This window comes from Brevibacillus sp. HB2.2 (assembly GCF_013284275.1).
Taxonomy (GTDB): domain Bacteria; phylum Bacillota; class Bacilli; order Brevibacillales; family Brevibacillaceae; genus Brevibacillus; species Brevibacillus brevis_D.
On record NZ_JABSUV010000038.1, the window covers coordinates 1 to 57671 of the forward strand.

The following is a 57671-nucleotide window of genomic DNA, read 5'->3' on the forward strand; positions in this document are numbered from 1 at the left end:
GGAGATTGCTGATAAGCATCATAAATCCATTGCACAAGTCATCCTGCGTTGGGACTTGCAAAATGGTGTCGTAACGATTCCAAAATCCACAAAAGAACATCGAATCGTTGAAAATGCATCGGTGTTTGATTTTGAGTTGACCAAGGAAGAGATGGATCTGATCGATGGCTTGGATCAGAATCATCGCGTCGGTCCAGACCCGGACAATTTTGATTTTTAATAGATGTAAACAAATAACCCATGGACAAGCTTATTCGATAAAATAGTCGGTGGCTGTTCATTCCATAAAAAAGAAGGATAAAAATCATAACGATTTTCATCCTTCTTTTTGCTATTTTAATGATTTTTAACGACTTCCTGCCCACGTACATTCCACGTAAGGGCAAAAACAAGAGCAGCCAATGCGCACGAAGCTGTCAGCAACATAAATCCTGCATCCCAGCCGGAGGCATCAACGATAACCCCCATCAATGCGTTCGCTGTGACTGTACCGCCTAGGTAACCAAACAGACCGGTAAGTCCTGCAGCGGTTCCGGCAGCTTTTTTCGGAACAAAATCAAGGGCTTGCAAACCAATCAGCATGACTGGACCGTAAATCAGGAAACCAATAGCGATCAGGCAAATCATATCGACTACGGAATTTCCAGGTGGGTTGAACCAGTAGACCAGAACAGCGATCAATACGCCGAGCATAAAGACAAACCCTGCGGGTCCACGGCGGCCCTTGAACAATTTATCAGACAGCCAGCCGCACAGGAGCGTTCCCGGGATACCTGCCCATTCGTACAGGAAGTAAGCAACGCTCGACTTACTCATATCAAAGCCTTTTTCTTCACTCAAATAGGTCGGCGCCCAGTCCAGAACGCCGTAACGGACGAAGTAGACGAAGATGTTGGCAATCGCGATTGCCCAAACCCATTTGTTGTTCAACACGTATTTGAAAAGGATTTCTTTTGTGGAGAATTCTGTTTCATACGTTTTCTTCTCTTTGTTTGGATAGTCATTGCGATATTCTTCAATAGGCGGCAGGCCGACTGACTGCGGAGTATCGCGAATTAAGAAATACGTAATGAATCCAAAGACAATGGCAACCAGAGCAGGAAGAATAAACACACCTTCAAACCCGGAAGAGGTATTACCCGAAAACCAGGTGAACATCGAAACACCTGCTACAGCGAGGGGAGCCATCAAGCCTCCGCCAACGTTATGGGCAACATTCCAGATGGCTGTTTTGTTTCCTCTTTCACTTACACTAAACCAGTGTACGAGGACACGCCCGGATGGAGGCCAGCCCATTCCCTGGAACCAACCGCTCAGGAACAGCATCACAAACATGATCGTGACGGATGAGGTGAAGTAAGGAACAACCCCCATCAATAAACTGATAAGTGCAGAAAGAATCAAACCGGCAGGCAAGAACATTCGCGGGTTGCTTCGGTCTGAAAAAATGGCCATTACAAACTTACTGATCCCGTAGGAAATCGAAATGGCGGATAACGCAAAACCGAGATCTGTTCTTGTAAATCCTTCTTTAATCAAATAAGGCATGGCGAGCGAGAAGTTTTTGCGGATGAGATAGTACGCTGCATAACCGATGAAGATTCCGAGAAACACTTGAAGTCTGAGCTTTTTATACTCAGAATCGATTTGTTCGTCAGGCAATCTGTCAATAGGCGGTGCAGGCTTAAACAGTTTGAGCATCTTATTCCTCCCCCTAGATGATTTCTAACAAAGACGGAGATGCACGTAAAAAAACCCATACTTTAATGGCGCTTTCAAAAATGAAAGTGCCAAAAAGTATGAGTCTCCCAATCTCCATCATAGTTAACTTGTCGTAAGTGTATTCTATTATTCTGTGAAAACGTTGTCAACGATGTTATTCTGGAGCATTAGAAAATTTTCCGCAAAAACGTAGTCGCCCTCTGTGAAAAGCCTCGATAGAGATTTTCTTATGTATATGTTATTCAAAAAAATACATTTTTTTCAAATATAAGTATATCTTTATATTAGCTCATTTGTATGAGGCATCTTTTTTGCACAAGTAAATAATGAAGGAGGCTTTGTTTGATGTATTTTTTGATGAGAAAAGCAGGAGTTTTGGTAGTACTATCGCTTCTCTTAATTTTTTCGCTATTCCCGCAGTCTTCTCACGCCATGACACCGTGGACTCCCAACACCGTATACAAGGTAGGAGACATGGTTACGTATCAAGGGCAAGATTACAAATGTACATTTGCTCATACATCGCTTGTCGGGTGGGAACCGCCTAACGTACCGACACTGTGGCAACTGCAAGGTCCCTCTGCTCCCGATACCATTCCACCTACGTCCCCCACAAATCTTAGTGAAGTAGGGAAAACGAGTAGTTCAGTTAGCTTGTCTTGGTCAGCTTCTACGGATGATAGAGCTGTTAAGGAGTATCTCGTCTACAACGGAGATACACTCGCTGGTATATCGAGTACACCATCCTATACCGTGACAGGGCTTCTAGCAAATACGACATATTCATTCACGATCCAGGCAAAAGATGCCGCAGGTAATGTATCCCCACCCAGCGCCTCGATAACGGTAACCACTTTATCTACATCCCCTAATGAACCGGTGTCCAAACGAGTTTTGATCGGCTACTGGCATAATTTTGACAATGGTTCAATAGTACTCAAGCTAAGAGATGTCTCAGATAAATACGATGTAATCAATGTTGCGTTCGCTGAACCAGTCGGTGGCGATCATGCGACAATGGGATTCGTGCCGTTCAATGCATCCGTTGAGGAATTTAAGTCGGATATCGCCTTGTTACAGTCAAAGGGGAAGAAGGTCCTCATCTCGATTGGCGGAGCGAATGGTACAGTCGAGCTGACGACGGAAGCTGCCAAACAAAGTTTTATTACCTCGATGACCTCGATTATTCAAACGTACGGGTTTGATGGTATGGATATTGATCTGGAAGGAAGCTCCTTGTCGCTAAATGCGGGGGACACTGATTTTAGAAATCCGACAACGCCCAAAATTATAAACTTGATCGCAGCGACTCAAACGATCACGAATACATTTGGCCCATCTTTCATTTTGACAATGGCGCCAGAAACGGCTTATGTCCAAGGAGGTTACGCTGCCTATGGTGGGCCGTGGGGCGCGTATCTGCCTGTGATTCATGCCCTTCGTGACCGGATGAATTATATCCACGTTCAGCACTATAATTCTGGAGCGCTGGAAGCATTGGATGGTCGTACGTATCAACAAGGAACGGCTGATTTCCAAGTAGCGATGGCAGAAATGCTGTTGAAAGGATTCCCTATTGGGCGGAATCCAAACAACATGTTTCCAGCCTTGAGGGAAAACCAAGTCGCGATCGGGCTGCCCTCTGCTCCAAGTGCTGCCGGGGGAGGCTATACGTCTCCTGCCGATATCCAGAAAGCCCTTCACTATTTGGTAAAGGGTACGTCTTTTGGGGGAACCTACAAACTCCAAAATCCAGCTGGTTATCCGCAGTTCCAAGGAGTTATGACCTGGTCTATCAACTGGGATGCTAGAAATAACTATTCGTTTGCCAATCATGTTCGTACTTCGCTTGATTCGTTGAGCCAGTAATGACGGAATCTTTGAAAAAACCCACCCGCTCTCATGGGTGGGTGTCATTTCAGGGTTGTTGACATATCGACAATTCCCGATATAATAATACGTATGGATCCAATTGAAATTTTTAAAGCGCTGTCCAACGAGTCTAGACTCCAAATTCTACATTGGTTAAAAGAGCCTGAAAAACATTTTATACCCCATGAAGGAGTGGATATGAGAAAGATCGGGGTATGCGTCAGTCAAATCACTGAGAAATTGAATATGACTCAGTCAACTGCGTCCCAATATTTGTCCATTCTCCAACGCGCTGGGCTAATCAAGACGGAGCGTATTGGGAAATATACGTACTATACCAGGGACGAAGAAAAAATACGTGAAATAGGTGCTTTTTTTAGCAGTCAAATATGATCGAATGAAACTGAATGCTTCATGGAGTATTCAGTTTTATTCCGAGTTTTATATCGACATATCTTAATATGTCTAAATTTCGAGGGGTGCAATTCATGTCGAATACGTGGAAGGTTTACTTTTTGTCATTGGTCAGTTTTTTAGTGGGTACTTCAGAGTATGTAATCTCCGGCATTCTGGATAAGATCTCGGATACGATGGGTATCTCCATTACAGCGGCAGGGCAGCTGGTTACTATTTTTTCATTTGTTTATGCCATTTTAACTCCTGTGATGATGGCCATAACGGCGAAAATGGATAGGCGGAGGCTTCTTGTTAGTGCACTAGGAATTTTCGTAGTTGCCAATATACTGTCGTTCGCTCTTCAGGGGTTTGAATTCTTTATTATGGCCCGTGTGATCATGGCTATAGGTGCTGGAATGGTGGTTGTGACTGCGTTAGATATCGCGGCCAAGATCTCTCCTGAAGGCAAGCAGGCAAGTTCGATCGCAACTGTCATTATGGGATTTACAGCATCTTTAATTATCGGTGTTCCCCTTGGACGAGTAGCGGCAGCCGCATTTGAATGGCAATCTGTATTCGGGTTTATTGCAATTGCAGGTCTTTTGGCGATGGTTGTCCTGTCCCGCACGATCCCACAAGTAAAAGGAGATGTACCCGTACCTCTTTCGAAGCAATTAGCACTGTTGAAAAACCCGAAAGTCGGGCTTGGTTTATCGGTTACGTTCTTTTGGCTGGGTGGGTATTCCATTGCCTATACTTATATATCTCCTTATCTTCTCGAAGCCGCTGATATAAGTGAAAATTTGTTGAGTAGCGCTTTATTGGTGTTCGGTTTAGCTAGTCTGATTGGTTCCAAATTCGGTGGTTACAGTACGGACAAATGGGGAGTATCTCCTACATTACTTGGTGGAATGCTTCTGCATGTTGCAGCTCTCATTTTGCTCTCCATTACCGTATCTATCTCACATGAACCGTTTACGGTGATCGCGATCTTGGTATTATGGTCCTTCGCCGCTTGGTCTTCGGGACCAACGCAACAGTTTAATTTAGTTCGGATTGCACCAAATAATTCAGGGGTAATGCTTGGTCTAAACCAATCTATGATGCAGCTCGCGATGGCGGCAGGGGCTGGAATTGGAGGCATCGCTGTTGATCAAGTATCCTTATCGTCAATTACGTGGCTAGGTATGAGTGGCGTGGCGATCGCTATCGTTGCTGCACTGATTTTACAAGTGATGTTAAAAGAAAAAGTTAGACATAAACCAGGTGCATACGAAACACGCTCCAGCAATCACTGATCGCCAGTCACAGGGACACAGGCTCGAAGGAACAATTCCGAGGGTGACGCGATGTTAGCAGAAGGCCATCCTTTGAGGGTGGCCTTTGTGCCATTTTAAACAATCGTTTAATAGTCGCTTGGATAGCCATTCGCCCGGGTTTCCCGGTATTTTCCTCTGAAAACAAACTGAAAAAACCTCCAGAGCTATCAATGTGTAGCAGCAGGAGGTTCCTCGCTTATAAGTTATGCAATCCAATCGATGGTAGATCCAGACACTTGTTGGCTTTCCATTCGCTTTTGCAGATAAGGGTTTTTCTTTTGCTCATCTGTTTGTTTGTCGTTAGAAGAATGCTCTGCCTGATTAGCATCTTGAGAGTTCTCAAGCCTTTTGTCGATCTCGTCAGCCATCTTCAGCAGTTTGCCGTCTAAGCCTTCTGCCTTCCGCTTCAGTTCTTCTGACTTCGTAAAATCTCCGTCCTTTGACGCGGGTTCCCACGCCTTCGCCTCTAATTCCAAGGTAATCTGAGCCCGTTTTACACTGTGCATATTCTTGAGATGGTGGGTTGCCGTTAAAACAGCATGGAGGGTAGAGGAGGATTGTAGGGATTCATCTTGTTTGGGGGCGATATCGGAAGCTTTCTGTTCCTTGCTCTGCTCTTCATCCGTGCCTCTCGCCTTGCGTTGTTCTTCCAACTGAATTAGTTTCATCTGCGTATCGATTTCCTCGATCTGTTTGTCCATCTCATCCAGTCGTTCTTTCATGACTTTTGGGTCTGTCAGTTTTTCAACCGCATCCGCATAGTAGTTGTTCCGTCTCTCTAGCATCGCTTGCTTTTGTTCCATAAGGCTTTGCAGCATCTTATTCTTATTGGGAGAGTTGTTCCCACTGCTTAGCTGTAGGCCTTGCTGGCTAATCGTTAGATGATCCTGCTTTTTGTTACTGTCGTGCTCCGGTGCTTTCATCTGTGGGTGAATTCCCGGGCTTCTATACTGGGCGGACGAGCTTATGGCGTATCTAGGTGTAACAAAGAACATGAATGATGATACCTCCTTTCATGAATCGAGTTGTTGGCCAAAACGGCAGCCAATCCAGAATGCGGATTACTGATTTTTGGTTATTATTTGTATCGGAAAGAAGTTTTCCAAATTTTACTTGTTTGATGCCCTGAAGTTTCAAATAGGTACTAACAGGGAAAATATACTTTGCAGAAATGTTCATGTAGAAAAGATGGGCATAGGTATGAATCTGGCCTGATAGGAACGCGCCTTCTAACGACCGGTGAGGCGTTGTTTGAGTTGCAACTCGTTATTCTACTTCACTAGAGAGGAGTCATCATAGATGATAAAGAAAATGATTACTGGTTATAAAGCATCGCTATCTAAGCAGATCCTGTTTTTGCTCGTCTTGCTTATTGTTGTTCCCTCTGTCGTTCTGAGCCTGACCTTGACACAACTGGCGCGCAACCAGTTAGAGCACGAATTGTTGTCCCAAGTCGAATCGGTTACCACGATGATTACACAAGTGCTCAATAATTCGTACGAGGATTATTCTGCTACGATCGATAGCTTTGCGGATGTTCAAGTTCCGCCGGGGCAAAGTGCGGATACGTATATCTATGATCGCATTCGCAACATAGAGAAAGACATCGATAATGTTTTGGCTGCGTTCATGTACTACGACAATCGATATTACAATTCGGCGAAAAAGGAAATTGATCCGACTACCCGTGAATGGTACAAGGAAGCGATGCAGCATAAAGGGCAGGTAGTTGTGACGCCACCTTATATCGACGCGATAAGCGGAGGTTACGTGATTACGTTTGCCAAGACGCTCTCCGATGGTAAAGGGGTAGCGGGAATCGACGTTTCTATTGATCACTTAAACGAGCTGGTAAAGACGTACAAGATCGGAGAAAAGGGATATGTCAGCTTATTCGATCAGAACAATGTGACAATGTCGCATCCACGATTCCCGCAGGGCAAGCCGCTTGAAGACAATCGCTTCCAAGTGATGCGTGATGGAGCGGAGGGTTCTTTCGAAGTGGATGATGACGAGCTTCGTGAATATTATCATTTCAACAAGCAAAATTCACTCGGATTGAACGTCGTTTCCGTGATAGATTGGAATGAAATCAATCAAAAAACGGGGCCACTGTTGCGGACCTCATTTTTGTTCATCGTACTGTTGCTTGCTCTCATTGCCCTGTTCGTTTGGATATTCATGAAAAGCACGGTGCGACCCATTCTGCAATTGAAGCAACTGACCGACTTAATCGCGCAGGGGGATTTGACGGTCCGGTCTATCGAGAGTGGAAGAACGGATGAGATTGGGCAGCTGCAATCCAACTTCAATACGATGTCGCAATCGTTGTCCGATGTCCTGCGTCAAATTACCGATCATTCCGAGCAAATCTCTGCTTCCTCCCACCATCTGTCTGCGAATTCGGAGGAGAACGTGCAAACGATTGAACAAGTCGCTACCTCCATGCAAGAAATAGCGTCCATGTCTTCCGATATGAATCAGAGTATAGATACCGTGAAGCAATCGGCAACGCAAGCCCAACAGGAGCTGGATGATGCCATCCGCATCCTGCGTGAGAGCACGGAAATGTCGCAGCTCATTACAGGTCTGGCTAATACCGGAGAGGAGTCCCTTGGAGCGGCAAGACAACAGGTGAATATGATCGTGGAACATTCTGCCCGTTCTAAGCAGGAGATGGAGGAATTAAAACAGGTTGCTGAAGAAATTAGTGGGGTGACGAATTTCATCCAGGATATCGCCTCTCAGACGAATTTGCTTGCGTTGAATGCTGCTATTGAAGCGGCGCGCGCCGGGCAAGAAGGTCGCGGGTTCGCTGTCGTCGCTGATGAGGTACGCAAGCTGGCTGATCAGACAGGCTCTGCTGCTGAAAGGATCGACAGTTTGATCGGAGAGGTTCAGAATCGCGTCCTTCACATGGTTAGACGAACGGAGGAAGGCGTGGATTCTGCTACAGCGGGAAGTGATTTGACACAATCGGTTGAGCAGCGTTTTACGGAGATGTATGAGGCCATTAACCGCATTGACGCGCATCTCGCGCAAGTAGCCCGCGTCAGCGAACGGTTAATGCAATCAAATACGGCGATGCTTGTAGCCTTTGGTGAATCGAGCGCCATGAGCCAAGCCACTGCACAAGAGGTCGACCAAGTCGCAGCAGCCAGTGAAGAACAGAATGCTTCGATGGAGGAAGTGGCAGCATCGGCAGTGCATCTTGCCAACATTGCGGAAGAGTTGCAGTTATTGGTGCAGCGTTTTAAATTGGAGCGTACACAGTAGTTGTAGTGATAGATTGAAAGACCAAAGACCAACAGATGTTGGTCTTTTTTTTGTCCAAGCTGGTCCTAATGCTTACTTAAGTAACGTAAGCGTAACCTCTATTGAATTATCAACAAATGATCGATTTGGACGAGATTTCAAAATTACGGTCAGTCCAATTAACGATACGATAAGCGCTTGGGCGGTAGCTTTTGCGTCTATACTCGAATCGAGTTCACCTGATTGGATACCTCGCTCAATCGTTTCTTGAAAAATGACAGAGAGGTACATTTGGTGTTCCCTTGTCAAAATCTCAAATTTCTCATCATGAGGGGCTAGCTCGACCATGGTATTAATGCAAAAGCATCCTCGGCTGAGACCTTCCGTATATTCCTCGTCGGCCACCTCTTTAAAAAAATGGCGAAATGCCTCTTTTACGGATGGCGTGTTTTGAAGCTTCGTTCGTATCTCCAAAGCTCGAGACATCGTGTATCTGCGTAGTGCGGCTTCGAACAATTCTTTTTTGTCTCCAAAGGTTGAGTAAATACTGGGGCGCTGGATACCCATTCGGGAAGTTAAATCACTTAATGAGGTAGCTTCATACCCCTTCTCCCAAAAAAGCTGCATAGCCGCATCAAGTACTTTTTCTTCGTCAAATTCGCGTGTTCTTGCCATAAAGAGTTCCTTTCATACTTATGTATTGGAATCTATGTAACGGTCAACAAACCTTTTTGTACTGAATGGTATTTTATATTTTATTGATTTTTATATGCTTTGTCAATTTAAGGTTGGTTTATTCGAACTTAAAAAGAATGGTGTTGACAGAAAAAGAAATGTTGGGATATATTTACTGGGCACAATAACGTACCGATCGGTATGTTATTGTGGATTAAACCAAAAATGAAAGGAGGTAAGGTGAAGTCAGATGGAGGAAGTTATTGAAAAGGTAACGGCTAATTCTCCCATGCCGCGCTATGTAACACTGTTGTTTGCGGTTGCTTGCGGGATGTCAGTTGCGAATATCTACTTCGCGCAGCCACTACTTGATCATTTGTCGAGTGATTTCAGAATTGACTATTCCATCATTGGGATTCTGATCACCCTTACTCAAATCTTTTATGCGGTAGGACTGTTGTTACTTGTGCCACTCGGCGATTTATTGAACCAGCGTCGCTTGATTATCGGTCAGATGTTTTTATCTGTGGTAGCACTGGTTATCGTAGGGACTGCTTCCACCAGCACGGTACTATTCGCAGGTATAGCAGCGGTCGGATTGCTTGCTGTTGTGACGCAGACGATTGTTGCATTTGCGGCGACCATGGCTGCTCCTGCTGAGCGAGGGCGAGTGGTTGGAGTAGTTACAAGTGGAATCGTCATTGGCATTCTTCTAGCACGAACCATTGCGGGAGTTTTAACAGATCTAGCGGGGTGGCGTTCCGTATATCTGGTCTCTGCTGCATTTCTATTGTTACTGGTTTGCGTGTTATTGCGGGTATTGCCAAATAGGGAACGGGAGGTAAAATCGCTATCCTATCTCCAGTTGCTTGGATCGGTACTGATGTTGTTCGCCCAAGAACGGCTCTTACGTATTCGCTCTGTTCTAGCGATGCTGATTTTTGCTGCGTTTAGCATTTTGTGGACGCCAGTGGTATTGCCGCTTAGTGCACCGCCATTATCTCTGTCGCATACGGCGATTGGGGCGTTTGGTCTCGCAGGGGTTGCTGGAGCGTTAGCCGCAGCGAGGGCAGGGAAGCTTGCAGATAGAGGCTACGGACAGAGAACGACGGGTTTTGCCTTGAGTCTATTGCTACTATCGTGGTTGCTAATCAGCTATACAGAACAGTCGCTATTTGCCTTGGCGATCGGCATTGTTTTGCTTGATTTGGCGGTACAGGCGGTGCATGTTACGAATCAAAGTATGATCTTCACTTTGGGCGCAGAGGCGCGGAGTCGGCTTACGGCGGGGTATATGGTTTTCTATTCGATCGGCTCTTCTGCTGGCTCCATTGCCTCGACCTATATATATGCGCATTTTGGTTGGGAGGGAGTATGCACGCTCGGAGCCTCTGTTAGTGCGTTGGCTCTGATGTATTGGGCAGTGACCAGACGCGTTTCGGCTATCCCAGGGAAATAGAGCTACTGAAATATTTCAAAATGAAGATATACAAAATGGAACTATTCTGCTTCCAGAGCTGTTGATTATAAAGGTTTGCAAAAGGAGAGATGGTCTGTGGAGATTGGTATTACTTCGTTTGTGGAAACGACACCGGATGTTCAGACAGGTGAAGTGATGAGCCATGCACAGCGATTGCGTGAAGTTGTCGAGGAAATCGTCCTCGCTGATCGGGTTGGGCTTGATGTATTTGGCATAGGTGAACACCATCGCAAGGATTATGCTGCTTCTTCTCCAGCCATGGTGCTGGCTGCGGCTGCGCCACTGACAAAAAGGATTCGGCTGACCAGTGCAGTGACAGTGCTTTCTTCGGCTGATCCAGTGCGTGTTTTTCAAGATTTTGCTACGCTCGATGGCATTTCGAATGGACGGGCAGAGATTATGGCGGGACGCGGTTCCTTTATCGAATCTTTTCCCCTGTTCGGCTATGACTTGAATGACTATGATGAGCTGTTTGAAGAACATTTGGAATTGCTCCTGAAAATACAGGCGTCCGAAAAGGTAACCTGGAGGGGCGGTCATCGGCCAGCTATTCAGAATTTGGGCGTGTATCCACGGCCCGTTCAGAATCCTTTACCCATATGGATTGGTAGCGGAGGCAATCAGGAATCTGTTGTTCGTGCGGGTCTGCTGGGATTGCCACTGATGCTGGCGATCATTGGTGGAAGTCCGCGACAGTTTGCACCACTTGTGCAGCTTTATAAGAAGGTGGCTATGCACGCTGGCCATGATGTATCGCGATTAACGGTTGGGTCCCATTCACTCGGATTTGTTGCAGAGGAAACGGAACTGGCGGCAGATACATTCTTTCCTTCTACCCAAGCAGGAATGAATAAAATCGGAAGGGAGCGGGGCTGGGCCCATTATAACCGTGCTAGCTTCGATGCCGCACGCAGCTTGGAGGGGGCATTGTATGTAGGTGATCCGGAGACAGTAGCTCAAAAGATCATCCACCTTCGCAAACAGGTAGGCATGACGCGCTTTATGATGTATGTGCCGATATCCACGATGCCCCATGATCAGGTAATGAGAGCCATTGAGCTGCTAGGAACAGAGGTAGCGCCTCGGGTGCGAGAGGAAATAACCAAGTGGGAAGCAGAGACAGAGCAAGAATCAACATTTGCTTAATGGAGGGATTCACGTGGATTTTCATCGTCGAGTACTGCCGGAATTAAGGCAAACATTAGCACAATTCCCTGGTTTTCAACTGGAAGAAAATTTGGAGTCGAGCAGGGCCATGCTGAAAAATCCGCCTATTGTGAAGTCGGAGCATGTACGTACTACAAGTCGAATGATTCCAGGCGCAGCAGGAGAGATGCTGGCGAAAATATACGAGCCCGTCCAGCGAACAGGTAGTAAGCTTCCGGCTATGCTGTGGATTCACGGAGGTGGCTATGTGATGGGGCACCCCGATATGGATGACGCTCTATGCGAACGCTTTGTACAAGCGGCTAATTGTGTCGTCGTATCAGTTGATTATCGTCTGGCCCCCGAGCACCCTTATCCTGCTGCTATCTATGACTGTTACGCTGGTTTAACGTGGATGACAGACGAAGCTGAGTCACTCGGGATCGATTTGAATCGGGTTGCGATTGCTGGTGCAAGCGGGGGAGGAGGGCTGACCGCAGCACTTGCTTTAATGGCTCGCGACAAAGGGGGACCAGCCCTTATCTTCCAGATGCCGTTGTATCCAATGATCGATAACCGTAATCATACAGCGTCGAGCTATGAAATCGAGGCTGAGAATGCAACCTGGAACCGTCCGAATAATTTGGCTGCGTGGCGCATGTACCTGGGCGAAGGTGCCGACGACAGTCAAGTATCCGCATATGCGGTGCCGTCGAGAGCAGAAAGCTTGGTGGGGCTACCGCCGACGTATACGTGCGTAGGACAGCTTGATCTGTTCCGAGATGAGACGATCGAATATGTGACGCGCCTTGCACAAGCGGGCGTAGACGTAGAATTTCATCTGTATCCCGGATGCTATCACTGCTTTGAAGTATTTGTCCCCGAAGCGGAAGTGAGCCAGAGAGCCAGCCAAAGCTATATAGATGCGATGGCAAGAGCACTTCATCCTAAATAATCGAGGAGGCAAAAAGCACAACAATCGTTCGAGGGAGATCTCGGCGATTGTTGTGCTTTTGTATGCTTTTATAAACGCAGTGGTACAGGAATTTTCGTTCATCTTCTCATTGAATCGTTCCCTGTTTTTCCTCCATCACATCATTGATTAATATGACGCCATGCGAAAGGGTAGTTCCACCGCCGAATGCTCCGGCTACTGCTACTGTTTCAGCAATTTCTTTTTGGGAAACTCCGTCGTTGAGAGCTGCTTCCAAATGATAGACAATACAGTGCTCATTTCCGGAGTAAAGGGAGATAGCCAGTGCCTGCAAGTGCTTATGCTTAGATGACAATTCACCGGACGAAAAGCATTGGCTGGTGAATTCATTATATGTTCGCAAGGCCTCTGGCATCAGCTGTCCAAAAGCTTGCAGCCCTTCTCGATACTGTTCGGCCAAATAGTGCTCCATGGTTCCATTTCCTCCTATTTTGAAATCGCTGATAGTATTTCTTTGCTGGGGAATTTTCATACTGCTTCCTTATATAAGTAGAATCACATTCAGAATTAATTGATTTGTCACGTATTTTTCTCCTGGTTGAATGCAATTATATTTGATTATCAAGTATTTTCCTTGTAAATATAATTGTAGATATTATAAAAACATATTAAAATATATGAAGTAATCTACCAATATAGTGTAAGGCAAGAGAGGTGAATAATCTTACTAACTAGTAGGAATGCTTGATAAGAAGTGAAGAGATATGTAAGGGGCCGTTTTTCAATCAATAAAACGAGAATGACTAGAAGCTATCCGAAATACCGCCAACAGCAGAGAGGAAGAGGAAGCTTACGTGGGAAACAAGGAACTGAAGAGAGGCTTGGAAGCCCGTCATATTCAGATGATTGCTTTGGGCGGTACGATTGGTGTTGGGCTATTTATGGGGTCTGCCAGCACGATCAAATGGACAGGACCATCCGTCATGCTAGCTTATGCAATTGTAGGAATTTTTATTTTTTTCATCATGCGTGCAATGGGTGAAATGCTGTATTTGGAACCAAGTACTGGTTCATTCGCAACCTTTGGGCATAAGTATATTCATCCGATAGCAGGTTATATAACGGCTTGGAGTAACTGGTTCCAGTGGGTCGTTGTCGGGATGGCAGAGATCATTGCTGTCGGGACGTATATGAAGTACTGGTTCCCAGATTTGCCGGCTTGGGTACCTGGTATTATTGCCATGGTGATACTCGGTGTAGCGAACCTGGTTTCTGTGAAGTCATTTGGTGAATTTGAGTTTTGGTTCGCCATGATCAAGATTGTAACGATCGTTTTGATGATTTTTGCAGGGATTGGTTTGATTTTCTTTGGTATTGGAAATGGTGGAAACGCAATCGGCTTATCGAATCTGTGGGAAAATGGCGGGTTCTTTACGGGCGGTTGGACAGGCTTTTTCTTTGCCCTCTCCTTGGTGATTGGGGCGTATCAAGGTGTCGAGCTCATCGGGATTACAGCAGGGGAAGCAAAAGACCCGAAAAAAACATTAAGAAGTGCGATTCAAAATATCATTTGGCGCATTTTGATTTTCTATATTGGTGCGATTTTTGTTATTGTAACCGTTTACCCTTGGGATCAATTGCAGGCAATCGGTAGTCCGTTCGTTGCTACCTTTGCGAAAATTGGTATTACCGCAGCGGCAGGTCTCATTAACTTTGTCGTGATCACTGCTGCCATGTCTGGCTGTAATAGCGGGATTTATAGTGCAGGGCGTATGCTTTATACCTTAGGTGTAAATGGCCAAGCGCCGAAAGTTTTTACCAAACTATCTTCGAATGGTGTGCCGCTGTTAGGTACGATTGGTGTTCTGATCGGCCTCGGTATTGGGGTTATCTTAAGCTATATTGCCCCAGAAAATCTCTTCGTGTACGTGTACAGTGCGAGTGTGCTACCTGGTATGGTTCCGTGGTTTGTCATTTTGATCAGTCAAATCAGATTCCGAAAAGCAAAGGGTGCTGAAATGGACAACCATCCATTCAAAATGCCTTTTGCCCCAGTGTCCAACTATTTGACCATTGCTTTTCTCATCATGGTACTCATCGGGATGTGGATCAATGATGAGACACGCGTCTCCCTGATTGCCGGGATTGTCTTCTTGGCGATTGTGGTCATTAGCTTCTTTACACTCGGAATAAACAAGGCAGTACCGCTGGACGAGCAATCAAACAAGAAATAACGAAAGGGGGCCAACATTTGTTGGTCCTCTTTTTTGTTCATCAAATCGCCTTTGTACGGCATACCTACTTCGTTTATCATTAGGATGACTGGACTGGTTAACCGTTTGCGGCAGCCAATGTCCGGGCTCGTCAATGGGTAGACTAAAGCGGGATACTCATTCATGATCTGAGAAAAAAGGAGCATAAGAATGAAACAACGCAACTATACACCGATTATCGTTATTCTCACCATAGCGATTAACACGCTTGTCGCCATCTTGTACTTCATGCCGAAAAACAATGATTTCAGCCATCTCGACTTGACGTTTCTGCCGTTTTTTAATGCGGTCATGAACAGTTTTACCTTTATATTTTTGATTGCCGCGCTTGTTTCCATCGTGAAGTTCAAAAACATAAAGATGCACCGGGGATATATTTTTGCAGCCTTCTCTACAACAGCTCTCTTCTTGGTTTCGTATGTGATCTACCACGGAATGGCACCTAGTACTTCCTACGGGGGAGAGGGAATTCTGCGTCCGATTTATTACTTCATCTTGATTACACATATTCTGTTGTCGGTAATCATCGTTCCATTTGCGCTGATTACGACTGCACGTGGACTCAACATGAAGGTGGAAAAGCATAAAAAAATCGCCCGCTGGACGATGCCGATGTGGCTGTATGTCAGTGCGACGGGTGTCATTGTTTACCTCATGATTTCTCCTTACTATTAAGCAAAAAAAGAGCATTAGCTGCTGAAGCTAACGCTCTTTTTTATGGTCGAAGCCTTGTTACGGTTCCACTTACCAATCCCAGTGGCTTTGTTTGATTCCGAGATTTACGGCGAGTACGGAAGCAATCGGTTGCTTGATGGGGGCAAGTGAATTTGCCGTGCAGCTGGATTCTGGCTGATAATTCAATTCCTGCGCTTTTCGAATATCGGCTTCGGCTAGATTGTTCGTTTTGTTGGCTTGCTCATAACAGGGCGGTGAAATATACCTCTTGTTCGTGTGCTCCAATATGACCCGTGTATCAGGTGAAGGTTCTGCCTCAACAGGAATGGAAAGCACGCCTGCAACTACGACTACAGCACCAATGCCAATAAGAAGTCCGCGTTTCATCCTATTCACTCCATCTATTTAGTAAAGGATTGTCCAAATGAGCCGATTCATTGTAACACCTTACTTCCAAGTGGGAAATGGCTCCATGTAGCTATTTACATAAAAAACCACCGCCTCCAATATGGGACGGTGGTTGGTTCATCTAGGAAGTGATCTCTATGCCGTTTTCGTCGACACCCAGAGCTTGTCGTGCCATGATCTTGAACTCTTCCAGCCCTGATTTCAATGCGAAGGTGGCAAGAGTGACGGGATACGCAGACGTCATTTCGACGATATGCTCATGCATACGTGACCATACACGGCCTCCTGCTTTCTCATACCGTTGGATGAAATCGGCCAAGCCAGTATCTCCGAACAACAGGTAAACGACCGTGAAATCAATAGCAGGGTCAGAGACTTCTGCCTCCGTCCAATCCAGGAACCCTGTTACCTTGCCGTTTTCAGCAACCAGGATATGCCCCGGATGGAGGTCACCATGCACAAGTGCAGAGTGAGCAGGCCAGAATGTCTCATCTGCAAGCCATTTTTGCCATCGATCCCATAGCGCCCCAGAAACGCCAAAGACGCGTTTGATTTCATTCATCTTTTCTCGAAGGCTTGCTCGTGCTTGGCTAGACTGCTTGACGCGGATACCAGCATCTCGAGCGAGATCATGATGAATACCGTGTAATTCCACCAATGCTTCCGCCCACGTTTGGATGCACAGTTCAGGTAGGGATTCGGGATTCAAATACCAGTCATAATTTTTGGTTTCCATATTGATCGTCGCCATCGGTGTGCCACCGAGAATCGGATAAGCGATGAATTCAGAGGTGTGAACCTGCCAATCCGGTACTTCGACACGCAGATGTTTTGCAACGAGATCTAGCACCCTTTTCTCATAACGGGCTGTCTCCACAACATCGTCCCGGCGCGGTTGGCGCAATACCCATGGAACACCATCTATCGTACTCGCAAAAATCGCAAGAAAATCCAAGCCGGATTCATTTACTTTCACGGTAGTGGGGTCTACTAGGATTCCGTTATTTTTCGCGAGTGCAAGCATGTGCTCTACATTGTTTTTTGACATAACAAAAACACCTCATTCATGAATAGTTAAAATCAATCAAACAAAAATAAACCCATACCATTCCGTTTTTCAAAATGGTTGAGCCTACATAGGGTATTGTCGATTTTAACGAAGTCTCATGAATGCGATGCCCATTGCAATGTCCATCATCGGAACCTCCTATAATTGAAAACAAAGATAGTGTACCATGGAATCTAACGAATAGCGACGAGGAGATTAGCGATGATGAAATTGATTTCTTGGAATGTAAATGGACTTCGCGCATGCGTGAACAAGGGTTTTTACGAGTACTTTTAGGAAGCGAATGCCGATATATTTTGCTTGCAGGAAACGAAGCTGCAAGAAGGTCAAATCGAGATGGAGATCGGCGAGGCGTATCATCAATATTGGAACTACGCAGAGAAAAAGGGTTATTCCGGAACGGCTGTTTTTACAAAAATGGAACCATTATCTGTACGTTACGGCTTGGAAGAAGATCATGAGCCTGAGGGACGAGTCATTACGTTGGAGTTCCAAGATTTCTACTTGGTCACCGTATATACCCCGAATGCGAAGCGTGATTTGTCGAGATTGGATTATCGGCTGGAATGGGAGGATCGGTTTCGGAACTACTTATTGCAGCTGGATGGGAAGAAGCCCGTGGTGGTTTGTGGGGATCTGAATGTCGCGCATCAAGAGATTGATTTGAAAAATGCGAAGTCCAATCGCGGTAATTCCGGGTTTACTCTTGAAGAGCGTGAGAAGATGACAAGCTTGCTGGCAGCTGGGTTTGTGGATACCTATCGATATTTTTATCCGGATCAAACAGATGCCTATACGTGGTGGTCTTTCATGCCGAAAGTAAGAGAGCGGAATATCGGGTGGCGTATTGATTATTTTCTCGCGTCTGAGAGATTGGCTCCGTCGTTGCTCAGGGCGGGAATTGACTCACAGGTGATGGGAAGCGATCATTGTCCGGTCGTGTTGGAGCTGGGGACGATCGAGTGAGTATGTTATACCAGTAGTTAGTAATTGTGAGGGTGAGAGACCTGAAATAGCAAAACTGCCTATAACCAAACAATGAAGACGAAATCGGATATAAGCGAATGTTGATGTGAAAGGAAGGAGTTTCGTACAATGAAAACCTAAGACTTCTAATGAAGAGGGGATAGGCTATTGCTAACCATGAATTTGTTACTAATTGCTTTTCTGATTTTTGCTACTGCTTTTTTTGTGGCAACTGAATTCGCAATTGTAAAGCTTCGCCCAAGCCGTGTAGACCAACTGGTCATGGAAGGGAGAAAGAATGCTCTTGCTGTTCAGAAAGTAGTTAGTAACCTGGATGGATATTTGTCAGCGTGTCAGTTGGGAATCACGTTGACAGCCATTGGCTTGGGGGTTTTGGGGAAACCGACGATTGAGAGTATCATTAGCCCATTTCTTACGCCGTATTTACCCGAACAAGTCGTTGCAGTTCTGTCGTTTGTGATTGCTTACTCGCTCGTTACGTTTCTCCATGTGGTTGTCGGGGAACTGGCACCGAAAACAGTGGCGATCCAAAAGGCAGAAGCGGTTAGCTTACTTTGTGCGAAACCCATTATTTGGTTCTATAAATTGATGTACCCTGCGATCTGGGTGCTGAATGGCTCGGCTGCTCTACTTGTGCGTTCATTTGGTATGAAACCGACCAAGGGGCACGAAGAAAGTCACTCAGAAGAAGAGCTGCGAATCATTCTGACGGAAAGCTATGAGAGCGGAAAAATTAATCAGTCTGAGTATGGATACGTGAGCAATATCTTTGCTTTTGACGAGATGCTGGCTCGGGAGATTATGGTCCCGCGAACAGATATGAGCTGCTTGCACAAGGAATATACCCTTGAGCAAAACCTGCGAATCATGAAAGAAGAGCAATATACCCGTTTCCCGGTTATATCGCAAAACAAAGATCATATTATCGGGATGATTAACACGAAAGAGTTCTTTCTGAATTATGCCGATGATCCAAACTTGGATTTTTCCAAGCTCATCCGACCGTTTTTAATGGTTTCAGAGGCGACTCCTGTAAAAGACCTTTTGAAAAAAATGCAAAAACAAAGAACACATATCGCTATCCTGATTGACGAGTATGGCGGTACCTCCGGAATGGTGACGATCGAAGATATTTTGGAGGAAATTGTAGGGGAGATCCGTGATGAGTTCGACGCGGAGGAAAAAGCCGAGATCGAAATCGTGGAAAAGAATAGCCATGTGATCGTGGACGGAAAGGTACTTCTCTCCGAGGTTAACGACTTGCTTAACGCGAATATTAATGAAGAAGAACTCGATACCATCGGGGGCTGGCTATACAGTCAAAATCCGACGCTCAAAGAAGGTATCCAATGGCAATACGATGATCTCGTCTTTACAATCAGAAAGAAAGACAAGCATCGCATACGGAAAATTGAAATTCAAAAAGCAGCAGAAGTTCCAGCTCGAGAGCTGCAGGATGTAACGTAATGAAAAGATGGGGAATTCCATGAAGGGGAATTCTCCATCTTTTTTCTTTTGTCTGGAGTGGTAAGAGATACGACATACAACGAATGAGCATAACATGAATAGTTTATAAAATCGCAAACTAGGCGATTACAAATGGATAAGGTGCAAACAACATGGTCTGAAAAAGGATGATGATCCTTACGATAAAAATTTTTCGGAAGGAGAGAGCGAAAATTAACGATAAGCGGGCTAACGCATTCAATAAGAAGATATTGCCACTGATATTCCCTCCCCACGGTTGTCCGGCATTTTCCCAGGACCGACGTTAGACCCACCTGATCCGCCTGACCCGCCTGATCCTCCAGGAGTGACGGGAGCCACAGGTGCGACAGGATCAACGGGTGCGACTGGGGCGACTGGGGCCACAGGGCCAACGGGAGTGACAGGGGCAACTGGAGCAGCTGGCGGAGACACTGGGGCTACAGGAGCTACTGGAGCGACGGGCCAAACAGGGGTAGCTGGAGCTACAGGAGCGACGGGTCAAACAGGTGAACCGGGTGTAGGTGTAGCTGGAGCTACAGGAGCGACGGGTCAAACAGGTGAAACGGGTGTAGCTGGAGCTACAGGAGCGACGGGTCAAACAGGCGAAACAGGGCTAGCTGGAACTACAGGAGCGACGGGTCAAACCGGGGAAACGGGGCTAGCTGGAGCTACGGGAGCGACGGGTCAAACAGGCGAAACGGGTGTAACTGGAGCTACAGGAGCGACCGGTCAAACCGGGGAAACAGGAGTAACTGGAGTTACAGGAGCTACGGGTCAAACAGGTGAAACGGGGCTAGCTGGAGCTACAGGAGCGACGGGTCAAACAGGCGAAACGGGGCTAGCTGGAACTACAGGAGCTACGGGTCAAACAGGCGAAACGGGGCTAGCTGGAGCCACAGGAGCCACCGGCCCAACGGAAGCTACCGGAACAGCAGGTACAGCCGGAGTCACTGGCGCAACGGGAGCTACCGGAACAGCAGGAACAGCAGGAGCCACCGGCCCAACGGGAGCTACTGGAACAGCAGGAACAGCGGGAGCCACCGGCCCAACAGGTTCTCTCCAACAATTCCATGTATCCCAGAACACTCCAAATACTGTAGGAAGTTCGGCCATCCCGTTGACTACTGTTGCAACAACGCTTAAAACGATCACAATGACAGGAGTAGCAGCTGGCAACACGGTTTGGTTAACGGGGGTCGTCGGCTGGGAATCTACCGCGGGGACTACGAGCGTCCAACTGCAAATTTTACGTGGAGCTACTATAATCTTTAGCATTAATCATCATTCAGCTGGAAATAACACATTTGAAGCAACGAGTATAAACCACGTTGATTTAACGCCTGGAACGGGGAACGTCACGTATTCATTAGTCGCACTAACGAATGACGGGACTGCCAATGCTATCGGTGCTATCACTTTAACGGGAGCTTTGCTAGCTACCACATAGCACTGATAACGGAGGTACCGAAGAATATTAGCTTGTTAATTTCAAAAAAGAAACGGGGCCGATTGATGTGGTCCCGTTTCTCTTATTCATTTTGCGAAATTATAGATAAACAATGTTGTAAGTAGGCTTCGTAACACCGTTCGCGTACTGTTTCATGTCCACCAACTCGAGTTTGAGACGTGGCTTCGCACTTCCAAATAGCTGGACACCTTCACCGACCATCACCGGATTCACTTTCAGCACTAATTGATCAATCAGTTGATGTGCCAGTAACGCTCCTGCCAATACACCGCCCCCACACAGCCATAGCTTGCCGTTTTCTTGCTGTTTGAGATTCTTGATAAATTCGATGGCATCGCCTTTGACCAGCTCAACTTCTACATTGGATTCAAACTGCATGGAGTTTGAGAAAATATAATGCTTGATTCCCTTATAGCCTGGCTCACCCGGCTTGGCACCAAATTTGAACCCAAACTCGTAGGTTTTGGCGCCCATCAGCACAGCATCATATTCCTGAATTTCAGATAAAAAGTCGGGTACATGTTCTCCCTCAAATAAAAAGAGTGTGCTGTCGATATTTCCGTCCATCATGGCTTGATCGGCAATGAAATTGTCTAACGATACGGCAACATGATAAATTAATGAGGCCATTTGGAAATCCCTCCTTTTTTCTCCACTTCATTTTATGTGAAACGATTTAGGGCTTGCACGCATTTTATTTGAGCACTTATTTGATACAGTCTGATTCATTAGATAAAGAGGAGGATCGACATGAAGCAATTGACGCCGAAAGAACAAGGGCTTCTTGAGGAACTGTATAGATCGGACGAAAGAAAAGTAGAAATTCTCCACTCCTTGGGCAAGATGGGCAGCATGATCACTCTGACCTTTCTATTACCATTTGCCTTGGAAAAAGGAGAAGAAGTACGAAAAGCAGCGCTTGCGGCTGTCCATCAAATAGCCTCACGCCTGCGTAAACAAGATTTCATTGGCTTGGATCAATACATACGGAGATTGACCCCTTATTCAAATAGTAACCAGTTGGCAGCGTGGCATGAATTGTTGCCGGAGGATATCCGGAACTTTTCGATAAACGATGAGGCAGACCTTAGCTTCATCGGAATTTGCAGCTTTCATCGAAATGGATATGTAAGGGAAGCAGCCATTGAAGTGTTGTTAAAACAGGTTACGGGTGCGGAGGTTCCCTTTTTGTTAATCCGCTTGAATGATTGGCAGCCCAAAATGCGTTATCTGGCGTTTAAGGCGTGCAAGGTGAAATTCCGTCCCAATTATGTGAAACACTTTCTCGAATCGATTTTCTTGTTGAAGCATTTGTCCGCCTACTATAGCCGTGAAAAGTTCTCCGATTTCCTAGAGGAGATCGACGCAATGTTTCGTCATCCAGATAACCGGGACGTGTTACGCAGTGGTTTTCGCTCAAAAGACCCGGTTGTCCGGCGATTTTGCTTTGATTTGGCACTCAACCTACATGATGTCGATCCAGATGAGGTCATTGCAGCGGCTTTGAATCAGAAGGATGCCATGATCAGGCTCCAGACGGTTAGGCATATGTGCAAACAGGACGACAATGAGCGTCTGCGAAAATGGCTGGATCGAATTCGACGTGACGTTTTTCCTTCGATTCGCCAACTAGCCCTACAAGCTTATGTGGATCGCTTTCCTGAGGAATCGACCGACGCGTTGCTTGCGGCTCTGCTTGATGGACATAAATCCATCCGTGAAATGGCCCGATTTTATTTGAGGGACAAGAAGATCGATCTCGTTGCCTTCTATCGGGGAAAATTGATAGATGCCGAGGAGCAGGTGATACCAATAGCGATTGTGGGAGTAGGGGAAACGGGTGTGAAAGAAGATGATCAATCAATTCTCCCGTTTTTGCACCATGAAAATGAACGAATACAAAGAGCAGCCGTGAAGGCACTCGCTATGCTGAATCCGGATGATCACATTGAAGCTTTTATCCGCGCGCTACAAACCAATAAACGAAGCGCATCCCGTGAAGCAAGACAAATACTAGCGGATCGAGTAGAGCTTCGTCATACGGATATTCTCTGGGAGATGCTTGAAAAAGATGTGGGCCTTCATGTGAAGAAAAACATTCTCTTCTTATTTTCGAAGATGAACAAGGCGGACAGTATTTCATTATTATTACGGGCATGTGCTGTGCAGGAAAAACAAATACGCGATGATGCAATCCTGTATGTCGAGCATTGGCTGAATGGATATAATAGAAGGTTCTATTTGCGATTAAAGGATGAACAGTGTGAAAAGATTAGCCATACTCTTGAAGCAGTTCGAAAGTTTCTGCCGGAGGATATAGCTGAATCCGTCGAGTCACTCCTGGCAAAATGATAAGGAAGGGGCACCATTAGAGGTGTCCCTCTACTTCGTATTTTCAGTTCGTTCGCAACAGTTCTTTTAACGTGTTATCAATAAAAGCGGTATCGGCAGGGTTAAGCCCAAACCCAGCCAAGTGTCCCCAGATTGATTCAATTGGCTTAAAGGTAGCGTTAGGGATGTGCTTCGTCTCATATTCACTGTCTTCTGGCGTGAAATACAAATCAGTCCGTACAGGCATCACAACCGTTCGTGCCTGGATGCTTCGTAACGCTGTCTCAAAGTCTCCCTTGTACCTATCATTTTGGCTAATGTCGGCATGCTGCCACGTCCACATCATCGCCAGCAAGTCATTTGCATCCGAAGGAACAAAGCTCTCCTCCCAAAAACCCGAGATAAATTCGGAAAGTGTCTCATAGCCCAAAGCTTTATAGCATTCCTCTCGGTAAAATGGCTGTGAAAACCCCCAACTCGCATAAACGCGACCCAAGGTACGTAAGCCCACCTCGGGAGGCGCAGTATACTGCCCGTTATTCCAAGCTACATCGGCTTGCAATGCTGCTCGGATGCCTTCGATCAAGACGATGTTATGTGGCCATGTTTTTGCGGTTCCGGCAAAAGGAGCCAATCTTTCGACCATATCTGGGTAGAGCGCCGCCCAATGAAAAGCCTGGATGGCCCCCATCGACCAGCCAGTAGCCAGCGCAATTTTTTTGATGCCAAATCTCTCCGTAATGAGTCGATGCTGAAGTGCGACATTATCGTAGATCGTAACATGTGGAAAATGGGACTGATCATACGGGCTTGCCGTGTTGCTCGGGGAGGACGATAGCCCGTTGCCGAGCATGTTGGGAATGATGATAAAATATTGATTCGGGTTCAAAGCCTTATCTTCCCCGATAAGCCATTCGTTTTGGTAATGCTGGTCTCCAAACGATGTAGGAAATATAATGACGTTATCCTTGGCTGCGTTGAGCGTGCCGTACGTTTTGTAAGCAATAAATGCATGGGGTAGTGTCACTCCTGACTGCAAGCAAACATCCCCCAAGTGAAAAATGTCGTAATCCATTTCGCATTGCTCCTTTTCTAAGCATGATTTTTTTTAAACTATAAACGTTCCTGTACAGGGGAAAGTCAAGGGGACGATAGAGTGGGGTTTTTCCATGTTTAAGATCAGTGAATTCTCCCGATTGAGCAGAGTGTCCCTAAAAACGCTTCGTTTTTATGACCAAATTGGCATTTTAAAGCCAGCGGATATCGATAAAGAGACTGGCTATCGGTTTTATGCAGCAGAGCAATTGGTTACGCTCAATCGAATCCTCATGTACAAGGACTTGGGATTTACGCTGCAACAAATTCAGCAATTATTGCATGAAGAGATGTCCATAGACCAACTACAGGGCATATTCAGGCAAAAAGAAAGGGAGATGGAACGGCTTCTTGAGGAGGAGCAAGCACGATTGAATCGAATCAAGGAGCGTTTGCTATCGATTGAGCAAAAGGGTTACGTAGAACAAGAGGTTGTCTTTAAACAAGTCGAAGCCCAAAAAGTTGTTTCGTTCCGTTCAGAAGGGACGGTGGAAGAGATTCCGATGCTTTTTGATCGGCTGGCTCATTATGCAGGCAAGCAGCGGAGAAGGATGCTTTCCTCCATCGTTTTATGGAAGGAGTCGGAGAGAGACGAGACGGCATTCGAATTAGAGATCGGCTATGTACTCAAACAGGACATTGCCTTGCCATCCGACATGCTGGAAATACGTATGCTGCCAGAGGAACCGATGATGGCCACCCTGGTCCAACGTGTAGAGCCATTCGTTCCTTCTACGGCCTGTATTGACTTGGCAAAATGGATAGAGCGCAATCAATACCGGATCAAAAAAAATCAGCCCGGCAGAGAAAACTATCTGCAATCCCCGCATGGGGGCGATACGTATGTAGAAGTACAAATTCCCATTGAATCCCCATGAAGAAGGCCAGTACCTGTATAGACGATGGGTACTGGCCTTTTGCTATGTTCATTTGACGCTGATGGAAAGCAGGTAGTACAGTAAGGTTGATTGAAAATACAGAAAACTCAAAGGGAGAAAGAAGGGAATCCTGCTATGAATAGAAAAGCACGTCGGTTCATTGATCTGAGTGTGCCTCTTGATCGTCTGGCAAAAGAACCGTTCCCACCTGAGATTCAATACCATAGTCATGAAGAAGGGGCTGTCCAAGCCGCCCAGTATTTCGGATTGCAGCCAACGGATTTTCCCGAGCAGAAGGCTTGGGCGAGTGAAACAGTGACACTCACGACACATACAGGAACACATGTCGATGCACCATGGCATTACTGGCCTACTTCAGAGGGAGAGCCAGCGAAAACGATTGATCAATTGCCGTTGGAGTGGTTCTACGGAGATGGTGTCCTGCTTGACTTTAGTGAAAAGCCGTCTGGCTATGAAATTACGATGAAGGATGTAAAACAGAAGCTCGCCCAAATTGAATACGAACTGAAACCGTTCGATATTGTTCTGATCAGGACGGACGCGGATAAACGATACTATGAAGCGCACTATTTTCAATCACATGCGGGAGTATCCGCCGAAGCGACACATTGGTTGATCGATCAAGGAATCAAGGTCATGGGAACCGATGGGTGGGGATGGGATATCCCGTTTTCCGTTCAAGCCGCTGAATATAAACAAAATCCGCGCGATGGCGTTTTATGGGCGGCTCACTATGTGGGAAAAGAGAAGGAGTATTGCCAAATTGAAAAGCTGGCGAACTTGGAGCAATTGCCGAGGCCCTACGGGTTTACCGTTTCTGTGTTCCCTGTAAAAGTGAAGGGAGCAAGTGCGGGATGGGCGCGTCCTGTTGCTATTTTTGAAGAAGAGGAGTAGTTGCATGGGCATGAACAAGCGAGCGAAAGTTCTATTCCTCCTATTCTTCTTGGGTTTTTGTTTCATCATGATCGCGAATGTTTCTCTGATCGGGTATCCTGCATTACCATTCGACTCCAAGTCCAAAAGAGAAGTGACGGAGCTGTTGGGCGAAAACACGGGAACCATCGTCAAATTGACAACGGAGGAAAACGTCGATTGGTATGGGTATGGGCCGCAAGCAAATCAAGCTACAGCGGCAGAAGCGATGAAACGAGCGGTGACAGAAAAAGGCTGGACGTTTATCCAACAAGATGGGGCCGGATACTTTTTTGAACGGGGGAAAGAGAAGCTGATCATTACCTCACAAATGTGGACGGGCAACTATGTACTCTTTCGAATCCCCAAAGGTGTTCTATAGAGAGACCAGGAGGCTGGCAAATGAGCCGGATTGATAAAAGAAATCGTTTAGACGAAAATCCCTTTCACTATCGAGTAGCAAAAGATCAGACGGTATTCATCGACTATCAAGGGAAGCTGGTAAAAACGTTAAAGGGGAAGGAAGCGGAAAGATTTCTGGATAAAATAAAGGCAGCGGAAGATGACAAAACTGTACAATTACACCTCGCGAAAATCACAGGGAATTTCAAGCGAGGAAATGAACGAAATGACAAGACTCTTTAAATCTACGCTCGCAGCGCTTTCCACAACAAATATTTCTCCCGTAAACAAACAGCGCAAGGTCGATACCCCGCAGCAATAGCAGTGGCTTCATCTGCAAAAAAAACGCGATGACGGACATAACCGCCTCGCGTAATAGCTCTGATGGCAGAGGGGCAATCCAGTCGGCCGTATATTTTGCGTGGTCGATAGCCCCCCAATGTACCCGGAGTATCACTTTGATAAAAGGAACGATCAGCTCCGAGCAGGGTGTATGTTTTGGCAGAGTCAGCATCTTGAGGTGCTGGCTTTTTCGGTGTAGGCATATGGCTCCCCCTCTATTGGTCATGTGTCGTTTTCACTCCAAAAGGAGGAAGCCACGGTCAGCCTACATGTAGTGTTCTTACCTTACGAGTATTTCGGAATCGCGAAGTAGGCAGTCAAGCGGTGGTTGATCTGCTCTTCGGTGAGCTCTGGGAACAGTCTCGCTTCCTTCACCATATCGTACAGACGCTCCATCGGCTCACGACCATCTGCTTTCTTTGCCTTCGCGTCGTTTTTGAGCAGCTCCCAAATCCCAACTACATACTCGCGTCTGGTGACATCTTGTTTGCGGAAAAAGAAATCGAGGCGCTCCACATGATCCATGAATTCGTTGCCAAAGCGCTTGTCCACTTCCCCGCGTAGGAGGGCGATTTCTGCCTCGTACATCGGACGCTCGTTGCCTTTTTCCTTGCTGATCCAAGGTGTCTCCAGTACAAGCGGCAGGCGGCGGATTTTCTCGTGGTTCACGATGTAATTCATCGCATCAAAGCCAATGAGTCCCGCACCGATTGGCGCATGGCGGTCTTTGCCTGCCCCGCGGAAGTTTTTACTGTCATTCAAGTGAACAACGGCGAGACGGTCCAAGCCGATTGTCCGGTCAAACTGTTCCAAGACGCCATCGAAGTCGTTGACGATATCATAGCCAGCGTCGTGAATGTGGCAAGTATCCATGCAGACGGTCAGTCTGCTATTGTCGTCTACTTTCTCAATGATGGCCGCGATTTCCTCAAAGCTGCGACCGATTTCCGTCCCTTTGCCCGCCATAGTCTCCAACGCGATTTTTACGTCGGTGTCTTTAATGCCTGTCAAAACCTCATTCAAGCCTTCCGCGATCCGGGCGATGCCGTACTCCGCATCTTTGTCGGTGTAAGCACCAGGGTGCAGCACGATATTTTTGACACCAATGTAGTCGGTCCGGCGAATCTCTTCTTGCAGGAAGCGGACAGCGAGCTCATAGGTATCGTCCTTGTAAGAGCCCAGGTTAATAATGTACGGGGCATGTACCACAATTTCATCCACACCCTGCTTCGCCATTACCTCTTTGCCTTCCGAAATGTACTGGTCCTCGATCGGCTTGCGGCGGGTGTTTTGCGGCGCACCCGTGTAGATCATAAAGGTACTCGAGCCGTAGGTGGCTGCTTCTTGGGCGGCATTCAGCAGACCTTTACCGGAGAATGATACGTGCGAACCTATTTTTAGCATAGGATAGAACCTCCTTAGATTAATAAAGAAAACGCCATAAATAAAAAGTAGCGTACGACTCCCAATTCGTCCAAGTCTTGGACAGCTCTCGTATTTCTGCTTTTGTCGGCTTTTTTTCTTTGCCTAGTAAAAATTTGATCGCATTGTGCAGGCCGACATCATCAATGGGAAAAGCAGAGGGCATTCGCAGACAGCGCATGAGCACATAATTGGCCGTCCACGGTCCAATCCCGCGGATACTGGTCAATCGTTTCTCCGCGGTTTGATAATCTCCTCCGTCCCATAATAGCTCTTTCGATAGTTTCCCTTCAACGATGAGTTGTGCGACGTCAATTAAATACTCGCATTTCTTGGTCGTCATGCGCAATCCATCCAGATCAGTGACGGATAATCCGGCGATTTTTTCTGCTGTGGGAAAAAGCCAATACGTCTCTCCTTCGAATTCTACCCGTCTTCCGAATGCCTCTACCAACCGTCGTTTAAGCGTGTACGCGTAGGTCAGGTTAATTTGTTGTCCAATGATTCCCCAACTGAGCGCTTCAAACAGGTCGGGAATGCCCATGGTCCGCAGCCCATAAAACTTTTCAACGGCCTGCTGTAGAAGAGCATCCCCTGCGGCAAGCTCATAAAACGGAACGAGATCCCTATCCAGATCGAACCAGTCTCGCACATAACGTGCTACTTCTGTTCGTACTTTTTCATTGGGGAGTGAAGGGCTGAGAAAACGCACAGTCAATCCTTGATCATTCTCTGCGTGAATTTCGACCACTTGTGGATCTTGTTCCATCGGGATAGCTTTGTAGAGGCGCCCATTTTGAATGTGAAACATGCATTCGTTGGATGCTCTGGACAAGTAGTGAAGATTTTGCGAAAAACTGAATTCCGTAGGTACGGACAAAATGATTTCATCTCTATTATCGACCCAAGCCGAGTGTGATAGACCGCTTGTCATGCGAAAACCTCCTGTCTGACTTCCTCCTAGTTTTATACCAAGATAAGCGGGGCTGTCATTTCGTTATCTTGCTATTTTAATCTTTTAGCAGTACGGATGATGTAGCGTGGGGGTATACTGTCGGTAAGAGCAAGCGATTCGATGACAGCTATGGCAAAGGAGATGACATGTGTTGGAGGAACGGGTAACCGATGAGCGATGGCAGGCTATTATTCATAACGATGGGTCTTACGATGATCAATTTTTTTATGCGGTAAAAACGACGAAGATCTTTTGTAGACCGTCATGCAAGTCGAAGCCACCGAAGAGGGAGAACGTGCGGGTTTTCCAAAATGCAAGCCAAGCCCTGCGGGAAGAATTTCGACCATGTAAACGTTGCAAGCCCACGGGAGAGAGGTTGCCAGATCGTGAGTGGGTGGCACAAATTACACAGTTTATTGATTCTCATTATAACGAAAAGCTGACGTTGGAGCATTTGGCTGATGTGTGCCATGGTAGTCCATTTCATTTGCAGCGAACGTTTAAACGACTCATGGATATGACGCCCGTGGAGTACATCCAGAAAAAACGGATAGAAAGGGCGCGAGAGCTGCTGGCTTATTCGAACAACCAGATCGCGGCTGTTGCGCAATTGGTAGGAATGCCGAATACGCCGTATTTTATCACGTTGTTTAAAAAAATGACGGGTAAGACCCCGAGTGAATATCGCCAACTGTACGTCAAACAACAAACGACATGAGCTGCTTGTGAAATGTGATATCTTTAGAAGTAAGTAGCAACAGCATCTGAGAATAACGACCACTTGACGGTGGTTTCGGAACGTCAGCTTACACAGATCCGCAGGAAGAAATGATTGGCATTCTCCTGACGCAGCGTCTGATGGATTCACCACAACCACCTGGTGCTTTCCTTGATTTCTGGACCACTGCCTATCAAGCGATTGAAGATTAGAAAAAGGAGCCCTGCCAAGATGAACGATACGAAAACCTTGCGAGAAGTATTTAAAAAGACCACTTATCAAATCGCCGGGCACAGCAAGAGAGACCTCCATCAATTGCAGCAGGTCCTGTCCAGGGTGGATGGGAATGTGGAGGGCGATATGTACGGAACAGGCGAACTCATCGAGAATTTTCAGCGTAAGATGGCCGAATATTTGGGCAAAGAGTCTGCCGTGTTCTTTCCGAGCGGTACGATGGCCCAACAAATCGCGTTACGTATCTGGTGCGATGAGAAGGGAATCAAAAAGGTCGCCTATCATCCGCTCTGCCACTTGGAGATCCACGAGGAGAATGGGCTCAAGGAGCTACATCAAATCGAGGCTGTCTTGCTGGCGGATAAAAACAGCGTGATTGAACTGGACGATGTTCTCGGCATGGACGATGATATCGCGTGCCTGTTGCTGGAATTGCCACAGCGTGAGATTGGCGGACAGCTGCCCGCGTATGAGGATTTGGAGGAGATCTCCCGTTATTGTCGGGAAAAAGGAATTCGCCTGCATCTGGATGGTGCCCGGCTTTTGGAAATTCTGCCGTATTACCAGAAGACAGCCGATGAGGTATGCGCTTTGTTCAATAGCGTGTACGTTTCCTTTTACAAAGGGATAGGCGGAATTGCCGGGGCGATCCTGGCTGGCGATGAAGACTTCACAAAGCAATCGAAGGTATGGAAAAGACGCCATGGCGGGGACCTGATTAGTTTGTACCCGTATATTGTCACGGCAGAATACCATTTTGAACAAAGAAAACATAAATTCAGTCAATATTACGAGCATGCAAAAGAACTGGCGGCACTCTACAATCAATGCCAGGGGATATCCACGAGACCGACCGTGCCTGTGTCCAACATGTTTCATGTTCACGCAAATTTGCCGAAGGAAGAGCTCGAGCGTATCATGGTCTCACTTAGTGAAGAGACAGAAATTGGCTTCACGCATTATGTCAGACAGGATGACGAATCTTCTAGCTCCTATGAGGTAAGTATTGGCGATCGGTATGCGATGATCCCGAAGGAAGAGCTGGCATTGGCGTTCGAAAAGCTGCATCAGAAAATAGGGGAGCAGAAATCAAAAGCCGTGTAAATGAATCAATTTCGGGGCGGTGGTAGTCTGGTGCTTACAGATCATACCAGGCTGCCGCTAATTTCTCCGTAAGAAGAGAAAGGAAGCAAGATGTTCATTATCAGACCGTACGAAAAAAGCGACTACCCTTCGATCGTGGCTTACGATTTGCCGCAAGAACAAGCGATCTACACATCTATGCCAGTCGATGTGATCGAAGCAACTCAAAACAATTCTGGTTATATGCCCTATGTGGTTTTCGACCAAGGCCATCTAATCGGCTTTTTTGCCTTATTCACACCACACACAGGCAATCCCTACACACCAAATGGCGAGGCGGTTATTTTCAAATCATTTTCGATCGATTCCCGCTATCAAAAGAAGGGCTACGCCTTGCGTGTATTCCATGAGTTGGCTGACATTGCACGAGTGCATTACCCGGAGCGAGATGAAATCGTGTTAACGGTGCACCATACGAATACGCCAGCGATCCAACTGTATAAAAAAGCGGGGCTAGTCGATCAAGGACGGAGGTTTGCGGGCGAGTATGGCGAAGAGCTGATTTTTCATCTCGATTTGACAGCATCTACATAAAGGGTTGAAAGTAGTAGCTTTTATTTGCTCTCGACTACTGTATAGACGCTCGGTATAGTAGCGAAAAGCCTCTTTCTGGCAGCGTGCTGTAAGAAGGGAGCTTTTCATTTTGGCTGGGGCAGGAAGCATCACTGACCGTATTTGTCAGGGAAGCAGGTCTATGATAGAGCTATCGACGAACCAAAGAGGGGGCTTTATCATGACACACTATGCCAAAAACATGTACGACTTTCACGCTTGGGCGAATCAAACGTTAATCAATCGCTTGAAGGAACTTCCGGAAGGTGTTTATGAGCAGGAGGTCCAAAGCGTTTACCCGACAGTGGCAAAAGTGATGGAGCATATTTATATGGTGGACCAAAGCTGGCTTCTCATATTGCAGGGGATGGATATGCAAGCTGCCATGGATGAGACATGGCGGCAAGAGAAGAAAATTACGGGAAAAAGCTTGGAGGAAGTAGAGCAGTTGTATGCCGAGCTGGTCGAGCAATTCAGAGCTTTTCTCAGCCAAGAAGAAGATTTGGAGCGGCGCATTGTCCTTGATAATCCGTACACGAGAGTACGCGATACGAGCTTGGCAGAAATCATCATGCAAGTGGTCAATCACGGAACGTATCATCGTGGAAACATAACGGCGATGCTGCGCCAAATGGGGTATCCGTCTGTCATGACCGAGTATGCTCTTTACTGGTACGCCAACTGACAAGAGCCTTGGGCTGGAAGAGATTTCATTCTTCTGGCCTTAGGCTGTTGACAAGGGACAATTCTCGTCCTATAATTATCTTAAATTCAAGATATTTAATTTTCGTAACATCGTCATCCTACTTCCCCAAGCAGGAACATTTTTAAATCCATTATCTCTAATTTGAGATATTAAAAAATGAATGAGATAGAAAAAATCGAGGAGGAAGTCCCATGAGTGAATTCACTACCCTTGTAAAAAACAGAAGATCCGCAAACAAGTTTCTAACGGACGTAACGATAACACCTGCTGAGATCGATGAAATCATGTCCCTGGTCAAATTCGCACCATCAGCATTCAATTTGCAGCATGCCCATTATGTAGTTGTCATCGATCCAGAAGCCAAAGAGCGTGTATATGAAGCGGCATATAGACAATATAAGGTAAAGACCGCTTCGGCAGTAGTGCTTGTATTTGGTGACAAGGAAGCGTACCAAAGCGTAGAGCGCATTAATGAAGGTCTTCTTCATTTAGGAGTCATGGATCAACGCGAGTACGACCACAACAATTCTTCTGTCAGAGCAATGCACGAGGCTGGAGGAGAGCAGTTCAAGCGTGATGAAGCGATCCGCAATGCCAATTTGTCCGCAATGCTGTTCATGCTCGCTGCAAAGGATAAAGGCTGGGATACGTGCCCGATGATCGGATTCGACCCGGCAGCGGTGCAAGAGATAGCGAAGGTTCCGGACAGCTTTGTGCCAGCTTTGATGATCACGATTGGAAAAGAAGATACATCCAGCCAGCGAGTCAGAGGGTACCGCAAGCCCGTTGGAGAGTTCGTAAGCTACAACACATTCCAAGCAAGTAAATAATAAATTTGAGGAGGCAATTCAAAATGACACAGCAAACAGCAGGAATTCACCATATCACAGCTTTTGTAACAAGCGCCCAAAATAACGTTGATTTTTATGCAGGGTTTCTCGGATTGCGCTTGGTGAAAAAAACGATCAACTTCGATGCACCAGATGTATATCATCTGTACTTCGGGAATGAGGTCGGTAGTCCAGGAACTGCGATCACCTTTTTCCCGTGGGAGACTGGTCGCCGTGGACGCGTTGGCGGTGGGCAGGTTGGCTATACGACTTTCTTGATTCCAGTGGGGGCGTTTTCCTTCTGGGAGGATCGACTGAAAAAATTCGGAATCGAGTACAGCCGCGTGGAGCGTTTTAATGAAACATATCTGCAATTTACAGACAGAGACGGCTTACAGCTGGAGATCGTGGAACGTGAAGGCGGTCCAGCGAGCAAATGGTCCTTTGGCGGAGTGCCAGCTGACAAGGCGATTAAAGGCTTCGGCGGAGCGATCCTGTACAGCATGGCTCCCGCCCACACCATGGATGTTCTCGAGAGACTGATGGGACTGACCAGAGTCGGCGAAGAAAACGGCCTTGTCCGTTTCAAGGCTCACGGCGATTTGGGCAATGTCATTGACGTGAATGCCGAGCCGATACCAAGAGGAGCAGGCGGTGCAGGTACGATCCACCATATCGCATGGCGTGCCGTAGACGATCAGGATCACCAGCTATGGCAACAGCGTGCGACTCAATCCGGTCTCCATCCGACGGATATTATCGACCGTCAATATTTCAACGCCATCTACTTCCGCGAGCCGGGCGAGATTTTGTTTGAGATTGCAACAGATCCCCCAGGCTTTGAACGAGATGAGCCATTTGAGGCATTGGGTGAAAAACTGATGCTCCCTGAGTGGTATGAGCCACGTCGTGCCCAGATTGAGCAAGGCTTGACGCCGATTACAGTCAGAGTGTTGGAGGAAGATAAATAATGAATTTGAAGCACATTTTTCGAAAAGGAACCGATTCAGAAGCACCAACTCTGTTGTTGCTTCATGGTACGGGCGGAGATGAGAACAACCTCTTGCCACTGGCCGATCGTATTTATCCTGGCGCTTCTGTTCTGAGCGTCCGTGGGAATGTTCTCGAAAACGGCATGCCGCGATTTTTTAAACGCTTGGCAGAGGGTGTTTTTGACGAAGAGGATTTGGTCTACCGCACGCAGGAGCTGCATGAGTTTTTGGATCAAGCGGCGGATACGTATCAGATCGACCGAGACAATATCGTGGCAGTCGGCTATTCGAACGGGGCGAATATTGCAGGTAGTCTCCTGTTCCATTACCCGAATCCGCTAAAAGGAGCGATTCTTTACCACCCAATGGTTCCACGTCGTGGGATCGCTCTCCCTAATATGTCAGCCATCCCGGTGTTCATCGGAGCGGGCACGAATGATCCGATCTGTACTGCACAAGAGACGGAGGAGCTGAACCAACTACTGACAGAAGCAGGTGCTGACGTGACTGTGCATTGGGATTCGTATGGTCATCAGCTGACGGTGAAGGAAGTAGAGGCTTCGGCCGCGTGGTTTACGGAGAAGTTTCGCAAGTAATGGATGAGTAACAAGAGCGGCGGACCTCAGTGTCTGCTGCTTTTTTGTGTGCGAAAAAAGTTGTTTTTCCGGGAAAAGGGCATGTTTCCCGCAGATTTAATCAAATGTGTAAAAGTCTTCAAGAGCCAACAGTGTTCGTTCATCTCTTGTTCATATCGCTTCTTTACGATTGATCCGACTAGATAGGCACAAGCCAGTGACGATTTGCAGGAGGATCGACAAGTGAGTATCATTCAAAATAATGATAAAGCAAGAGAACTAGAGCGCGGAGTAGCAAGGGGGCCAGCTTGATGAAACTGACGATACTGATTGCAGATGACGATCCACATGTACGTGAGCTATTGCGATTTTACTTAGCAAAAGAAGGGTACAACGTCTTGGCTTGTGTGGATGGAAAAGAGGCTTCACAACTGTTGGAACAGGAATCTGTCCAGCTCGCCATCGTGGATGTGATGATGCCAGGCAAAAACGGTTGGGAGCTGTGCCGGGAGATCAGAGAATTTTACGACCTTCCTGTCATCCTACTAACGGCAAAAGGAGAGGTGAGGGATAAGGAAAAAGGTTTTTTGGCGGGGACGGATGATTATTTGACCAAGCCATTTGAGCCTACCGAATTGCTGTACCGCATCAAGGCCTTGCTGCGTCGCTATCAGATGGTCAGCAAACAAATCATCGTCTTAAACGATACCGTCATCGATCGGATCAGCCATGTCGTGAAGGTGAAAGATGAGTTGATTCATTTACCGTTAAAGGAATTTGAACTGCTTGCCCAGCTTGCCAGTTTTCCTGATCGGATTTTTACCCGGGATCAACTGTTGGAGTTGGTGTGGGGCGGCGATACCGAGAGCGATAGTCGTACCATCGATGTGCATATTAAGCGGCTGCGAGAAAAGTTTACGGAGAAAACAAATGACTTTGTCATTTCTACCGTTCGCGGCTTAGGCTATAAGCTGGAGGTACGAGGCTCGTGAAATCTCTTTACGTTCGGGTAGTTCTTACCTTCGTCGCCATTGTACTGATCAGCGGCACACTGGGATTTTTGCTGGCAAATGAGTATTATCAACGAAATCTACGCGCTTATAATGAACAAAAAATCATGAGCATCGGACAGCAAATGATTGATTTGTATGAGCATAAATCGTCGCTCGACCTGCCTGCCTTTATGACTCATGTCGCCAATTTGAATTTTCAGCTGTATCTCGTGGATGAGAATGGTGCTGCAAGCCAGTTCGGAGCACCTTTTCGCGATCAGCAGATAGAGCCTGCCATTATTCAAAAAGTGTTGGCGGGTGAGACCTACAGAGGGATTACAGAAGAACAGCACGGCTTGTTTGTGACCGGATTTTTTGAAAACACGTTGACAAACAGCATTGGCTTGCCGCTTACAGCAGAAGGGAAAAAATACGCCCTGTTTGTACGGCCAAATATTGAGCAGCAGTTTGGCGAGGTGCACATTATGTTTGCTTTGCTGCTGGCAGCGATGTTTGTGCTGAGCTTGGTCCTGATCTTGATCTTTACCCGTTACTTGGTGAAACCGATCGAGAAGCTGAGCCATGCGACCAAAAAACTGGCAGAAGGCGAGTACGATATCCACTTGGACATCTCTCGCCGGGATGAAATCGGTGATTTGGCCATGCATTTTGCCAGGATGACAGAGTCTCTCAAGCAATTGGACGAGATGCGCCAAGAGTTTGTCTCCAATGTCTCTCATGAAATCCAGTCTCCATTGACATCGATCCAAGGCTTTTCTCAAGCCATCCGCAGCGGTGGTGTGACAAGCGAACAGCGGGAGACGTACTTGACTATCATCGAAGAGGAGAGCAGGCGGCTGTCTTCCTTGAGCAAGCAGCTGTTGACGCTCGCTTCCCTGGACAAGGAGACAGGTCTGTACGAACCGACACGTTTTCGTCTCGATGAGCAGATCAGGCAAGTCCTCTTAGTTTTGGAGCATCAGTGGCAACAAAAAAAGCTCACGATGGAGCTGACCTTACCGGAGACCTTTATCGTGGGTGACAAGCAGCTGCTCAATCAGGTATGGATGAACCTGATTGCCAATAGTATCAAATTCACCCCAAAGGCTGGCTCTATTTATATTATGATACAGAAGGATACGCGAATCGTCGTGACCATTCGGGATACGGGGATTGGCATGTCAGAAGAAGAGCTGGAGCATGTCTTTGACCGTTTTTACAAAGGAGACAAGTCACGCAATCGAGAAGCGACGGGAAGCGGTCTCGGTCTTTCTATCGTGCTAAAAATTTTGCAGGTTGCAAAAGGCGGCATTCACATTCAGAGCCGTATAGGCGAAGGGACAACGGTTACGGTCAGCCTCCCGACGGGTGAACATCCTACTGCGCGAACGACAAAGGAATCATAACGAAGCAAAGCAAAGGAGTGATTTCCATGAATATCGGCATGCGTATACTCGCCGCAGTCATATCCCCTTTTATTACCGGTCTGTATGCTGCGCTGATCATCTACCTTTATCGTGATCCTAGCGCGCCATACGGGTTCGGACAAGAGTATTTGCTGGGTGTACTTATAAGCATGGCAATGAACCTAATTGTCTTCGTATGGCTGTCGGTATTCGTGGAATGGCTAGTGAGTCGGTCACACTTGATCGGGTGGAAAAATTACGTTGTGCGTTTCGCAGGATATGCTGTCATCGGTTATGTACCTGTACTGTTTCAATGGCTAAAGAGTGTTGATCCGCATGCCGCATTGTTTTATCCGCAGGCAACAGTTTTTGTGTTCGCTTCGATCTGTTACTTTCTTATATTTGTAGGTATAGAGGCGACCAGGAAGCGGTTTACCCGGAAAAGCGAGGAAACCCGTTGCGGTTAATCAAATGTTTAAAATGCTGGCTAAGCGGTTGTGTACCATTGAATGACATAATAATGGTTTGCGTTACCCCCGAATAAAAGAAAATCATTCCACTTATCATAAATCAGCGTGTTAGTGGACGCAGCTGTCACAATGGAGCCAAAATCAAATTCAATACCGAGTGCATCTAGTTTGCTAAGCGTATTTTTCACGTCTATTTCCATGAATAACCCAAATCTTAGGAGGGGATCAATGACCCGACTAAGTATAAGCTGTCTTTTGCTATTTTTGACGTTCATCTCTTCCCAAGCCCATTCTTCCCCCCAATATTCGAGGCGCTCCATTAAAAGTAGAAAAGCATCCACCGGATGAGGAACTTCTGTTTTTTCGAGAGACAAGAGAAAGGCTGAAGCCTCCCAACGTGGTTGACGGTCTTCTTGAATATGAAAATAATCGACGAATTTTTGGGTATCGATACCCTGTAAACAGTGGACTACCGCATTCTTGTCTAACATGTTCTAACTCCTCTTGTCCATTTCTTAAAAAAAGTCATCTTCTCTTATAACAAAAAAGCCCGAGCAATCAGGTAGCTCGGACAATGGTTTTCTGTTCTTTGGCGTGTTCAATCCCCGCAGATATGAGATGGCGTACATGGTCATCATCCAACGAGTAAAAAACGAGCTTTCCTTCTTTGCGGTACTTGGCCAGTCCCATGTTGCGAAGAAGCCGCAAATGGTGGGAAGTGTTAGCGATCGAGCTTCCGATGATAGCAGCCACATCGCAGACACAGAGCTCGTCTTCCATCGAGAGGATGTGAATGATTTTGGCGCGGGTGTCATCAGCCAACGCCTTGAAGATTTTTGCTACCCCTTCTGATTCTGTGGCGAACGGCTTTAACCGATTTACTTTTTCCTCATCAAAACATTGGATTTCACAGATGTCATCCACTGTAACCATCACCTCATGCTCTACAATGTCCTACTATTATAGACATTCACAGGGAAAGTGAAAAGGAAAAACGACATTTTCATGGCAGTGTAGTGTCCCTCTCTGTTTTCGTGTAAGATGAACATGATCCAAGAAATGGGGAGAGAATACCATGAGTGCGCAACCAAAGTGCCCGAAGTGCCGTTCTGCGAAAATCGATTTGACAGAATCGATCAATAAGCCATTATACATAACCATTTATGCAGCGGTTTTGGCAGTGCTTGCTTTGATCGGTATTTCGGTGAAAGGGACGCCTGTCATCTTTTTGTTCCTCGGACTATCAGGGGCCTTTATCCTGTTTGCCGTTCGTCTTGCCTTAGAAAAGCGCAAAGTAATTAAGTGCAAATGTCTGGACTGTGGGGAGCGTTGGCAGACTACCCCAACACCTGTAGAAGCCCGTTCTAAGTAACAAGACTCCTAGTAAAATAGGGGTCTTTTTCTTTATTCCCAGTCTGTAAAAAAATGGGCGAAATATTCAAATCAATTCTTGAACGAACCAGAAGGATGCGATAATATAATAATTAAATATTTGTTTGAATGTTTGTGGATTGATTTCATTCGAAGCTGGGCAAAATAGATGCTTGGAAAAAGGTGAAAACAGATGGCAGAAGAACGAAAAAAAGATGAGTGTTGCAGTGGGCATCAATGCGGCAGTGAGCATAAGCATGCTGGTAAAATTCTCACGGTTCTCGAGCCTGCGGCTGCGGCAACTGAAAGCGCAGGCATTCTTTCTTCACAGGCTGTTGTCTATCGCGTTATAGGTATGGATTGCAGTTCGTGCGCCAAATCGCTGGAAAAGCATATGCATACGTTGCCTGCGGTAAAAGAGGTAAACGTGAACTTTTCCACGGGTAAAATGCAGCTCGTCGCGGATGGGCTAGGAGAAGACGCCGTGGTCAAGGAAGTCGCAAAGGCCGGATATAGTGCCATGCTACTTACGAGGCGCACGGCCAAAGCAGTTCCGAAAACGGATCGAGCAGGGACGACACTGACGGTGATTTCTGGTGTGTTGTTGGCTCTCGGTTTTCTAGGTTCCTTATCGACTGGCATACCTCCGCTGGTCGTTACTGTTCTCTATGCGTTGTCGATCATAAGCGGCGGCTACCGACCTGCACGCAGTGCTTTTTACGCGATAAAAAGCGGTTCACTGGATATGAACGTATTGATGTCTGTTGCGGCTGTTGGAGCCGCATTAATCGGGGAGTGGCTGGAGGGCGCAACTGTCGTCTGGCTCTTTTCCATCGGAAACTTGCTGCAGACCAAGTCGATTGAAAAAACGCGCGACTCCATACGCAATCTGATGGATTTGGCTCCGCCTGAAGCATGGGTCAAGGTGGGGGAGTCTCTTACCCGCAAACCAGTTGAGGACATCACTGTCGGTCAAGTCATCGTAGTGAAGCCGGGAGAGAAAATCCCGCTGGATGGTGTCATCGTACATGGGACATCGAGCGTCAATCAGGCTCCGATTACAGGTGAATCGATTCCCGTAGATAAGCTGGTCGGCGACAGTGTTTTTGCAGGAAGTGTCAACGAGAGTGGCGCGGTGGAGATCAAGGTAACAAAGCTGGTGGAAGATACAGCGATTGCCAGAATCATTCATCTCGTGGAGGAAGCGCAGGAGAAAAAAGCGCCTACTCAGGCGTTCGTCGACAAATTCGCTGCGATCTACACGCCAATCGTGCTCGTGCTTGCTTTGCTCGTGATTGTATTCCCGCCATTACTCGGAATCGGTACCTGGGGAGAATGGTTTTACAGAGGGCTTGAGCTGCTAGTCGTTGCTTGCCCGTGCGCACTGGTCATTTCTACGCCAGTTGCGATTGTGTCCGCGATTGGAAATGCCGCGAGAAACGGCGTCCTGATCAAGGGCGGTACGTTTTTGGAAAAGGCAGGAGCGATTACCGCAATTGCTTTCGATAAAACGGGCACATTGACGGAAGGAAAACCACAGGTTGCGGCGGTTATCGAGATGGAGGGAAGCGAGGACGACGTAGTATCGATCGCCAGAACGATTGAAGAGCGTTCTTCCCATCCGATTGCACTAGCGATTCTCACCTATGCGAAACAAAAGCAGATTGCTTCCCAGAGTGGGCAAGATTTCAAGGCGATCGTCGGAAAAGGGGCGAGCGCTGTCATCGGAACCGAAACATTTTATGCAGGAAAGCCCGCCCTGTTTCAAGAGCTGGGAGTCGATCTGTCGGCATGGCAAACGAAAGTCGAGTCGTTGCAGAGTGAGGGACATACCCTGGTGGTTATCGGTACCGCAACGAAATTGATCGGGATGATTGCCGTTGCCGATACCATTCGTGAGATTACGGTTAGTGCCATTGGCAAGCTCAAGGCCGCAGGAATCGAAGACATCGTGATGCTGACCGGTGACAATACGGGTACGGCGAAAAAAGTAGCGAGTCAGACAGGCGTCAATCGTTATTTTGCAGAGCTGCTGCCACAAGATAAGGTAGAAGCGGTCAAGCGACTACAGCAAGAAGGCAAGGTCGTCGCCATGGTGGGTGACGGGATCAATGATGCACCTGCTCTCGCATCAGCTGACTTGGGGATTGCGATGGGTGGAGCAGGTACTGATACGGCAATGGAAACCGCGGATATCGTACTGATGGCTGATAATCTCGAAAAGCTGCCGCACACGATGAAGATCAGCAGAAAAGCACTCACGATTATCAAGCAAAACATCTGGTTTTCGATCATCGTGAAGCTGGTTGCACTCGTGCTGATATTCCCAGGCTATCTCACCTTGTGGCTGGCGGTACTCAGTGACACGGGAGCCGCCTTGCTGGTCATCTTAAACAGCATGAGACTCTTGCGTATGAAAGGCTAAATAAAAAAGGGGAGATGAGCTGTCGAAGCTCTCTCCCTTTTTTTGTATATAGGTTTACACCAAGACGCCGCCACCGTATCTTTCGAATTCTTTCTGGGTGCAAGCGACAAAGTGACCGCGCTCCACTTCACGTAAGACGCGTTCTTCCCCTTGATCTCGCAAATATTCCTGATCATCGAAAACGATGCGCTTACGGTTGCGCTCATAATCCGGGTCTGGCAACGGAATTGCCGAGAGCAACGATTTGGTGTACGGATGAATGGGATTCTCGTACAGGCGATTACTTTCTGCCAGCTCCACGATACGTCCGCGGTACATAACACCAATGCGGTCACTGATGTATTTAACCATGGACAGGTCATGGGCGATGAACAGATAGGTTAGGCCTTTTTCTTTTTGCAGGCGTTTGAGCAGGTTGATGACCTGCGCCTGAATGGACACGTCGAGGGCAGAGATCGGTTCATCGGCAATGATGAATTCCGGATCAACAGCCAATGCCCGTGCAATCCCGATCCGTTGGCGCTGTCCGCCGCTGAACTCATGTGGGTAACGGTTTGCGTGCTCGCGGTTGAGGCCGACGGTTTCCAACAACTCGTGTACCTTGGCGATGCGTGCTTCCTTGTTCGCGAGACGATGAATGTCGAGACCTTCCGCAATAATATCAGATACAGTCAGACGTGGATTCAACGATGAGTACGGATCTTGGAAAATCATCTGGATTTTGCGGTTGAGCCATTTCTTTTCTTCGAGTGTTTTCTTCCCGTGTACACTTTGTCCATTGAACAAGACTTCTCCGCCAGTTGCATCGTACAGGCGAAGGATGGTGCGTCCTGTGGTCGATTTACCGCAACCGGATTCACCCACAAGGCCAAAGATTTCCCCTTTGTAGATGTCGAAGGTGATACCATCTACCGCTTTCAGCGTATGACCATTCCCGAGGTCAAAATGCTGTTTCAAATCCTTGACTTCAACCAGCTTCTCGCGATTCTCGTAGTTGAACGTTTTTTTGGTGCTTACAGGAGCCGCAGTCGCCTCATCAGAATTGACTTTTCGTCTCACAGCCGAAGCGGGCGGTTTGATGTCAGGTGCCATTTCATGCAGGAGCCATGTTGCTGCATAGTGCGTATCGGAGATTTTGAACATCGGCGGTTCATATTCCAGATCGACCTTCAACGCAAATGGGTTACGAGCCGCGAAAGCATCACCAACAGGTGGTTTAAACATGTCAGGCGGCGATCCAGGAATGGACATCAGCTCGTCATCGCTGGAATCGAGGCTAGGCATGGAACCTAATAGACCCCATGTATACGGGTGTTTAGGATCGTAGAAAATTTCATCGACTTTACCAATTTCCACAATTTTTCCTGCATACATAACCGCGACACGGTCTGCCATGTTCGCAACTACACCGAGGTCATGCGTAATAAAGATGATCGAGGTACCCATCTTCTTTTGCAGTTCCTTTAGCAACTCCAAAATCTGCGCTTGAATCGATACGTCCAAAGCAGTTGTCGGCTCATCAGCGATGATAATTTTTGGATTGCAGGCCAATGCGATGGCAATGACAATCCGTTGACGCATCCCACCAGAAAACTGATGCGGGTATTGATCGACACGCTCTTTGGCAAAGGGAATCCCTACCATTTCCAACAGTTCAATAGCACGGCTGCGGGCGTCTGCACGGTTCAGCTTTTGGTGCTTGATGAAGCTCTCCATGATTTGATTCCCGATAGTCATCGTCGGATTCAAGGAAGTCATCGGGTCTTGGAAGATCATCGAGATATCGCGACCGCGAACATCCTGCATTTCTTTTTCAGAAAGCGTAACCAAATCTCTTCCTTCAAAAAGAACTTGTCCTTTTGGAATGCGTCCAGGAGGAGAAGGAATGAGGCGCATAAGTGCTTGGGAAGTGACGGATTTACCGGAACCAGATTCACCAACAATCGCCAGCGTTTCTCCTTTTTCCAGATCGAAGGAGACGCCACGTACTGCCTTGACTTCACCTGCATACGTATCGAATGACACATGCAAATCTTTTACTTCTAAAACTTTTCCCATATAATCATCCCTTTCGAGCATGCTTTGTCGTGATTAACCCTCCATGTATATCCAACGCTCTCTCTAATAGAGGTAGTTCAAAAAGTCGACTTTTTGAATACGCACTAGTATAAATTTTTGCGAAAATGAAAATCATTATCACTATTATACTATATTCATTAACCGTTGTTAAAAAATTTTTTTCTGCGTTGCATACTCATGCAGAATCGGTTTTTTTAGCGTTACCAAATGATAGCCCAGTCATACTATGCATCAAAGCAGCAGAATACTGGCTTATAGGGAGGGTAACGCTTGTGAACAAGCTCAATGGGCCCAAGGAAATCGCACTCACTTTTGATGATGGACCGGATCAGTTGTGGACGCCTCGTGTGTTAGACATATTCGCTCACTATCAGGTAAAGGCCACTTTCTTCTGTGTGGGGCAAATGGTGAAGTACAACCCGAAAACACTGGAACGGATCGTAAAGGAAGGACACATGGTTGGAAACCATAGCTGGGATCACCCCGACTTTACGAAAATCCCTCTCTTGGCTGTTTATGAGCAGGTAGAACGTACCTCGGATCAGATCGAAAAGGTAGTAGGTGTGAGACCTCGGATAGTTCGGCCGCCATATGGAGCAGTGAATGAGGAGGTCATCCAGCTGCTTGCGGCGAGCGACTACGAAATGATTTTGTGGGATATAGATAGTTGGGATTGGATAGGTCTCACCGGCCCACAGGTCGCAAGAAACATCTTGGGACATGTCAACCCAGGCGCAGTCGTGCTTCAACATTCCGCTGGCGGTACGAAAGACACGTTAAAGGGGAGTATGGACGCCTTGCCCTATATTATTGAGGTGTTAAGTGAGCAGAAATATACCTTCTCAACCGTTTCCGCCATGTTTCAACTGGCAGCTTATCGAGAAAGAACCTGTCCAGTCGAGAAAAGGAGAAGGGGCAGATAGAGGAAATGGATAGAAATCTGTGGTAATTAGTAGAATCAGAAGATTTCTTTTAGGGGAGCGAATCAAAACATGTCCAAAGCCGATAATATGCTCTCCATTTTGTGGCTGTTGAAGACCGGCAAGCGAATGACAGCCAAGCAATTGGCAGAGATTCTCGAGATTAATATTCGCACCGTTTATCGCTATATCGACTCACTGTGTGCGAGCGGTGTACCCATCATTTCTGATGCCGGACACAACGGTGGCTACAGTTTACTTCAGCAATTTAATGAGGCTCCGTTATTTTTCGACCTCAACGAGCAAAAAGCCCTGATTCATGCAGCCGCTTTTGCCCAAGAGGCAGGTTATCCCTTCGGAGCAGATTTACACCGAGCCATTTCCAAGCTAAAACGTTACACAAATGAAGAGCAGCGTGACGCGATTGACCGACATAGTATCGGCTTCGAGGTGATCCAGCCTCCTGTTGATCCTTCTCTTGAATCTACCCTACAGGAACTGGAGCTGTCTGTTGCCAATGGGTACACTCTTTCGATCGAGTATCAGAAAGCCTACCAGACAACGAGACAGATGCGTCATATCGATCCATATGGGCTCGTTTATTGGAAGGGAAACTGGTATATCGTTGCCTATTGCCATCTCCGTACTACCATTCGCAGCTTTCGTGCAGATCGTGTTCATGAGATCCAACGTACAGAAGGCAGCTTCCAACGCCCTCCTGAATTTTCTGCGCGCCATTTTTTTCTCTCGAATTTACTGCCGGAAGCAGACAAGCAGGGCAACACCATTTTGATCAAAATCAAAGGAAGGCCACAGTCACTCGTTGATTTGTGTAGGCATTGGTATCTCGGACATACTGTGATGGAACGCAGCGAGGCACAGGTGATTTTTCAAGTAGATGAGCAAATGGCCCATTCGATCCTTCCTCATTATCTGTTGCCATACGGAAAATCCATTCAAGTTGAAGAGCCAGCCTTTGTAAAAGAGAGATTGGCTGCCATCGCTGCCGATTTATTTCTTTTTTATCAGTCGACTTGATATCACTGACCATTTTTGTCAGCAGAGTTGATTTATATTGAAAGCAAAGAAGAGATGGAAAAAGGGAATGGGGGCAGATTGAATATGAAGCATGAAGCATTGCGTTTGTACGAATACCATGTATGGGCAAACGAAAAGGTATTCAAGCGGTTGCAGGAGGTACCAGAGGGAGTAAGTGAGCAGGAGGTTCCCAGCGTGTTTCCGACCATCACCCAGACGTTGGCTCACATTCTCAAGACGGATTATGTTTGGTTGTTGGCCATGAAGGGGGAGAGGTACGAAGAGGTAGGACCGAAAGTTGGGGTTCTTTTGCAGGAATTAAAAGGGAAAAACGTACACGAGCTGCGAAAACTGTTTGCCGAATCAGCCCAGCAGTTCAGAGACTTCTTCGGGCAAATCTCGATGGAGGACACCGCGCCTTATACGCACCCGGCATTAGGCACGGTTCATGCTCGTTATGCAGACATCGTCCAGCACGTCGCCAACCACGGAACCTATCACCGAGGCAATATCTCCGCCATGCTTAGACAAATGGGTCACGCGGGAGCTTCCTCCGATTACATTTTTTATTTGTTCGAGACTTCGGCGGTAGAACAATAAACAGCGAAGATCTTAGGGACACCGACCGAGACGTAATGCAAAAAGCGAAACACGCCCTTAAGCGTCCACCTCTGAGATACTTCCAGATTGGACCACTTTGGACGCGGTTTCGCTTTTTGCATGGAGTCGGCCAGTCAATCCCCCAGTGGGTGGCCCTAGGAGCTGAGTCGTTTTCTCCTGTTCCCTCTCCTCCACTACAGCCACGCAAACCGCTTGTTTTTTAAGGATTCATCGTATGAGCAATCCGCACCTCGAGCCCATTCAAGAACTGACTAAGGTTCGGCTTTCGTTCTCCAATGATACTTTCACCAGGCTTGCCGGGTTCAAAGACCACGTCCTTGTTTTTAGCGACCTCGCTCAAGTAATCTTTGACGATCTGTCCTGTTTTCGTAGCCTCATATTTCTTGGCAAAGTTCTGATACTCTTCCGTGACGGCCGGGAGCAGTTTCATTGTTGCTTCATCAATGGCATCATAACGGTAATCAGACAAATATGTTTTGAGGTAGTCGATATAAAGCGTACGGAGCTTCACTGCACGTGGGCTACTGCGGTAGTTGACCAAATACTCTTCGACTTCAACCATTCTGGGTCCGAGCTCGGCCCGCGTGATTTGCAACCCGCCGTCACCCAAATACGGTTTGCCCGTTTCCGTTTCTTGAATGGACAAGTAGTCCTTCCCTTCCTCGCCGAGCGAAGCAGCATATTTTTGCAGTGCTTTGTAATCCACTTGCCAGTAAAAAGACATGTCGTTCGTTGCCTTTAAGACGAGCCCGCCCTCTGTTTGATTGAGGAGCCATTGTTTGAAACTGTCATCGCCTTCTAGCTTGTTGAAATCGTAAGGGTATTGCAAGGCATACAGCTTTTCCGCATTTCCAGGACGGGCGAGAAAAGCCTTGAAGTTATCGTTTATCGTGGGCAAATGTTTTTCATAGTACTGATCAAGTGCAAAAAATAATTGATCAGCGGTTTTCGTGTCCGTTTTCGCCAGATGCTGATCCAAAAAGGCAGTTAGCTCATTCGCTTCCTTGGCTTGTGTAGCTAGTACGGTGAACTGCTTGAGCAAATCAGCGGCAGGCTTTTCGCCTTTGGTCGCATCAGCAGGAGGTTGCCCAGTGTTTTCCGTTGCAGATGGGGTAGGATCTTTTACCGTCAATTGCTCAGAGGCAGAGGTGCACCCTGTTACAAAAGTAATCGCGATGAGGCTAGAGACAAAAGGTAGAACATATCGTTTCATATCTTCATTTTCACTCCGTATGTTGAATGGTTTCAGTTGATAAATCGTCGTAAATACTTGAGCACCTTGCGTCCAGCGCACTCCCTCCCGTCGTTCCCTTTCTATTGGTACGTACCATACCACGTTCAAGTTATCGGTTCAATTCCATTAAATATTCCTGATAGGAAGCAAGCGTCACTTTTGATATACTTTCTCTATCGATGATAATGAGAATTATTATCAACATTTACATAGAGGATCGGGCAGAGGTGAGAACATGAACGAAACACAAGCCTTGGTTCAACAATTCACAGAGAAGACCATGGCAGAAGCCATTTTTAAGCTGCGTGACATTACATGGCTCAAAGCAAAAGGATATGACCGACTACGCCAACAATTCACTCATTCGCATATTTTGTTGGTCGTAACCGGGGGACGAGGGCGCCTGCGTCTGGAGAACGAGGAGTACCAATTGCGGCAGGATGCGATTTACGTGTGTCCTCCTATGCTTACGTTTGGCATCGTCCCTGATTCGGCTGATCATTTGGAGATGTACATGCTTCGGTTTGATGTCTTTATGGAAACGAAAGACAGACATCGGCGCTTCCAAGCCCTTCGAGAAAAAGATCTGTTTCCTTTTCGGGGAGAGATCTCTGTCCAATCGGCAGGGCAGCTGCCTGTCTATTGTGATTTGATCCAGAATCTATGGAAGCAGGAGACGGCGCTCGAGCGTTTTCGAGGCCAACATACTTTTCAAGAGCTATGGTACCACATCGTCAAGCATGCTCACTTCTCGGCCACAGATTCTGGAATGGCGCTGGAGCAGGCACGCGCACATTTGGAAGAGCATTACTCGGAAAATGTGACGATTGAACAGCTGGCTCGCATCGCAGAGGTGAGTCCAAAATATTTCGTCGATCTGTTCAAAAAAACGTATGGCGTCTCAGCTATGGACTATTTGGCAGAGCTTCGCATTAGCCGGGCGAAGCAGATGATGGTGCAGTCGCATGCCAAGCTGCGGGATATCGCTCATCAAGTGGGCTACAACGACGAGTTTTACTTTAGTCGAAAATTCAAGAAAGCTGTCGGTGTTTCACCCACTCTCTATATGAAAAGCCGCCAACGAAAAATTGCGGCTTACGGCTCGACCATCATTGGGCATTTACTGGCTTTGAAAATGATTCCTTACGCGGCGCCACTGCACCCGAAATGGACGGCTTACTATCATCACAGCTATCGAAACGATATCCCGGTACATCTGAGCGCATTTCGAATTAATCAGAATTGGAAAGCCAACATTGAAATGCTTCGCGATGCCAAGCCGGACGTCATCATTGGCTTGGACGAGACGAGCTTGCAGGAACAGGAGCAACTCAACGAGATTGCGCCCACCTTGTATGTTCCCTTTGAAGCGCGGGGATGGAAAGAACAATTACAGCTCATGGCAGACTTTTTGGGTGAGTCCGTGGAAGCCAATCATTGGCTCTGCGAGTATGAGAAAAAGGCGAAGCGGGCCCGGACAAAGCTTCAACAGGTTCTGGGCGATGAAACGGTGCTCATCGTGCGGGTTTTGAAAAACCAGCTATATGTCCACTGCAATCGCAGTATGAATGAAGTGTTTTTTCAGGATCTGCAAGTCAAACCTGCTTTTGTCTCGAAACAGAAGGAGTACGACCAGCTTGTGACCGCACAGGAATTGGCTGCGCTCGCGCCAGATCGCTTGCTGCTGCTGGTTTGCCAAGAGGCTGAAACGTTGGCATGCTTCCAGGCCTTGAAAGCATCGGGACCATGGCAAGAGATCGAAGCAGTCCGCAACAATCGGGCGCATGTCATTACTTCCGACCCTTGGCGAGAATACTCGGCAACGGCTCATGAACGGATCGTGGAAGAGAGTGTGAAATTGTTTTCAGGAGATCGTCCATGTTGATTCTGGATTTCGTCCATGGTCGGGCAGGAGTGGATGCATTATAATCACGAATGATAATCGTTATCACTCGCGTAGGGTGAAACATTACATTTCTGAGAGGGGTCTTTCAAGAATGAAAAAGATATACCTTGGCTTGAGCATTGCAGCGCTGACATTGGCTCTGACAGCGTGCGGCGGAGGAAAAGAAGCAGCGAATAACACGACTGCACCTACTACAGCACCTGCGACAACAGCTACAGCAGAAAAGCCGGCGGATGAAGCTAATAAAGCAGAGACACGCACGATCAAATATTTGGATAAAGAATATACCGTTCCTAGCAAAACAGAGCGGATCGCCATTGTAGGCAGCATGGAGTCCATGGAAGATTCGCTGGTACTGAACGTGAAACCGGTAGGAGCGATTTCTGTAGGCGGTAAATTCCCTGAGATGTTTGCACCGATTACGGGCGAAGCCACATCCATCGGAGAAAAAATCCAACCGAACCTGGAAACCATCCTGTCCTTGAAGCCTGATGTCATTCTGGGAAGCAGTAAATTCCCGCCTGAAATGGCTGAGAAATTGAACAAAATTGCGCCTACCTTCCCTGTGTCCCACATTTCGACCAACTGGGAAGCGAACCTGCAATTGCTGGGTGAGTTGACTGGCAAACAAGCTGAGGCAGAAAAAGCGCTCAATGAATACAAATCAGGGATTGAAGCGGCGAAAGCAAAATTGGGCGACGGCATAAAGGATAAAAAAGTACTCGTAATCCGTCTGCGCCAAGGAAACATCAACATCTACCCAGAGAAAGTGTTCTTCAACCCAGCTCTGTACGCAGACCTTGGTTTGACTGCACCTGAAGAAGTAAAAGCAGCGAAGGCACAAGAAATCATCTCCATGGAGAAGTTCACCCAGATCAACCCGGACTACCTGTTCATCCAGTTCTCTCCAGATGAGAATAAAGACAAGCCAAACGCATTGGAAGATTTGCAGAACAACCCGATTTGGAAGAGCGTGAATGCAGTGAAAAACGGCAATGTTTACGTAAACGTGGTTGATCCTCTCGCACAAGGCGGTACTGCTTGGAGCAAAACACAATTCCTGAAGGCGGCTGTAGAAAAATTGTCTGCCAAGTAAAAGTGGGCGAGGGTAAGCTATGCAATCCAAAAAAGCAACTTCCATGATCATACTAGCTGTTTCGCCAGTGGTGATCCTGCTTACAATCTTGATCTCCATTCATTACGGGGCCAAGCCGATTGATGCGGGGACGATTTATCAAGCTTTCTTTGCCTTTGATGAAGGGAATGTCGATCATCAAATTGTCATGCACTCTCGCTTGCCGAGGGTCTTGGGCGCACTCATGATCGGCGCGTTCTTAGCGATATCAGGAGCGTTGATGCAGGGGATGACGAGGAATTACCTCGCGTCCCCCTCTATTATGGGCGTGTCTGATGGTTCGGTCTTTGCTGTTACCCTTTGCATGGTTTTCATTCCATCCGCTACGAGTGTCACGATGATTACCATGTCCTTGATCGGTTCAGCACTTGCGGTTGCGATGGTACTCGCTTTTTCTCGACTATTGCCGAACGGCTTAACGCCAGTAGGGATGGCGGTCATCGGTACGATTACGGGTACCTTTCTGAGCAGTATTTCAGCCGCGATTTCTACTTATTTTCAAGTCTCGCAAAACGTCAGCTTTTGGTACAATGCAAGGCTGCATCTCTTGGAGCCTGAATTGGTGAAACTGGCGGTTCCTTTTGCCATCGTCGGTATTGTCATAGCACTTCTTTTGTCCAAATCGATTACGATCTTGTCCTTGGGCGACGAAGTATCTCGCGGCCTCGGACAGAGAACGGTGATGGTTAAAGTGCTGGCAACGACTGCTGTTGTCATTCTCACAGGCATTTCCGTAGCGTTGGCAGGAAAAATCGCTTTTGTCGGGCTAATTATTCCGCATATTACCCGCTTTTTGGTAGGTCTCGATTATCGCTGGATCATCCCATGTACAGGATTACTGGGCGGCATTTTCCTAGCCTTGTCTGACGTTCTCAGCCGATTTATGAACAGTCCGTTTGAGACCCCAATCGGTGTGGTAACGGCCTTTATCGGCGTTCCGTTCTTCCTCTATTTGATTTACAAGAGAGGAGGGGGAAAGCATGCCTGATCGAAAAGCTAGATTTCGTTTGCTGTTACTCGTCAACAGCGCCTTGATTTTGCTGGCGATTTATATCAGCCTGACCAACGGCGTATTTGACATGACGGTGATGGATGTCATCCGAACGTTATTGCGTATGGATCCTGTAGCGGAATTCGATTTGGTTATTTTCGATTTTCGCCTGCCGCGGATCGTTATTGCGGCATCGGTCGGCTTTGGCTTGGGGGTTGCTGGTACCGTCATTCAGGGGATCACCCGTAACGGGCTGGCTGATCCGGGGATTTTGGGCATTAATGCTGGGGCAGGAGCCGCTATCGTCGCCTTTATGTTTTTCTTCGGTGGACAATTTATGGAGGCGAGCTGGTATTCCATCATGGCCATGCCTTTGTTCGGTTTGACAGGCGGATTGCTTGCGGCTGGACTGATTTACCTCTTTGCCTGGCGTAACGGAGCGCTTGATCCACAGCGACTGATTTTGGTGGGGATCGCCATTGGTTCCGGATTAGGTGCTGTATCGCTGTATCTCTCGTTAAAAATGAACCCCAACGATTTTGAAATGGCAACCGTGTGGCTCTCAGGCAGTATTTGGAGTGCCAACTGGACGCATATTGCAGGGATGTTGCCATGGCTAGTCATACTCATTCCTGTTTTGATGCGCAAGGTGCATATTCTCGATTTGCTTCAACTGAGCGAGGAGTCCGTCAAAAACCTGGGTGTGTCCGTGGAAAAGGAGCGTAATATTCTCCTGCTGTCGAGTATCGGGATCGTGAGCGCGTGTGTCTCGGTTTCTGGAGGCATCGGGTTCGTCGGCTTGATGGCACCGCATATTGCTAAGCGTTTGACGGGAATTCAGCACAGGTATGCTCTTCCCTTGTCGGGAACAATCGGGATGCTCATGGTTGTGGCGGCTGACTTTATCGCCAAAACGGTGTTCACACCCATTGAACTGCCTGTGGGTATCGTCATTTCGATCATCGGTGTACCGTATTTCTTCTATCTACTGAGTAGAAGAAAAAAATAAAGAGGGGACGTGCAAATTGTGAAGGGACAATTGCTTGCAGACGTATGCCATCACCGAGCACTGCTCGTATATTTGCCGCCATCCTATGACAAGAGTACGTCCCGTTTTCCCGTCATGTATGTCCATGATGGCGGTGACTTGTTTGATCCTGCGTTTAGTACTGCCCTCGATGCAATCGAAGATAAGTTTGCAGAGGGGAAAATTCCTGAGCTGATTCTCGTCGGCATCCAACCAGGAAACCGCAGGGATGACTATACGCCCTGGTTTTCCAAAGCGATCTCATCTGAGCGCAACATTGATTTTGGCGGGCAGGGAGATGCGTATCTTTCTTACGTTGCCAATGAATGTAAGGCGTATATCGACAGCAAATACAGGACAGACCCTAGGCCCGAAAAAACAGGGATTATCGGATTTTCTCTGGGTGGCTTGATCTCGATGTACGCTGCGCACCAATATCCGGATGTTTTCACGAAAATCGGCAGCATCTCAGGATCGTATTGGTATGAGGGCATGGTTCCGTTTATGCGGGAAAAGAAAATGTACCATCCCGGGCTGAGCATCTACATGGATGTTGGCAGTAAGGAAGGTGCTAAAAAACAAAACATCCAGAAACAAATGGTCCCGCTGACAAAAGAAGCTCATCAGATATTGGCTGATAGCGGCTTCACAGCAGATCAGCTCGTCCTGTTCATGGACGAAGGGGCGGATCATTTGAGCAAATATGCAAACGCCAGATTTCCTGGGGCGTTGCAATGGCTCTGGAATGAGAAGGAGACAGAAATGGAACTGACCAAATTGATTAGAGAGCGTCGCTCAATTCATCGCTTTACAGATCGGGAGGTAGACCCTGCGCTGGTTACAGAACTGATGGATACAGCCGTGTGGGCGCCGAATTATCACATGACACAACCGTGGCGCTTTATTGTGACGTACGGGGAAGGCAAGAAAAGAATCGCCGAGGCCGTGCGAATCATGAAGGAGAAGCGGGAGATTGATCCGTCGAAAAAGAAAGAAGTCGGCGAGAAGTTTTACAATAAAATTATGGCGATTCCGATGCTGATGACGGTCATTATGGAAGAAAGTCCGAACCTGATTACGCGTCAGGACGATTTCGCTTCGACCAGCATTGTCATTCATAACTTTAGCTTGCTGGCGTGGGAAAAAGGCATCGGTCTGACATGGGAGACGTACCCGTGGATTCACGAGCCGGAATTCCGTGAAGCGATGGGCATTCGACCAGGTGAAAAGGTGCTGGGGAACCTGCATATCGGTTATCCAGCCGCGATCCCTAACGCACAGCCACGCATTCCAGCAGCAGAGCGCATCACACTTTTAGATAAGGCATAGGACAAGATCAAGTGAATTTTTCTTGTCACAGGATTACTTTTTGTGGTACCCTTGGGTCATTCTACAAGAAAGGGTGACCATTAAGCCGATGATCTGCTAACTCCTATTTCCACAAAACCAATCGGATAAATCGATGCGTTTTTGGATAGGGGTAGTATGTGCATATTGGCGAATAGATGGTAGATCCTTTTAAGACTCACCAAAGGGTTTCTATGTCTTTTTGACGATAATATGCGTAGCCTCCTGTCCAGATCGCAATGGATAAGGAGGCTTTTTTATGTCAAATGTTTTGAAAAATCGTTATGTCAGGGCTATTTTGTTATCAGCAGTTCTGTTGCAAATCGGAGTATGGGTGCGCAACATGGCGATTCTGCTCTATGTGATGGATCATACAGGAGGCGATCCGTTTGCTGTCTCCATGATTTCTGTGGCAGAGTATGCGCCAATCTTTCTGTTTTCCTTTCTTGCTGGTACGTTTGCCGATCGCTGGCAACCGAGAAAAACGATGGTCTGGTGTGAGGTGCTCAGTGCTCTATCGGTTGTCGGAGTGCTGCTTACCTTTGTTTTCGGCTCCTGGAAGGCCATCTTTTTTGCCACACTCATTTCAGCCATTCTCTCTCAGTTTTCCCAACCGTCCGGTATGAAGCTGTTCAAGCTGCATGTACCTGGTGAACAGCTTCAGGTAGGAATGTCGGCGTATCAGACTATTTTCGCGATCTTCATGGTATTTGGTCCGATTGTCGGTACGTTTGTGTTCCAGCAATGGGGGATGGAGGTTGCTATGGTCATCACGGCAGTTGCGTTCCTCGCAGCGGCGGGTGTCCTGTATTTGTTGCCGCCAGATCGTGTCGAGAAAGAAGAGCAGCAAGAAACGGCACTGCTTGGGGAGATGGTCAGCGGGATACGTTATGTGTTCTCCAGTCGCGTGCTGTCAATGCTTGGCTTTTGCTTTTTGGCTGTAGGCTTCTCATTGGGAATGATCCAGCCGCTTGGGATTTTTATCGTGACCGAACAACTGCAATTGCCAAAAGAAAGCCTGCAATGGTTAATTACCGCCCAAGGTGTGGGGATGATTGCCGGAGGGGCCATGACGATGGCAGCTTCCAAAACGATTCCACCGCAAAAGCTATTGGTTATGGGGCTTCTTGGGAATGCGATCGCAGTAGCGATTTGCGGGATGTCCACGAATCTGTGGCTGACACTTGTTGCCCAGTTCATTGCGGGATTGCTCTTGCCCTCCATTCAAATCGGGATCAACACCATGCTGCTTAAAAACACAGAGAGTACCTTTATCGGTCGGGTGAATGGAATACTGACCCCGTTGTTTACAGGCTCCATGGTCGTCATGATGAGTATTACGGGAGTATTGAAGCTGTATCTTCCGCTCGCAGTCATATACGGGATCGCTGCATTCCTGATGATCATTGGTCTCAGCTTTATTTTGCCGCTTTATCGTATGAGAGAAGGAAACGTGGTGCAAAGTACAGAACAGACTGGTACATGAGCGTTTGGATGCAAAGGGGGGCTTAGACCAGATGGTGCACGAACAGATTTCTTCTATAGAAGGTTTAAAGATGGTAGCTGCTGTTCGCGAGCTGGCGATGCGGTTGCCAGAGGTATCAGAGCAGGTAGACGCTTTTGGACATACATCGTTTCGGGTAAACGACAAGCCGTTTGTCATTTTAGGAGAGGGGGGCACTGAAGGCCCCTCCTTTTCTGTGAAGGTGCTGAAGACGACCCAAGAGATTTTGCTTGCTCAGGAGCATTTTTACAAGACACCGTACATCGGTCATCACGGCTGGGTTTCGATCCTGGACAAAAACGTGACGAGCTATGGTGAAATCGAGGATTACATACGGGAAGGCTATATGTGCGCGGCTCCCAAGCGATTGGTCAAGCAACTACAACACCTCCCCTGATCGTTCCTGTATAATTTTTACACAACCGCATTCAGACAAAGGGGGAGCCGGTTTTGGATTGGAATCTCCAGCAGATGAGCAAATTGCTTGAGGTCGTTTTTGAAAATGCCCATGAACCGATGATCGTAACGGACAAGGACGGAAAAATACTCTTATTGAATCGGAGCTATCGGGAATTTCTTAATGTACAGGACGTGATTGGACAACCAGTGACGGATGTCATCGAAAACACGCGGATGCATATTGTCGGTCAGGCTGGCGTTGCCGAGATCGCTGACATTCAGCAAATAAAAGGACAGAACATGATTGCGCATCGCATCCCGATCATGGACGAAGGAAAAGTGATTGCGGTTCTGGGAACGGTGCTGTTCCAAGATGTGCAAGAGCTCACTGCCTTGGCTGCGATGGTTGCTCAGCTGAAGGATGAATTGACCTATTATAAGAAAGAGCTGCGGCGGCGTATGGGGGCTACCTATCACTTTGACCAAATCGTTGGGTACAGCCAGAAGCTGCAGGAGCTTAAAAAGTTTTCTCAGAAAGTTGCGAAAAGCGATTCGACTGTGCTCATCACGGGCGAAAGCGGGACGGGCAAGGAGTTGTTTGCCCACGCCATTCATGCCGAGAGCAAGCGCAAAATGGGTCCTTTCATTCGGGTGAATTGTGCCGCTATTCCGGATTCTTTGCTGGAATCAGAGCTGTTTGGCTATGAAGAAGGTGCGTTTACCGGGGCTGTTCGCCGCGGAAAAAAAGGAAAGTTCGAGCTGGCCAACCACGGAACCATTTTGTTGGATGAGATCGGGGACATGCCGTTGCCGCTGCAAGCCAAGCTACTGCGTGTGTTGCAGGAAAAAGAAGTCGAGCGGGTAGGTGCTGTAAGAACGACGCCAATCGATGTGCGGGTGATCGCTTCCACGAATTCGGATATGCTTCAAAGCATCAAGGAAGGAAAGTTTCGGGCAGACCTCTATTATCGATTGAATGTCGTGTCACTCTCGATTCCTCCGTTGCGCGAGCGTCTGGAGGATTTGCCGGAGCTGGTTTCGAATCTGCTCAAACAGCTTGGCGAGTCCACTGGCGTTGCGGTCAGGGCCATTGATGAAGAGGTATGGCACGTACTTCGTGGCTACTCCTGGCCAGGCAATGTACGGGAGTTGAAAAACGTGCTGGAAAGAGCTCTGCATCTAATGGAAGACGATATCTTGAAAAAGGAGCATATTTGGCTGCCTGTATCTGACGAAGGGACGCACGAAGCCTTGTCGGTTCCAACTCATGCCGTTCGACCATTGAAACAAGTCTTGGAAGAGGCTGAACAGGAAGCGCTTCGTCAAGCGATGCGGCAAGCAGGGGGGAACAAGCTTAACGCCGCTAAGCTGTTGCAAATCAGCAAGTCCAGCTTTTACGAAAAGTGGGAGAAGTATCAGTAGCACGAGGCGTGTATAAGTCGGGGATGTGGCGTTGAGCCAAGTTCGCGGCTTTTTTCATCTGAAGCAATAGCATTTTGGTAGATTCCGGTTTTCTGGAATAGAGCAAGAT

At 47.2% G+C, this 57671-nt stretch carries 55 protein-coding genes and 2 pseudogenes; 42 read left to right on the forward strand and 15 right to left on the reverse strand.

Features of this window, described 5'->3' with window-relative positions; translation table 11 throughout:
- The coding region (locus HP401_RS23020) for an aldo/keto reductase (RefSeq protein ID WP_173606662.1) at positions 1 to 220 on the forward strand (220 nt) is incomplete at its 5' end.
- Between the two features lie 116 nt (positions 221 to 336).
- On the opposite strand, the gene glpT is transcribed toward HP401_RS23020, so the two are convergent.
- A complete protein-coding gene (glpT, locus tag HP401_RS23025) occupies positions 337 to 1701 on the reverse strand; it encodes a glycerol-3-phosphate transporter (RefSeq protein WP_173606663.1) in 1365 nt (454 codons plus the stop codon).
- Positions 1702 to 2067: 366 nt separating this feature from the next.
- Here glpT and HP401_RS23030 point away from each other — a divergent pair, with 366 nt between their 5' ends.
- From HP401_RS23030 to HP401_RS23040, 3 genes are all read left to right on the forward strand, one after another.
- Positions 2068 to 3591, forward strand: coding sequence for a chitinase (locus tag HP401_RS23030; RefSeq protein WP_173606664.1), 1524 nt, complete (start codon positions 2068 to 2070; stop codon positions 3589 to 3591).
- A 93-nt stretch (positions 3592 to 3684) separates the two neighbouring features.
- Positions 3685 to 3987, forward strand: coding sequence for an ArsR/SmtB family transcription factor (locus tag HP401_RS23035; protein WP_064203332.1), 303 nt, complete (start codon positions 3685 to 3687; stop codon positions 3985 to 3987).
- 95 nt (positions 3988 to 4082) lie between these two features.
- Positions 4083 to 5288 carry an MFS transporter gene (locus HP401_RS23040; RefSeq protein ID WP_173606665.1) on the forward strand — a complete coding sequence of 402 codons (1206 nt, stop codon included), beginning with the start codon at positions 4083 to 4085 and terminating at the stop codon, positions 5286 to 5288.
- 224 nt (positions 5289 to 5512) lie between these two features.
- On the opposite strand, the gene HP401_RS23045 is transcribed toward HP401_RS23040, so the two are convergent.
- Positions 5513 to 6304, reverse strand: a complete 792-nt coding sequence (locus HP401_RS23045) for a hypothetical protein (protein WP_173606666.1) — start codon at positions 6302 to 6304, stop codon at positions 5513 to 5515.
- 304 nt (positions 6305 to 6608) lie between these two features.
- On the opposite strand from HP401_RS23045, the gene HP401_RS23050 reads away from it, so the two are divergent.
- A complete protein-coding gene (locus HP401_RS23050) occupies positions 6609 to 8585 on the forward strand; it encodes a methyl-accepting chemotaxis protein (RefSeq protein ID WP_173606667.1) in 1977 nt (658 codons plus the stop codon).
- A gap of 72 nt (positions 8586 to 8657) precedes the next feature.
- Here HP401_RS23050 and HP401_RS23055 read toward each other — a convergent pair whose 3' ends face one another.
- A complete protein-coding gene (locus tag HP401_RS23055) occupies positions 8658 to 9239 on the reverse strand; it encodes a TetR/AcrR family transcriptional regulator (RefSeq protein WP_173606668.1) in 582 nt (193 codons plus the stop codon).
- A gap of 250 nt (positions 9240 to 9489) precedes the next feature.
- On the opposite strand from HP401_RS23055, the gene HP401_RS23060 reads away from it, so the two are divergent.
- From HP401_RS23060 to HP401_RS23070, 3 genes are all read left to right on the forward strand, one after another.
- Positions 9490 to 10698: an MFS transporter gene (locus tag HP401_RS23060; protein ID WP_173606669.1), complete on the forward strand. Its 1209-nt coding sequence runs from the start codon at positions 9490 to 9492 to the stop codon at positions 10696 to 10698.
- A gap of 96 nt (positions 10699 to 10794) precedes the next feature.
- Entirely contained in the window at positions 10795 to 11865 is a 1071-nt protein-coding gene (locus HP401_RS23065) for an LLM class flavin-dependent oxidoreductase (RefSeq protein WP_173606670.1), read from the forward strand.
- Positions 11866 to 11878: 13 nt separating this feature from the next.
- Positions 11879 to 12820: an alpha/beta hydrolase gene (locus HP401_RS23070; protein ID WP_173606671.1), complete on the forward strand. Its 942-nt coding sequence runs from the start codon at positions 11879 to 11881 to the stop codon at positions 12818 to 12820.
- 106 nt (positions 12821 to 12926) lie between these two features.
- Here HP401_RS23070 and HP401_RS23075 read toward each other — a convergent pair whose 3' ends face one another.
- A complete protein-coding gene (locus tag HP401_RS23075) occupies positions 12927 to 13271 on the reverse strand; it encodes a carboxymuconolactone decarboxylase family protein (protein WP_173606672.1) in 345 nt (114 codons plus the stop codon).
- A gap of 382 nt (positions 13272 to 13653) precedes the next feature.
- Between HP401_RS23075 and HP401_RS23080 the strand changes: the two genes are divergently transcribed.
- On the forward strand, positions 13654 to 15033 hold the full coding sequence (locus HP401_RS23080) for an amino acid permease (RefSeq protein ID WP_173606673.1): 1380 nt from the start codon (positions 13654 to 13656) through the stop codon (positions 15031 to 15033).
- Positions 15034 to 15222: 189 nt separating this feature from the next.
- Positions 15223 to 15747 carry a DUF420 domain-containing protein gene (locus tag HP401_RS23085; RefSeq protein ID WP_012684056.1) on the forward strand — a complete coding sequence of 175 codons (525 nt, stop codon included), beginning with the start codon at positions 15223 to 15225 and terminating at the stop codon, positions 15745 to 15747.
- Between the two features lie 69 nt (positions 15748 to 15816).
- Here the strand turns inward: HP401_RS23085 and HP401_RS23090 are convergent, their stop codons facing one another.
- Positions 15817 to 16134: a hypothetical protein gene (locus HP401_RS23090; RefSeq protein WP_064203329.1), complete on the reverse strand. Its 318-nt coding sequence runs from the start codon at positions 16132 to 16134 to the stop codon at positions 15817 to 15819.
- A 142-nt stretch (positions 16135 to 16276) separates the two neighbouring features.
- Complete coding sequence (gene mphJ, locus HP401_RS23095) at positions 16277 to 17203, reverse strand: macrolide 2'-phosphotransferase MphJ (RefSeq protein WP_173606674.1); 927 nt, start codon at positions 17201 to 17203, stop codon at positions 16277 to 16279.
- Positions 17204 to 17428: 225 nt separating this feature from the next.
- Here mphJ and HP401_RS23100 point away from each other — a divergent pair.
- From HP401_RS23100 to HP401_RS23110, 3 genes and pseudogenes are all read left to right on the forward strand, one after another.
- Positions 17429 to 18190: pseudogene (locus tag HP401_RS23100) on the forward strand (exodeoxyribonuclease III).
- Positions 18191 to 18358: 168 nt separating this feature from the next.
- Positions 18359 to 19678, forward strand: a complete 1320-nt coding sequence (locus tag HP401_RS23105; protein WP_173606675.1) for a hemolysin family protein — start codon at positions 18359 to 18361, stop codon at positions 19676 to 19678.
- A gap of 277 nt (positions 19679 to 19955) precedes the next feature.
- On the forward strand, positions 19956 to 21146 hold the full coding sequence (locus HP401_RS23110) for a collagen-like triple helix repeat-containing protein (RefSeq protein WP_254457154.1): 1191 nt from the start codon (positions 19956 to 19958) through the stop codon (positions 21144 to 21146).
- 99 nt (positions 21147 to 21245) lie between these two features.
- On the opposite strand, the gene HP401_RS23115 is transcribed toward HP401_RS23110, so the two are convergent.
- The gene (locus tag HP401_RS23115; RefSeq protein ID WP_173606676.1) at positions 21246 to 21797 is read right to left on the reverse strand and encodes a dihydrofolate reductase family protein; all 552 of its coding nucleotides are present in this window, start codon (positions 21795 to 21797) and stop codon (positions 21246 to 21248) included.
- A 120-nt stretch (positions 21798 to 21917) separates the two neighbouring features.
- On the opposite strand from HP401_RS23115, the gene HP401_RS23120 reads away from it, so the two are divergent.
- Positions 21918 to 23519, forward strand: coding sequence for a HEAT repeat domain-containing protein (locus HP401_RS23120; protein WP_173606677.1), 1602 nt, complete (start codon positions 21918 to 21920; stop codon positions 23517 to 23519).
- 43 nt (positions 23520 to 23562) lie between these two features.
- On the opposite strand, the gene HP401_RS23125 is transcribed toward HP401_RS23120, so the two are convergent.
- Positions 23563 to 24573, reverse strand: coding sequence for an alpha/beta fold hydrolase (locus HP401_RS23125; RefSeq protein ID WP_173606678.1), 1011 nt, complete (start codon positions 24571 to 24573; stop codon positions 23563 to 23565).
- 94 nt (positions 24574 to 24667) lie between these two features.
- On the opposite strand from HP401_RS23125, the gene HP401_RS23130 reads away from it, so the two are divergent.
- The 4 genes from HP401_RS23130 to HP401_RS23145 all read left to right on the forward strand — a co-directional run bounded on the left by HP401_RS23130 (position 24668) and on the right by HP401_RS23145 (position 27049).
- Positions 24668 to 25471: a MerR family transcriptional regulator gene (locus HP401_RS23130; protein ID WP_173606679.1), complete on the forward strand. Its 804-nt coding sequence runs from the start codon at positions 24668 to 24670 to the stop codon at positions 25469 to 25471.
- A 135-nt stretch (positions 25472 to 25606) separates the two neighbouring features.
- Positions 25607 to 26386, forward strand: coding sequence for a cyclase family protein (locus HP401_RS23135; protein ID WP_173606680.1), 780 nt, complete (start codon positions 25607 to 25609; stop codon positions 26384 to 26386).
- Between the two features lie 10 nt (positions 26387 to 26396).
- A complete protein-coding gene (locus HP401_RS23140; protein WP_254457155.1) occupies positions 26397 to 26786 on the forward strand; it encodes a hypothetical protein in 390 nt (129 codons plus the stop codon).
- A gap of 20 nt (positions 26787 to 26806) precedes the next feature.
- The gene (locus HP401_RS23145) at positions 26807 to 27049 is read left to right on the forward strand and encodes a hypothetical protein (protein ID WP_173606682.1); all 243 of its coding nucleotides are present in this window, start codon (positions 26807 to 26809) and stop codon (positions 27047 to 27049) included.
- Between the two features lie 2 nt (positions 27050 to 27051).
- Here the strand turns inward: HP401_RS23145 and HP401_RS23150 are convergent, their stop codons facing one another.
- The 3 genes from HP401_RS23150 to HP401_RS23160 form a co-directional block, all read right to left on the reverse strand.
- Positions 27052 to 27351: an Ada metal-binding domain-containing protein gene (locus tag HP401_RS23150; RefSeq protein WP_173606683.1), complete on the reverse strand. Its 300-nt coding sequence runs from the start codon at positions 27349 to 27351 to the stop codon at positions 27052 to 27054.
- 82 nt (positions 27352 to 27433) lie between these two features.
- On the reverse strand, positions 27434 to 28552 hold the full coding sequence (locus HP401_RS23155) for a deoxyribonuclease IV (RefSeq protein ID WP_173606684.1): 1119 nt from the start codon (positions 28550 to 28552) through the stop codon (positions 27434 to 27436).
- Positions 28553 to 28571: 19 nt separating this feature from the next.
- Positions 28572 to 29504 carry a DNA-3-methyladenine glycosylase 2 gene (locus HP401_RS23160; protein WP_173606685.1) on the reverse strand — a complete coding sequence of 311 codons (933 nt, stop codon included), beginning with the start codon at positions 29502 to 29504 and terminating at the stop codon, positions 28572 to 28574.
- Positions 29505 to 29673: 169 nt separating this feature from the next.
- On the opposite strand from HP401_RS23160, the gene HP401_RS23165 reads away from it, so the two are divergent.
- From HP401_RS23165 to HP401_RS23215, 11 genes and pseudogenes are all read left to right on the forward strand, one after another.
- Positions 29674 to 30243 carry a bifunctional transcriptional activator/DNA repair enzyme AdaA gene (locus tag HP401_RS23165; RefSeq protein WP_173606686.1) on the forward strand — a complete coding sequence of 190 codons (570 nt, stop codon included), beginning with the start codon at positions 29674 to 29676 and terminating at the stop codon, positions 30241 to 30243.
- A 65-nt stretch (positions 30244 to 30308) separates the two neighbouring features.
- Positions 30309 to 30455, forward strand: a pseudogene (locus tag HP401_RS23170) (serine hydrolase); the annotation flags it as partial.
- A 19-nt stretch (positions 30456 to 30474) separates the two neighbouring features.
- Positions 30475 to 31581, forward strand: coding sequence for a threonine aldolase family protein (locus HP401_RS23175; RefSeq protein WP_173606687.1), 1107 nt, complete (start codon positions 30475 to 30477; stop codon positions 31579 to 31581).
- A gap of 90 nt (positions 31582 to 31671) precedes the next feature.
- A complete protein-coding gene (locus tag HP401_RS23180; RefSeq protein WP_173606688.1) occupies positions 31672 to 32154 on the forward strand; it encodes a GNAT family N-acetyltransferase in 483 nt (160 codons plus the stop codon).
- 199 nt (positions 32155 to 32353) lie between these two features.
- On the forward strand, positions 32354 to 32857 hold the full coding sequence (locus tag HP401_RS23185) for a DinB family protein (protein ID WP_173606689.1): 504 nt from the start codon (positions 32354 to 32356) through the stop codon (positions 32855 to 32857).
- 212 nt (positions 32858 to 33069) lie between these two features.
- Positions 33070 to 33708: a nitroreductase family protein gene (locus HP401_RS23190; RefSeq protein WP_087349231.1), complete on the forward strand. Its 639-nt coding sequence runs from the start codon at positions 33070 to 33072 to the stop codon at positions 33706 to 33708.
- A gap of 23 nt (positions 33709 to 33731) precedes the next feature.
- Positions 33732 to 34679, forward strand: a complete 948-nt coding sequence (locus HP401_RS23195) for a ring-cleaving dioxygenase (RefSeq protein ID WP_173606690.1) — start codon at positions 33732 to 33734, stop codon at positions 34677 to 34679.
- The gene (locus HP401_RS23200; RefSeq protein WP_173606691.1) at positions 34679 to 35296 is read left to right on the forward strand and encodes an alpha/beta hydrolase; all 618 of its coding nucleotides are present in this window, start codon (positions 34679 to 34681) and stop codon (positions 35294 to 35296) included. Before HP401_RS23195 ends, HP401_RS23200 begins: the two co-directional genes overlap by 1 nt.
- Positions 35297 to 35586: 290 nt before the next feature.
- A complete protein-coding gene (locus HP401_RS23205; protein WP_173606692.1) occupies positions 35587 to 36267 on the forward strand; it encodes a response regulator transcription factor in 681 nt (226 codons plus the stop codon).
- Positions 36264 to 37673, forward strand: coding sequence for a sensor histidine kinase (locus HP401_RS23210; RefSeq protein ID WP_173606693.1), 1410 nt, complete (start codon positions 36264 to 36266; stop codon positions 37671 to 37673). Before HP401_RS23205 ends, HP401_RS23210 begins: the two co-directional genes overlap by 4 nt.
- Positions 37674 to 37699: 26 nt before the next feature.
- Positions 37700 to 38140, forward strand: a complete 441-nt coding sequence (locus HP401_RS23215) for a hypothetical protein (RefSeq protein WP_173606694.1) — start codon at positions 37700 to 37702, stop codon at positions 38138 to 38140.
- 20 nt (positions 38141 to 38160) lie between these two features.
- On the opposite strand, the gene HP401_RS23220 is transcribed toward HP401_RS23215, so the two are convergent.
- Together HP401_RS23220 and HP401_RS23225 are read right to left on the reverse strand one after the other, a co-directional pair.
- A complete protein-coding gene (locus HP401_RS23220) occupies positions 38161 to 38634 on the reverse strand; it encodes a hypothetical protein (RefSeq protein WP_173606695.1) in 474 nt (157 codons plus the stop codon).
- Between the two features lie 67 nt (positions 38635 to 38701).
- Positions 38702 to 39076: an ArsR/SmtB family transcription factor gene (locus HP401_RS23225; RefSeq protein ID WP_035290894.1), complete on the reverse strand. Its 375-nt coding sequence runs from the start codon at positions 39074 to 39076 to the stop codon at positions 38702 to 38704.
- A 142-nt stretch (positions 39077 to 39218) separates the two neighbouring features.
- Here HP401_RS23225 and HP401_RS23230 point away from each other — a divergent pair, with 142 nt between their 5' ends.
- Positions 39219 to 39515, forward strand: coding sequence for a hypothetical protein (locus HP401_RS23230; protein WP_016742736.1), 297 nt, complete (start codon positions 39219 to 39221; stop codon positions 39513 to 39515).
- 192 nt (positions 39516 to 39707) lie between these two features.
- Positions 39708 to 41939: a heavy metal translocating P-type ATPase gene (locus HP401_RS23235; protein ID WP_173606696.1), complete on the forward strand. Its 2232-nt coding sequence runs from the start codon at positions 39708 to 39710 to the stop codon at positions 41937 to 41939.
- Between the two features lie 54 nt (positions 41940 to 41993).
- Here the strand turns inward: HP401_RS23235 and HP401_RS33195 are convergent, their stop codons facing one another.
- Complete coding sequence (locus tag HP401_RS33195; protein WP_173606697.1) at positions 41994 to 43997, reverse strand: ABC transporter ATP-binding protein; 2004 nt, start codon at positions 43995 to 43997, stop codon at positions 41994 to 41996.
- A gap of 293 nt (positions 43998 to 44290) precedes the next feature.
- On the opposite strand from HP401_RS33195, the gene HP401_RS23245 reads away from it, so the two are divergent.
- The 3 genes from HP401_RS23245 to HP401_RS23255 all read left to right on the forward strand — a co-directional run bounded on the left by HP401_RS23245 (position 44291) and on the right by HP401_RS23255 (position 46576).
- Positions 44291 to 44941, forward strand: a complete 651-nt coding sequence (locus HP401_RS23245) for a polysaccharide deacetylase family protein (protein ID WP_309145152.1) — start codon at positions 44291 to 44293, stop codon at positions 44939 to 44941.
- Between the two features lie 69 nt (positions 44942 to 45010).
- Positions 45011 to 45976, forward strand: a complete 966-nt coding sequence (locus HP401_RS23250; protein ID WP_173606699.1) for a helix-turn-helix transcriptional regulator — start codon at positions 45011 to 45013, stop codon at positions 45974 to 45976.
- An 84-nt stretch (positions 45977 to 46060) separates the two neighbouring features.
- The gene (locus HP401_RS23255; protein WP_173606700.1) at positions 46061 to 46576 is read left to right on the forward strand and encodes a DinB family protein; all 516 of its coding nucleotides are present in this window, start codon (positions 46061 to 46063) and stop codon (positions 46574 to 46576) included.
- A 220-nt stretch (positions 46577 to 46796) separates the two neighbouring features.
- On the opposite strand, the gene HP401_RS23260 is transcribed toward HP401_RS23255, so the two are convergent.
- Positions 46797 to 47891 (reverse strand): ATP-binding protein, encoded by a 1095-nt coding sequence (locus HP401_RS23260; protein WP_309145153.1) that lies wholly within the window; start codon positions 47889 to 47891, stop codon positions 46797 to 46799.
- Between the two features lie 175 nt (positions 47892 to 48066).
- Here HP401_RS23260 and HP401_RS23265 point away from each other — a divergent pair, with 175 nt between their 5' ends.
- The 8 genes from HP401_RS23265 (at position 48067) to HP401_RS23300 (ending at position 57562) form a co-directional block, all read left to right on the forward strand.
- Positions 48067 to 49716 carry an AraC family transcriptional regulator gene (locus HP401_RS23265; RefSeq protein WP_173606701.1) on the forward strand — a complete coding sequence of 550 codons (1650 nt, stop codon included), beginning with the start codon at positions 48067 to 48069 and terminating at the stop codon, positions 49714 to 49716.
- 112 nt (positions 49717 to 49828) lie between these two features.
- Positions 49829 to 50833 (forward strand): iron-hydroxamate ABC transporter substrate-binding protein, encoded by a 1005-nt coding sequence (locus tag HP401_RS23270; RefSeq protein ID WP_087349219.1) that lies wholly within the window; start codon positions 49829 to 49831, stop codon positions 50831 to 50833.
- Between the two features lie 19 nt (positions 50834 to 50852).
- On the forward strand, positions 50853 to 51860 hold the full coding sequence (locus tag HP401_RS23275) for a FecCD family ABC transporter permease (RefSeq protein WP_173606702.1): 1008 nt from the start codon (positions 50853 to 50855) through the stop codon (positions 51858 to 51860).
- Positions 51853 to 52872, forward strand: coding sequence for a FecCD family ABC transporter permease (locus tag HP401_RS23280; RefSeq protein ID WP_173606703.1), 1020 nt, complete (start codon positions 51853 to 51855; stop codon positions 52870 to 52872). Before HP401_RS23275 ends, HP401_RS23280 begins: the two co-directional genes overlap by 8 nt.
- A 9-nt stretch (positions 52873 to 52881) precedes the next feature.
- Positions 52882 to 54219 (forward strand): alpha/beta hydrolase-fold protein, encoded by a 1338-nt coding sequence (locus tag HP401_RS23285; protein WP_173606704.1) that lies wholly within the window; start codon positions 52882 to 52884, stop codon positions 54217 to 54219.
- A gap of 277 nt (positions 54220 to 54496) precedes the next feature.
- Positions 54497 to 55723 (forward strand): MFS transporter, encoded by a 1227-nt coding sequence (locus HP401_RS23290; protein WP_173606705.1) that lies wholly within the window; start codon positions 54497 to 54499, stop codon positions 55721 to 55723.
- Positions 55724 to 55754: 31 nt separating this feature from the next.
- Positions 55755 to 56138, forward strand: a complete 384-nt coding sequence (locus HP401_RS23295; protein ID WP_173606706.1) for an MmcQ/YjbR family DNA-binding protein — start codon at positions 55755 to 55757, stop codon at positions 56136 to 56138.
- A gap of 53 nt (positions 56139 to 56191) precedes the next feature.
- Positions 56192 to 57562 (forward strand): sigma-54 interaction domain-containing protein, encoded by a 1371-nt coding sequence (locus tag HP401_RS23300; RefSeq protein ID WP_173606707.1) that lies wholly within the window; start codon positions 56192 to 56194, stop codon positions 57560 to 57562.
- Positions 57563 to 57671 lie beyond the last annotated feature (109 nt).

Bases quoted from the DNA above. Each gene is read 5' to 3' on its own strand.
- HP401_RS23250 (WP_173606699.1), top strand. From the start codon at position 45,011: ATGTCCAAAGCCGATAATATGCTCTCCATTTTGTGGCTGTTGAAGACC.
- HP401_RS23085 (WP_012684056.1), top strand. From the start codon at position 15,223: ATGAAACAACGCAACTATACACCGATTATCGTTATTCTCACCATAGCG.
- HP401_RS23155 (WP_173606684.1), bottom strand. From the start codon at position 28,552: ATGCTAAAAATAGGTTCGCACGTATCATTCTCCGGTAAAGGTCTGCTG.
- HP401_RS23135 (WP_173606680.1), top strand. From the start codon at position 25,607: ATGAATAGAAAAGCACGTCGGTTCATTGATCTGAGTGTGCCTCTTGAT.
- HP401_RS23185 (WP_173606689.1), top strand. From the start codon at position 32,354: ATGACACACTATGCCAAAAACATGTACGACTTTCACGCTTGGGCGAAT.
- HP401_RS23160 (WP_173606685.1), bottom strand. From the start codon at position 29,504: ATGACAAGCGGTCTATCACACTCGGCTTGGGTCGATAATAGAGATGAA.
- HP401_RS23200 (WP_173606691.1), top strand. From the start codon at position 34,679: ATGAATTTGAAGCACATTTTTCGAAAAGGAACCGATTCAGAAGCACCA.
- HP401_RS23255 (WP_173606700.1), top strand. From the start codon at position 46,061: ATGAAGCATGAAGCATTGCGTTTGTACGAATACCATGTATGGGCAAAC.
- HP401_RS23215 (WP_173606694.1), top strand. From the start codon at position 37,700: ATGAATATCGGCATGCGTATACTCGCCGCAGTCATATCCCCTTTTATT.
- HP401_RS23195 (WP_173606690.1), top strand. From the start codon at position 33,732: ATGACACAGCAAACAGCAGGAATTCACCATATCACAGCTTTTGTAACA.
- HP401_RS23295 (WP_173606706.1), top strand. From the start codon at position 55,755: ATGGTGCACGAACAGATTTCTTCTATAGAAGGTTTAAAGATGGTAGCT.
- HP401_RS23045 (WP_173606666.1), bottom strand. From the start codon at position 6,304: ATGTTCTTTGTTACACCTAGATACGCCATAAGCTCGTCCGCCCAGTAT.
- HP401_RS23230 (WP_016742736.1), top strand. From the start codon at position 39,219: ATGAGTGCGCAACCAAAGTGCCCGAAGTGCCGTTCTGCGAAAATCGAT.
- HP401_RS23130 (WP_173606679.1), top strand. From the start codon at position 24,668: ATGTTTAAGATCAGTGAATTCTCCCGATTGAGCAGAGTGTCCCTAAAA.
- HP401_RS23040 (WP_173606665.1), top strand. From the start codon at position 4,083: ATGTCGAATACGTGGAAGGTTTACTTTTTGTCATTGGTCAGTTTTTTA.
- HP401_RS23220 (WP_173606695.1), bottom strand. From the start codon at position 38,634: ATGTTAGACAAGAATGCGGTAGTCCACTGTTTACAGGGTATCGATACC.
- HP401_RS23225 (WP_035290894.1), bottom strand. From the start codon at position 39,076: ATGGTTACAGTGGATGACATCTGTGAAATCCAATGTTTTGATGAGGAA.
- HP401_RS23090 (WP_064203329.1), bottom strand. From the start codon at position 16,134: ATGAAACGCGGACTTCTTATTGGCATTGGTGCTGTAGTCGTAGTTGCA.
- HP401_RS23050 (WP_173606667.1), top strand. From the start codon at position 6,609: ATGATAAAGAAAATGATTACTGGTTATAAAGCATCGCTATCTAAGCAG.
- HP401_RS23205 (WP_173606692.1), top strand. From the start codon at position 35,587: ATGAAACTGACGATACTGATTGCAGATGACGATCCACATGTACGTGAG.
- HP401_RS23175 (WP_173606687.1), top strand. From the start codon at position 30,475: ATGAACGATACGAAAACCTTGCGAGAAGTATTTAAAAAGACCACTTAT.
- HP401_RS23270 (WP_087349219.1), top strand. From the start codon at position 49,829: ATGAAAAAGATATACCTTGGCTTGAGCATTGCAGCGCTGACATTGGCT.
- HP401_RS23060 (WP_173606669.1), top strand. From the start codon at position 9,490: ATGGAGGAAGTTATTGAAAAGGTAACGGCTAATTCTCCCATGCCGCGC.
- HP401_RS23145 (WP_173606682.1), top strand. From the start codon at position 26,807: ATGAGCCGGATTGATAAAAGAAATCGTTTAGACGAAAATCCCTTTCAC.
- mphJ (WP_173606674.1), bottom strand. From the start codon at position 17,203: ATGTCAAAAAACAATGTAGAGCACATGCTTGCACTCGCGAAAAATAAC.
- HP401_RS23035 (WP_064203332.1), top strand. From the start codon at position 3,685: ATGGATCCAATTGAAATTTTTAAAGCGCTGTCCAACGAGTCTAGACTC.
- HP401_RS23115 (WP_173606676.1), bottom strand. From the start codon at position 21,797: ATGGCCTCATTAATTTATCATGTTGCCGTATCGTTAGACAATTTCATT.
- HP401_RS23275 (WP_173606702.1), top strand. From the start codon at position 50,853: ATGCAATCCAAAAAAGCAACTTCCATGATCATACTAGCTGTTTCGCCA.
- HP401_RS23280 (WP_173606703.1), top strand. From the start codon at position 51,853: ATGCCTGATCGAAAAGCTAGATTTCGTTTGCTGTTACTCGTCAACAGC.
- HP401_RS23290 (WP_173606705.1), top strand. From the start codon at position 54,497: ATGTCAAATGTTTTGAAAAATCGTTATGTCAGGGCTATTTTGTTATCA.
- glpT (WP_173606663.1), bottom strand. From the start codon at position 1,701: ATGCTCAAACTGTTTAAGCCTGCACCGCCTATTGACAGATTGCCTGAC.
- HP401_RS23150 (WP_173606683.1), bottom strand. From the start codon at position 27,351: ATGCCTACACCGAAAAAGCCAGCACCTCAAGATGCTGACTCTGCCAAA.
- HP401_RS23120 (WP_173606677.1), top strand. From the start codon at position 21,918: ATGAAGCAATTGACGCCGAAAGAACAAGGGCTTCTTGAGGAACTGTAT.
- HP401_RS23265 (WP_173606701.1), top strand. From the start codon at position 48,067: ATGAACGAAACACAAGCCTTGGTTCAACAATTCACAGAGAAGACCATG.
- HP401_RS23075 (WP_173606672.1), bottom strand. From the start codon at position 13,271: ATGGAGCACTATTTGGCCGAACAGTATCGAGAAGGGCTGCAAGCTTTT.
- HP401_RS23125 (WP_173606678.1), bottom strand. From the start codon at position 24,573: ATGGATTACGACATTTTTCACTTGGGGGATGTTTGCTTGCAGTCAGGA.
- HP401_RS23235 (WP_173606696.1), top strand. From the start codon at position 39,708: ATGGCAGAAGAACGAAAAAAAGATGAGTGTTGCAGTGGGCATCAATGC.
- HP401_RS23180 (WP_173606688.1), top strand. From the start codon at position 31,672: ATGTTCATTATCAGACCGTACGAAAAAAGCGACTACCCTTCGATCGTG.
- HP401_RS33195 (WP_173606697.1), bottom strand. From the start codon at position 43,997: ATGGGAAAAGTTTTAGAAGTAAAAGATTTGCATGTGTCATTCGATACG.
- HP401_RS23140 (WP_254457155.1), top strand. From the start codon at position 26,397: ATGAACAAGCGAGCGAAAGTTCTATTCCTCCTATTCTTCTTGGGTTTT.
- HP401_RS23030 (WP_173606664.1), top strand. From the start codon at position 2,068: ATGTATTTTTTGATGAGAAAAGCAGGAGTTTTGGTAGTACTATCGCTT.
- HP401_RS23055 (WP_173606668.1), bottom strand. From the start codon at position 9,239: ATGGCAAGAACACGCGAATTTGACGAAGAAAAAGTACTTGATGCGGCT.
- HP401_RS23190 (WP_087349231.1), top strand. From the start codon at position 33,070: ATGAGTGAATTCACTACCCTTGTAAAAAACAGAAGATCCGCAAACAAG.